Annotated in this window: 60 protein-coding genes, 1 tRNA gene and 1 pseudogene (2 of these 62 running past the window's edge); 46 read left to right on the top strand and 16 right to left on the bottom strand. The window is 69.8% G+C overall.

The features are described 5' to 3' along the window. The 5 genes from NG1_RS14300 to NG1_RS14280 form a co-directional block, all read left to right on the top strand. On the top strand, positions 1 to 617 hold the 3' portion of the coding sequence (locus NG1_RS14300; protein WP_084498911.1) for an ABC transporter permease. 244 nt of this gene lie to the left of the window's left edge; 617 of the gene's 861 nt are visible here — the last part of the coding sequence; its start codon lies off the left edge, out of view; the stop codon is at positions 615 to 617. Next, a complete protein-coding gene (locus NG1_RS14295) occupies positions 593 to 1345 on the top strand; it encodes an ABC transporter ATP-binding protein (protein WP_174315431.1) in 753 nt (250 codons plus the stop codon). The genes NG1_RS14300 and NG1_RS14295 overlap by 25 nt, the downstream gene beginning before the upstream one ends. Beyond that, the gene (locus NG1_RS14290) at positions 1342 to 2694 is read left to right on the top strand and encodes an LLM class flavin-dependent oxidoreductase (RefSeq protein WP_062970933.1); all 1353 of its coding nucleotides are present in this window, start codon (positions 1342 to 1344) and stop codon (positions 2692 to 2694) included. Before NG1_RS14295 ends, NG1_RS14290 begins: the two co-directional genes overlap by 4 nt. 244 nt (positions 2695 to 2938) lie before the next feature. Next, entirely contained in the window at positions 2939 to 4162 is a 1224-nt protein-coding gene (locus NG1_RS14285) for an MFS transporter (protein WP_062970931.1), read from the top strand. Positions 4163 to 4199: 37 nt separating this feature from the next. Then, on the top strand, positions 4200 to 4388 hold the full coding sequence (locus NG1_RS14280; RefSeq protein ID WP_062970929.1) for an alpha/beta hydrolase: 189 nt from the start codon (positions 4200 to 4202) through the stop codon (positions 4386 to 4388). Positions 4389 to 4421: 33 nt separating this feature from the next. Here the strand turns inward: NG1_RS14280 and NG1_RS14275 are convergent, their stop codons facing one another. Beyond that, on the bottom strand, positions 4422 to 5006 hold the full coding sequence (locus NG1_RS14275) for a TetR/AcrR family transcriptional regulator C-terminal domain-containing protein (protein WP_062970927.1): 585 nt from the start codon (positions 5004 to 5006) through the stop codon (positions 4422 to 4424). Positions 5007 to 5110: 104 nt separating this feature from the next. Here NG1_RS14275 and bioB point away from each other — a divergent pair, with 104 nt between their 5' ends. The 4 genes from bioB (at position 5111) to NG1_RS14255 (ending at position 7684) form a co-directional block, all read left to right on the top strand. Further along, entirely contained in the window at positions 5111 to 6157 is a 1047-nt protein-coding gene (bioB, locus tag NG1_RS14270) for a biotin synthase BioB (RefSeq protein WP_373686144.1), read from the top strand. 33 nt (positions 6158 to 6190) lie between these two features. After that, the gene (bsaP, locus tag NG1_RS14265) at positions 6191 to 6418 is read left to right on the top strand and encodes a biotin synthase auxiliary protein BsaP (RefSeq protein WP_062970925.1); all 228 of its coding nucleotides are present in this window, start codon (positions 6191 to 6193) and stop codon (positions 6416 to 6418) included. Beyond that, a complete protein-coding gene (locus NG1_RS14260; RefSeq protein ID WP_062970923.1) occupies positions 6418 to 7062 on the top strand; it encodes a DUF2567 domain-containing protein in 645 nt (214 codons plus the stop codon). Before bsaP ends, NG1_RS14260 begins: the two co-directional genes overlap by 1 nt. 88 nt (positions 7063 to 7150) lie before the next feature. After that, positions 7151 to 7684: a DUF1353 domain-containing protein gene (locus NG1_RS14255; protein WP_062970997.1), complete on the top strand. Its 534-nt coding sequence runs from the start codon at positions 7151 to 7153 to the stop codon at positions 7682 to 7684. Between the two features lie 63 nt (positions 7685 to 7747). Here NG1_RS14255 and NG1_RS14250 read toward each other — a convergent pair whose 3' ends face one another. Then, positions 7748 to 7951, bottom strand: coding sequence for a cold-shock protein (locus NG1_RS14250; protein WP_040741190.1), 204 nt, complete (start codon positions 7949 to 7951; stop codon positions 7748 to 7750). A gap of 413 nt (positions 7952 to 8364) precedes the next feature. Between NG1_RS14250 and NG1_RS37440 the strand changes: the two genes are divergently transcribed. Further along, on the top strand, positions 8365 to 8541 hold the full coding sequence (locus tag NG1_RS37440) for a hypothetical protein (protein WP_168434212.1): 177 nt from the start codon (positions 8365 to 8367) through the stop codon (positions 8539 to 8541). A gap of 93 nt (positions 8542 to 8634) precedes the next feature. Here NG1_RS37440 and NG1_RS14245 read toward each other — a convergent pair whose 3' ends face one another. Continuing rightward, the gene (locus NG1_RS14245; protein WP_062970921.1) at positions 8635 to 9396 is read right to left on the bottom strand and encodes an NUDIX hydrolase; all 762 of its coding nucleotides are present in this window, start codon (positions 9394 to 9396) and stop codon (positions 8635 to 8637) included. Between the two features lie 76 nt (positions 9397 to 9472). Here NG1_RS14245 and nadA point away from each other — a divergent pair, with 76 nt between their 5' ends. The 3 genes from nadA to nadC all read left to right on the top strand — a co-directional run bounded on the left by nadA (position 9473) and on the right by nadC (position 13172). Then, positions 9473 to 10516 (top strand): quinolinate synthase NadA, encoded by a 1044-nt coding sequence (nadA, locus tag NG1_RS14240; RefSeq protein ID WP_062970919.1) that lies wholly within the window; start codon positions 9473 to 9475, stop codon positions 10514 to 10516. Between the two features lie 121 nt (positions 10517 to 10637). After that, positions 10638 to 12242 carry an L-aspartate oxidase gene (locus NG1_RS14235; protein ID WP_062970917.1) on the top strand — a complete coding sequence of 535 codons (1605 nt, stop codon included), beginning with the start codon at positions 10638 to 10640 and terminating at the stop codon, positions 12240 to 12242. Positions 12243 to 12311: 69 nt separating this feature from the next. Next, entirely contained in the window at positions 12312 to 13172 is an 861-nt protein-coding gene (gene nadC, locus NG1_RS14230; protein ID WP_062970915.1) for a carboxylating nicotinate-nucleotide diphosphorylase, read from the top strand. Between the two features lie 177 nt (positions 13173 to 13349). Here nadC and NG1_RS14225 read toward each other — a convergent pair whose 3' ends face one another. Together NG1_RS14225 and NG1_RS14220 are read right to left on the bottom strand one after the other, a co-directional pair. After that, the gene (locus NG1_RS14225) at positions 13350 to 14528 is read right to left on the bottom strand and encodes a winged helix DNA-binding domain-containing protein (protein ID WP_062970913.1); all 1179 of its coding nucleotides are present in this window, start codon (positions 14526 to 14528) and stop codon (positions 13350 to 13352) included. Positions 14529 to 14900: 372 nt separating this feature from the next. After that, positions 14901 to 15239: an ArsR/SmtB family transcription factor gene (locus NG1_RS14220; protein WP_062970911.1), complete on the bottom strand. Its 339-nt coding sequence runs from the start codon at positions 15237 to 15239 to the stop codon at positions 14901 to 14903. A gap of 105 nt (positions 15240 to 15344) precedes the next feature. On the opposite strand from NG1_RS14220, the gene NG1_RS14215 reads away from it, so the two are divergent. From NG1_RS14215 to hisH, 9 genes are all read left to right on the top strand, one after another. Then, positions 15345 to 16571: an MFS transporter gene (locus NG1_RS14215; protein ID WP_062970909.1), complete on the top strand. Its 1227-nt coding sequence runs from the start codon at positions 15345 to 15347 to the stop codon at positions 16569 to 16571. 12 nt (positions 16572 to 16583) lie between these two features. Next, positions 16584 to 17585, top strand: a complete 1002-nt coding sequence (locus NG1_RS14210; RefSeq protein ID WP_084498910.1) for an alpha/beta hydrolase family protein — start codon at positions 16584 to 16586, stop codon at positions 17583 to 17585. 68 nt (positions 17586 to 17653) lie between these two features. Next, positions 17654 to 18520 (top strand): arylamine N-acetyltransferase family protein, encoded by an 867-nt coding sequence (locus NG1_RS14205; protein WP_062970993.1) that lies wholly within the window; start codon positions 17654 to 17656, stop codon positions 18518 to 18520. 89 nt (positions 18521 to 18609) lie between these two features. Further along, a complete protein-coding gene (locus NG1_RS14200; protein ID WP_062970991.1) occupies positions 18610 to 20319 on the top strand; it encodes a penicillin-binding transpeptidase domain-containing protein in 1710 nt (569 codons plus the stop codon). 98 nt (positions 20320 to 20417) lie between these two features. Further along, positions 20418 to 22049 (top strand): serine/threonine-protein kinase, encoded by a 1632-nt coding sequence (locus NG1_RS14195; RefSeq protein WP_084498909.1) that lies wholly within the window; start codon positions 20418 to 20420, stop codon positions 22047 to 22049. A 188-nt stretch (positions 22050 to 22237) separates the two neighbouring features. Continuing rightward, positions 22238 to 23575: a histidinol dehydrogenase gene (gene hisD, locus NG1_RS14190; protein WP_062970905.1), complete on the top strand. Its 1338-nt coding sequence runs from the start codon at positions 22238 to 22240 to the stop codon at positions 23573 to 23575. Beyond that, complete coding sequence (locus NG1_RS14185) at positions 23572 to 24705, top strand: histidinol-phosphate transaminase (protein ID WP_062970903.1); 1134 nt, start codon at positions 23572 to 23574, stop codon at positions 24703 to 24705. Before hisD ends, NG1_RS14185 begins: the two co-directional genes overlap by 4 nt. A gap of 45 nt (positions 24706 to 24750) precedes the next feature. Continuing rightward, positions 24751 to 25365 carry an imidazoleglycerol-phosphate dehydratase HisB gene (gene hisB / locus NG1_RS14180; protein ID WP_040866019.1) on the top strand — a complete coding sequence of 205 codons (615 nt, stop codon included), beginning with the start codon at positions 24751 to 24753 and terminating at the stop codon, positions 25363 to 25365. Further along, positions 25362 to 25997, top strand: coding sequence for an imidazole glycerol phosphate synthase subunit HisH (gene hisH, locus NG1_RS14175; protein ID WP_062970900.1), 636 nt, complete (start codon positions 25362 to 25364; stop codon positions 25995 to 25997). The genes hisB and hisH overlap by 4 nt, the downstream gene beginning before the upstream one ends. Before the next feature lie 44 nt (positions 25998 to 26041). Here the strand turns inward: hisH and NG1_RS14170 are convergent, their stop codons facing one another. Beyond that, positions 26042 to 26503, bottom strand: a complete 462-nt coding sequence (locus tag NG1_RS14170) for an Rv1363c family protein (RefSeq protein ID WP_062970898.1) — start codon at positions 26501 to 26503, stop codon at positions 26042 to 26044. Positions 26504 to 26709: 206 nt separating this feature from the next. Between NG1_RS14170 and NG1_RS14165 the strand changes: the two genes are divergently transcribed. Then, positions 26710 to 27213, top strand: coding sequence for a hypothetical protein (locus NG1_RS14165; RefSeq protein ID WP_062970896.1), 504 nt, complete (start codon positions 26710 to 26712; stop codon positions 27211 to 27213). Here NG1_RS14165 and NG1_RS14160 read toward each other — a convergent pair whose 3' ends face one another. Continuing rightward, on the bottom strand, positions 27214 to 27729 hold the full coding sequence (locus NG1_RS14160; protein ID WP_062970894.1) for a nuclear transport factor 2 family protein: 516 nt from the start codon (positions 27727 to 27729) through the stop codon (positions 27214 to 27216). It abuts the gene before it with no gap. A 99-nt stretch (positions 27730 to 27828) separates the two neighbouring features. On the opposite strand from NG1_RS14160, the gene NG1_RS14155 reads away from it, so the two are divergent. The 6 genes from NG1_RS14155 to hisI all read left to right on the top strand — a co-directional run bounded on the left by NG1_RS14155 (position 27829) and on the right by hisI (position 31334). Beyond that, positions 27829 to 28290 carry a MarR family winged helix-turn-helix transcriptional regulator gene (locus tag NG1_RS14155; RefSeq protein WP_062970892.1) on the top strand — a complete coding sequence of 154 codons (462 nt, stop codon included), beginning with the start codon at positions 27829 to 27831 and terminating at the stop codon, positions 28288 to 28290. A 64-nt stretch (positions 28291 to 28354) separates the two neighbouring features. Beyond that, positions 28355 to 29086 carry a bifunctional 1-(5-phosphoribosyl)-5-((5-phosphoribosylamino)methylideneamino)imidazole-4-carboxamide isomerase/phosphoribosylanthranilate isomerase PriA gene (priA, locus tag NG1_RS14150; protein WP_062970890.1) on the top strand — a complete coding sequence of 244 codons (732 nt, stop codon included), beginning with the start codon at positions 28355 to 28357 and terminating at the stop codon, positions 29084 to 29086. Then, the gene (locus NG1_RS14145; RefSeq protein WP_062970887.1) at positions 29083 to 29898 is read left to right on the top strand and encodes an inositol monophosphatase family protein; all 816 of its coding nucleotides are present in this window, start codon (positions 29083 to 29085) and stop codon (positions 29896 to 29898) included. The genes priA and NG1_RS14145 overlap by 4 nt, the downstream gene beginning before the upstream one ends. Before the next feature lie 4 nt (positions 29899 to 29902). Then, positions 29903 to 30676: an imidazole glycerol phosphate synthase subunit HisF gene (hisF, locus tag NG1_RS14140; protein ID WP_062970885.1), complete on the top strand. Its 774-nt coding sequence runs from the start codon at positions 29903 to 29905 to the stop codon at positions 30674 to 30676. 68 nt (positions 30677 to 30744) lie between these two features. Beyond that, entirely contained in the window at positions 30745 to 30945 is a 201-nt protein-coding gene (locus NG1_RS14135) for a hypothetical protein (RefSeq protein ID WP_062970883.1), read from the top strand. A 41-nt stretch (positions 30946 to 30986) separates the two neighbouring features. Continuing rightward, the gene (hisI, locus tag NG1_RS14130) at positions 30987 to 31334 is read left to right on the top strand and encodes a phosphoribosyl-AMP cyclohydrolase (protein ID WP_062970881.1); all 348 of its coding nucleotides are present in this window, start codon (positions 30987 to 30989) and stop codon (positions 31332 to 31334) included. A 12-nt stretch (positions 31335 to 31346) separates the two neighbouring features. On the opposite strand, the gene NG1_RS14125 is transcribed toward hisI, so the two are convergent. From NG1_RS14125 to NG1_RS14110, 4 genes are all read right to left on the bottom strand, one after another. Beyond that, positions 31347 to 31862 carry a MarR family winged helix-turn-helix transcriptional regulator gene (locus tag NG1_RS14125; protein ID WP_062970879.1) on the bottom strand — a complete coding sequence of 172 codons (516 nt, stop codon included), beginning with the start codon at positions 31860 to 31862 and terminating at the stop codon, positions 31347 to 31349. Between the two features lie 144 nt (positions 31863 to 32006). Beyond that, positions 32007 to 32561, bottom strand: coding sequence for a hypothetical protein (locus NG1_RS14120; protein ID WP_062970877.1), 555 nt, complete (start codon positions 32559 to 32561; stop codon positions 32007 to 32009). Positions 32562 to 32616: 55 nt separating this feature from the next. Further along, a complete protein-coding gene (locus tag NG1_RS14115; protein WP_062970875.1) occupies positions 32617 to 33072 on the bottom strand; it encodes a peroxiredoxin in 456 nt (151 codons plus the stop codon). A gap of 156 nt (positions 33073 to 33228) precedes the next feature. Continuing rightward, positions 33229 to 33540, bottom strand: a complete 312-nt coding sequence (locus NG1_RS14110; RefSeq protein ID WP_040866030.1) for a hypothetical protein — start codon at positions 33538 to 33540, stop codon at positions 33229 to 33231. A 188-nt stretch (positions 33541 to 33728) separates the two neighbouring features. Here NG1_RS14110 and NG1_RS14105 point away from each other — a divergent pair, with 188 nt between their 5' ends. The 11 genes from NG1_RS14105 to NG1_RS14050 all read left to right on the top strand — a co-directional run bounded on the left by NG1_RS14105 (position 33729) and on the right by NG1_RS14050 (position 45448). Then, positions 33729 to 35306, top strand: a complete 1578-nt coding sequence (locus tag NG1_RS14105) for an anthranilate synthase component I (protein WP_062970873.1) — start codon at positions 33729 to 33731, stop codon at positions 35304 to 35306. Then, positions 35303 to 36127, top strand: coding sequence for a TIGR02234 family membrane protein (locus NG1_RS14100; RefSeq protein WP_084498908.1), 825 nt, complete (start codon positions 35303 to 35305; stop codon positions 36125 to 36127). Before NG1_RS14105 ends, NG1_RS14100 begins: the two co-directional genes overlap by 4 nt. 183 nt (positions 36128 to 36310) lie before the next feature. Continuing rightward, positions 36311 to 37129, top strand: a complete 819-nt coding sequence (gene trpC, locus NG1_RS14095) for an indole-3-glycerol phosphate synthase TrpC (RefSeq protein ID WP_062970871.1) — start codon at positions 36311 to 36313, stop codon at positions 37127 to 37129. A gap of 5 nt (positions 37130 to 37134) precedes the next feature. Continuing rightward, the gene (gene trpB, locus NG1_RS14090) at positions 37135 to 38394 is read left to right on the top strand and encodes a tryptophan synthase subunit beta (protein ID WP_373686143.1); all 1260 of its coding nucleotides are present in this window, start codon (positions 37135 to 37137) and stop codon (positions 38392 to 38394) included. After that, positions 38391 to 39191, top strand: a complete 801-nt coding sequence (trpA, locus tag NG1_RS14085; RefSeq protein ID WP_062970867.1) for a tryptophan synthase subunit alpha — start codon at positions 38391 to 38393, stop codon at positions 39189 to 39191. Before trpB ends, trpA begins: the two co-directional genes overlap by 4 nt. A 283-nt stretch (positions 39192 to 39474) precedes the next feature. Continuing rightward, entirely contained in the window at positions 39475 to 40623 is a 1149-nt protein-coding gene (gene lgt / locus NG1_RS14075; protein ID WP_245659898.1) for a prolipoprotein diacylglyceryl transferase, read from the top strand. A 242-nt stretch (positions 40624 to 40865) separates the two neighbouring features. Next, a complete protein-coding gene (locus NG1_RS37745; RefSeq protein WP_062970863.1) occupies positions 40866 to 41399 on the top strand; it encodes a TM2 domain-containing protein in 534 nt (177 codons plus the stop codon). 179 nt (positions 41400 to 41578) lie between these two features. Then, on the top strand, positions 41579 to 42331 hold the full coding sequence (locus NG1_RS38275; protein WP_062970861.1) for an amino acid ABC transporter substrate-binding protein: 753 nt from the start codon (positions 41579 to 41581) through the stop codon (positions 42329 to 42331). 12 nt (positions 42332 to 42343) lie between these two features. After that, entirely contained in the window at positions 42344 to 43012 is a 669-nt protein-coding gene (locus tag NG1_RS38270) for an amino acid ABC transporter permease (protein ID WP_062970859.1), read from the top strand. Between the two features lie 103 nt (positions 43013 to 43115). Continuing rightward, the gene (gene pyk, locus NG1_RS14055; protein WP_174315430.1) at positions 43116 to 44534 is read left to right on the top strand and encodes a pyruvate kinase; all 1419 of its coding nucleotides are present in this window, start codon (positions 43116 to 43118) and stop codon (positions 44532 to 44534) included. A 95-nt stretch (positions 44535 to 44629) separates the two neighbouring features. Continuing rightward, positions 44630 to 45448 carry an acyl-CoA thioesterase gene (locus tag NG1_RS14050; RefSeq protein ID WP_245659901.1) on the top strand — a complete coding sequence of 273 codons (819 nt, stop codon included), beginning with the start codon at positions 44630 to 44632 and terminating at the stop codon, positions 45446 to 45448. Here NG1_RS14050 and NG1_RS14045 read toward each other — a convergent pair. The 5 genes from NG1_RS14045 to NG1_RS14025 all read right to left on the bottom strand — a co-directional run bounded on the left by NG1_RS14045 (position 45445) and on the right by NG1_RS14025 (position 48846). Further along, positions 45445 to 45870 (bottom strand): hypothetical protein, encoded by a 426-nt coding sequence (locus tag NG1_RS14045; RefSeq protein ID WP_062970857.1) that lies wholly within the window; start codon positions 45868 to 45870, stop codon positions 45445 to 45447. The two genes, NG1_RS14050 and NG1_RS14045, sit on opposite strands and share 4 nt — an antisense overlap. Positions 45871 to 46026: 156 nt before the next feature. After that, positions 46027 to 46647, bottom strand: a complete 621-nt coding sequence (locus NG1_RS14040; RefSeq protein ID WP_040866039.1) for an arsenate reductase/protein-tyrosine-phosphatase family protein — start codon at positions 46645 to 46647, stop codon at positions 46027 to 46029. Positions 46648 to 46892: 245 nt separating this feature from the next. Continuing rightward, the gene (locus tag NG1_RS14035; protein ID WP_062970855.1) at positions 46893 to 47405 is read right to left on the bottom strand and encodes a monooxygenase family protein; all 513 of its coding nucleotides are present in this window, start codon (positions 47403 to 47405) and stop codon (positions 46893 to 46895) included. A 294-nt stretch (positions 47406 to 47699) separates the two neighbouring features. Next, positions 47700 to 48407, bottom strand: coding sequence for a DUF2975 domain-containing protein (locus NG1_RS14030; RefSeq protein ID WP_062970853.1), 708 nt, complete (start codon positions 48405 to 48407; stop codon positions 47700 to 47702). A gap of 352 nt (positions 48408 to 48759) precedes the next feature. Next, positions 48760 to 48846, bottom strand: a tRNA-Leu gene (locus tag NG1_RS14025). A gap of 224 nt (positions 48847 to 49070) precedes the next feature. Here NG1_RS14025 and NG1_RS14020 point away from each other — a divergent pair. The 6 genes and pseudogenes from NG1_RS14020 to NG1_RS38260 all read left to right on the top strand — a co-directional run. After that, entirely contained in the window at positions 49071 to 49688 is a 618-nt protein-coding gene (locus tag NG1_RS14020) for an ANTAR domain-containing response regulator (RefSeq protein WP_062970851.1), read from the top strand. Positions 49689 to 49872: 184 nt separating this feature from the next. After that, positions 49873 to 51114, top strand: a complete 1242-nt coding sequence (locus NG1_RS14015; RefSeq protein ID WP_373686142.1) for a branched-chain amino acid ABC transporter substrate-binding protein — start codon at positions 49873 to 49875, stop codon at positions 51112 to 51114. 94 nt (positions 51115 to 51208) lie between these two features. Beyond that, the gene (locus NG1_RS14010; protein ID WP_062970849.1) at positions 51209 to 52246 is read left to right on the top strand and encodes a branched-chain amino acid ABC transporter permease; all 1038 of its coding nucleotides are present in this window, start codon (positions 51209 to 51211) and stop codon (positions 52244 to 52246) included. Further along, positions 52243 to 53661, top strand: coding sequence for a branched-chain amino acid ABC transporter permease (locus NG1_RS14005; protein ID WP_062970847.1), 1419 nt, complete (start codon positions 52243 to 52245; stop codon positions 53659 to 53661). The genes NG1_RS14010 and NG1_RS14005 overlap by 4 nt, the downstream gene beginning before the upstream one ends. After that, positions 53658 to 54614, top strand: a pseudogene (locus NG1_RS38265) (ABC transporter ATP-binding protein); the annotation flags it as partial. The gene NG1_RS14005 and the pseudogene NG1_RS38265, both read left to right, overlap by 4 nt. A gap of 165 nt (positions 54615 to 54779) precedes the next feature. Next, positions 54780 to 55294, top strand: the 5' portion of a protein-coding gene (locus NG1_RS38260; RefSeq protein ID WP_245548902.1) for an ABC transporter ATP-binding protein. The gene runs 181 nt beyond the window's last position; the window shows 515 of its 696 coding nt (coding positions 1-515); the start codon lies at positions 54780 to 54782; its stop codon lies beyond the right edge, outside the window.

Genomic DNA, 55294 nt, shown 5'->3' with positions numbered 1-55294 from the left:
CCGACGGCCGTCTACAGAGCAATCTGCTGACCTCCGTGCAGCGCGCCGCGATCGGGCTCGGGCTCGGGGTGGCGATCGGCCTCGTGCTGGCGTTGCTTGCCGGGCTGAGCCGCGTCGGTGAGGCGTTGGTGGACGGGCCGATCCAGATCAAGCGCGCCATTCCCACCCTGGCGCTGATCCCGCTGTTCATCGTGTGGTTCGGCATCGGCGAGGAGATGAAGCTGGTGGTGATCACCACCAGCGTGGCGATCCCGATCTACCTGAACACCCACGCGCACCTGCGCAGCGTCGACGCCAGGTACGTGGAACTCGCCCAGACGGTGGGGCTGTCGCGCTGGGGATTCGTCCGGCGGATCGCGCTGCCCGGATCGCTGCCCGGCTTCTTCACCGGCCTGCGGCTGGCCGTCACGATCTCGTGGCTGGCGCTGGTCGTGGTGGAACAGGTCAACGCCACCAGCGGCATCGGCTATCTGATGACCCAGGCCCGCACCTACGGCCAGATCGACATCATCGTCGTCGGCCTGGTGATCTACGGCCTGCTCGGCTTGTTCGGCGACATCCTGGTGCGGGCGGCGGAAAGGAAGGCGCTGTCATGGCGGCAGACACTCGGGGACTGAACGTCGTGCGCGCCCGGCGGTTGCGCCGTGGCTTCGGCGACCGTGTGGTGCTGCGCGACCTCGATATCGAGATCGCCCACGGAGAGTTCGTCGCACTGCTCGGGCGCAGCGGGTCGGGCAAGAGCACCTTGCTGCGGGCGCTGGCCGAATTGGACTACGACGTGCCGGGATCCGGCGAGCTGAGCGTGCCCACCGAGCGTTCCGTGGTGTTCCAGGACTCCCGGTTGCTGCCCTGGGCGCGCGTGCTGGACAACGTGACCCTCGGTCTCGGTGGTCCCGACGCGGCCGGTCGCGGTCGTGCGGCGCTGGCCGAAGTCGGGCTCGCCGGCCGGGAGGGAGCCTGGCCCAAGGAGCTGTCCGGCGGCGAGCAACAGCGCGTGGCCCTGGCGCGTTCTCTGGTCCGCGAACCCGAACTCCTGCTGGCGGACGAGCCGTTCGGCGCGCTGGACGCGCTCACCCGGATCAAGATGCACGCGCTGCTGCAAGACCTGTGCGCGAAGCATCGGCCCGCCGTCCTGCTGGTCACGCACGACGTGGACGAGGCGGTGCTGCTCGCCGACCGCGTCCTGGTGCTCGACGACGGGCGCATCGCGGTGGACCAGCGCATCGACCTGGAACGTCCACGCCGCCACGGCGATCCCGCGTTCCTGCGACACCGATCCCTGCTGCTGGCCAGCCTGGGCGTCGACGTCGCGAACACGCCTACCGACGAGAAGAAAGCCTCATGACGACCGCACCGCGCCAACTCAGCCTCAACGCCTTCATCTACCCTTCCGGCCACCACGAGGCCGCCTGGCGACATCCGTGGAGCAGCCCCGAGCGGATCTACGACGTCGCCTACTACCAAGAGATCGGACGCACCGCCGAAGCGGCGAAGCTGGACGCGGTGTTCTTCGCCGACGGTCCCGCGCTGCGCACCAACGTTCGGCACAACGCGGCCTCCGGCCTGGAGCCGATCACCCTGCTCACCGCGATCGCCACGGCCACGACGCATCTTGGCCTCATCGCCACCGCCTCGACCACGTACTACGAGCCCTACAACCTGGCCAGGCTGTTCTCCACGCTGGATCACATCTCCGGCGGCCGCGCGGGCTGGAACATCGTCACCACCGGAACCGATCTCGCCGCGGCGAACTTCGGCCTGGACAAGCATCCCGACCACGCCGAACGGTACGCGCGGGCGCGGGAATTCGTGGACGCCGTGGTCGCGCTGTGGGACAGCTGGGAGGACGACGCCATCGTCGACGACCGGGCCTCCGGCGTGTACGCCGACCCGGACAAGATCCATCCGATCGACTTCGAGGGCGAATACCTGCGGGTGCGCGGGCCGTTCAACGCGCCGCGCACCCCGCAGGGCTACCCGGTGCTGGTGCAGGCGGGCGCGTCGAACGACGGCCGGGCGTTCGCGGGCAAGTACGCCGAGGCGATCTTCACCGCGCATCAGCGGCTCGGCGACGCGCAGGCGTTCTACGCCGACATCAAGGAACGGGCCCGCGGTTTCGGGCGCGATCCCGAGCACGTCAAGGTCCTGCCCGGGATCAGCCCGTTCATCGCCGACACCGAGGCCGCGGCCAAGCGATTGGAACGGGAGTTCAACGAGCTCACCGTGCCGGAATACGGGTTGGCGCAGCTGGAGGGCATCGTCGGGATCAGCCTGCGGCACCTGCCGCTGGACGAGCCGATCCCGGTCGACTTGTTCGACGCGGCGGGCGATGTGACCGACAACGGCCAGAGCCGGTTGCAGGTCGTCGCGGGCATCGTGCAGCGCGAACGACCGACCGTGCGCGGTCTGCTGCACCGCCTCGCCGGTGCGCGCGGTCACCGGGTGTTCGCCGGAACCCCCGAACAGGTCGCCGACACCATCGAGGAATGGTTCCGCAACGGCGCCGCCGACGGCTTCAATGTGATGCCGCCGTACTACCCGGGCGGATTGGAAGTCTTCGCCGAAACGGTCGTGCCGATCCTCCAGGAGCGCGGGCTGTTCCGCACCGAGTACACCGGCACCACCTTGCGCGACCACTTCGGCTTGCCCCGCCCCGACAGCCGCTTCGCCCGCCAGCCCGCGCTGACGCGGTGATCGGCGCGGACGAAAAGGATTGTCCCACTGATCTATCGGTGCGTCGCGTTGTGGCCTTGCACGGGGTGCCCGGTGGACGTGCGGCAACGCTACGAGCCGACGGCGTCGACTTCGCCGTAGGTATCGGATCAGCGGCTCGCACCCGGTGCGGGCTTGTTTCCAGGCTCGGTTGCGAGCGGCACACGACCGATCGGCGCGGGGCCTCGCAGCGGCGGGGCGGTTCCCGCCGGTCGGGGCCACGGCGATGAGCGAGCGGTCCGTCCTGGCCGGCGAGGTCGCGGTGCCGGTGCGGTTGCGGTCGTTGACCTGGACCGTGTTCGTGCCGATGGTGGTGTACGGCATCGGGTCCGGCGCGGCGGCGCCGATGTACGCGCTGCGCGCGCTGGACCTGGGTGCGTCGGCCGGACTGGCGGGCGTCGTCGTCGCGCTGTCCGGATTGGGCATGGTGCTCACCGACCTGCCCGCGGGACGGGTGGTCGCCCGGATCGGGGAACGCGGCGCGTTGGCGGTGGGGTCGGTGCTCGGGGCGGTCGGGGTCTTCGCGGCGATCGTCGCGCCGAACGTCGGGGTGCTCGCGCTCGGGATGCTGCTGGGCGGCGCGGCGGGCGCGGTGTGGGGCCTGGCGCGTCAGACCTACCTCGTGGCCGTGGTGCCCGCGGGCGACCTCGGGCGCGCGATGTCGACACTCGCCGGTTCCATGCGGCTGGGCTTCTTCTGCGGACCGTTCCTCGGTGCGGCCGTGGTGCACTCGCTCGGCCCGAACGGCGGGCTGTGGTTGCAGCTGGTGACCACGGTGATCTCCGGCGTGGCCATGGCGGCGATCCGATCACCCGAGGCAGCGGGCGGGGCGGGGGCGCGGCATTCGCTGGGAGCGGTCGTGGTCGAGCACCGCAGGACCCTCGGCACACTGGGCCTCGCGGCGTTGCTGGTCGGTGCGGCACGAGCCGCCCGGCTGGCACTGCTGCCGCTGTGGGCGGCGCATATCGGTTCGAGCGCGTCGGCGACCAGCTTGTTGTTCGGCGTCGCGGGCGCGGTGGACGTGGTGATGTCCTATCCGGCGGGCGTGTGGCTGGATCGCTACGGCAGGCGCGCAACCGGCGTGCCGTCGATGATCCTGTTCGCCCTCGGTTTCGGCGCGCTGCCGTTCACCTCCTCGGTCCTGGGTCTCGGCTGCGCCGCCGTGCTGCTCGGGCTCGGCAACGGAATGAGCAACGGGCTGATCATGACCGTCGGCGCCGACGTCGCGCCCGACGGGCAGCGCGCGGAATTCCTCGGCGCCTGGCGGCTCACCCACGACATCGGCATGTTCGCCGGTCCGGTGGCGGTCGGCGCGATCAGCGCCCTCACCGTCCTCGGCGGGGCGGCCGTCGCGCTCGCGGTCACCGCCGCGGCGGGCGCGTACACGATGCACCGCTGGTTCCCCGGCGCGGTGGGGCCGCCGACACGCCCGCAACGGTCCTCGGGTTAGCCGCGGGGCTTCGAGCTACCGGTTCACCGGTGATCTCATGATCGGCTACGGCACCGACGACGTCGATGTGCTTCCCACCGACACCGCCGATTACGGGAGGCGCCTACAGGAGGCCAACCCCGGGATACGGGTCACGGTCGAGGAATACCCTGGCAGAGACCACAGCGGCGCGTTCCTGGCTTCGCTTCCGGATGCGCTGGCCTTCCTGAACGCGCACCTGCGCTGACGCCGGACGCGCACCCGCGAGCCGCGCCCCGCCTCAGCGGACACGGGTGCCGAGCAGGTGCCGCACGCCCGCCACGAACAGTTGCAGGCCGAAGTCGAAACGGGCTGTGGCGTCCGTGGTTTCCTCCAGCGGCGACGCGGCGTCGGGCAGGGCGCCCGCCGAGTCCATCTGCATCCTCGACTGCTCGTCCACGGTCTCGCCGAGGACGTAGTAGAGCAGCGTGAACGCCGTGAGTTCGGCCTCCTGGCGCGGCATGCCCGCGCGAATAGTGGCGCTCACCAGTCGTTCCCGTCCCTTGCTCGTGGTGAGCCGGGAAGCGTATGTCGCCGAGACCAATTCGGCGCCGTCGCGATAGGCGAGCAGGCAGTCGCGCATCCGGTGGGCCAATTCGGTGATCTGCCCGGCCCATTCCTCGGCCTGGATCGGGTCCTCCATGGGCGCGAGGATCTTGTCCGCGACCGCGCCGAGCAGCGCCTGCTTGTTGGGGAAGTGCCAGTACAACGCGCCCGGCTGGACCTGGAGGGAACCGGCCAGCCTGCGCATGGTCAGGTCGGCCAGGCCGTATCGGTCCAGAATCGCGATGGCGCCGTCGACCACGTCCGCCCGGTGCAGCTGCACTCGATGCCCTTCCCGTCGTGCTTTGACTCACTCCTACCGCTACCCTAGCCTGAACACCGTTCAAGTTGCACGGCCACCTCGGCCGAACGAAGGGATGCGTTGCAGTGACCCAGGCACCCGCAGACACCGCTGCGCCAGGACCGACGCAGGTCGGGACGTCGCCCATTCTGTCGATCGCCCGCGAGCAGGTGCTCGAACGCGGGGAAGGGCTGAACCAGGAGCAGACCCTCGAGGTGCTGCGTCTGGGTGACGACCGGCTGGAGGAATTGCTCGCCCTGGCCCACGAGGTGCGCATGAAGTGGTGCGGTCCCGAAGTGGAGGTCGAGGGCATCATCAGCCTCAAGACCGGCGGCTGCCCCGAGGACTGCCACTTCTGCTCGCAGTCGGGGCTGTTCCAGTCGCCGGTGCGCGCCGCGTGGCTGGACATCCCGAGCCTGGTCGAGGCCGCCAAGCAGACCGCGAAGACCGGCGCCACCGAGTTCTGCATCGTGGCCGCCGTGCGCGGCCCGGACGAGCGCCTGATGGCCCAGGTGGCCGCGGGCGTCGAGGCGATCCGCAACGAGGTCGACATCCAGGTCGCCTGCTCGCTGGGCATGCTCACCCAGGAGCAGGTCGACCAACTGGCCGCGATGGGCGTGCACCGCTACAACCACAACCTGGAGACCTCCCGCTCCTACTTCCCGAACGTGGTCACCACGCACAGCTGGGAGGAGCGCTGGGACACCTTGCGCATGGTCCGTGCGGCGGGCATGGAGGTCTGTAGCGGCGGCATCCTGGGCATGGGCGAGACGCTGGAGCAGCGCGCCGAGTTCGCCGCGAACCTGGCCGAACTCGAGCCCGACGAGGTGCCGCTGAACTTCCTCAACCCGCGCCCGGGTACCCCGTTCGGCGACCTCGAGGTGCTGCCCGCCTCCGAAGCGCTGCGCGCCGTCGCCGCGTTCCGGCTGGCGCTGCCGCGCACCATGCTGCGCTTCGCGGGCGGCCGCGAGATCACCCTGGGCGATCTCGGCGCCAAGCAGGGCATCCTGGGCGGCATCAACGCCGTCATCGTCGGCAACTACCTGACCACCCTCGGTCGCCCGGCCGAACAGGACCTGGATCTGCTCGGGGAGCTGAAGATGCCGATCAAGGCGCTCAACGAAACACTCTGACCCGGCTCGGTTGCGACGATGAGGCAGGCGAGCATGGGTACTGTCATGAATATGGACGAGCGCTACAACCCGTTCACCGGCAAGCGAATCGTGCCGGGTCTCGACGACGCGATCCCGGCCGCCGCCGCACTGGGCCTGGAACCGCCGCGCTTCTGCGAGCAGTGCGGTCGACGCATGATCGTGCAGGTGAGCCCGGACGGCTGGTGGGCCAAGTGCTCCCGGCACGGCGTCACCGACTCGGCCGAACTGGAACGCCGCTAGTGGCGTCGCCGTTGCGGGGTGAGGCGCGCGCGGCGACGGTGATCGCCGTCGCCGTGGTGGTGGTGAGCGCGCTGGCCGGTGCCGGATGGGGCCTGCTGGCGCCGACCGAGCGGCTGCTGGTGGTCGAGCCGGGCCGCGGAGTCGCGCTGACCGGTGAGAGCGCGCATCAATTCGACGCCCTGGCGTTGTTCGTGCTCGCGGGCGCGGTGCTCGGTCTGCTCTGCGCGCTCGCCGTGTGGCGGTGGCGCTCGGCGCGCGGGCCGCTGCTGCAACTGGGCCTGCTGGTCGGCTCCGGCCTCGGCGCGGTGGTGATGGCGCAGGTGGGGGAGCAGGTCGCCGAATGGCTGCATCCGCGCCCGCACGACCCGCCGGTCGGGCAGATCGTCACGTTGCCCGTCGAACTGGGCAGTGCGCTCGCGTTCATCGTGCAGCCGCTGATCGCGTCGTTCGTCATGCTGTTCCTCGCCGCGCTCAGTACGTCCGAGGATCTCGGCAGCGGACGCCGCGCCGCCCGCGACGAGGAAGAAGCCTTCGGCTCCCTCCCGCCCTACGGTGACGCTGCGAGTGGGGCGGAGCTGCCCTATCGTGGCTACGAGCCTGCCGTGGAAGGATATTCGGTACCCGAATACCGTCCGCGGTACTGACGCGTCGCCCGGCGGGCAGCCGTGGCGACGGAAGGCTTCCGAGCCCACCGCGGGTGTGGGAACGAAGCGTGCGCGGAAGGAACAGGACGTGACCTTTGTCGGTGGCGGGCCGGTCGTCGAAGAGCTCGACGCCAAGTTCTGGCGGGTGGCCGAACCCCTCGTCTATCGCGGCGCGACGGAGGAATTCGTGGTTCCCGCCGGTTTCCACACCGATTTCGCCTCGGTGCCGCGCGCGCTGGTCTGGCTGATCCCGCGCTACGGCAGCTACACCCGCGCCGCGATCCTGCACGACTACCTGCTCGGTTCGGGCAGAGTGAGCGTCGCCGACGCCGACGGCATCTTCCGCCGGAGCCTGCACGAACTCGGCGTATCGCTGCCGCGCCGCTGGATGATGTGGGCGGCCGTCCGCGCGGCCCACGGGTTGCGTGGCGCAGGCCCGGCCGACGTCGCCCGGTTCATCGTCGTCGCCGTTCCCTCGGTGATCTTCCTCGCGGTACCCGTCACCGTGGTGACGGTCTTCCTCTTGCTGTTCTGGTTGGTGGAACTGGCCTTCTGGGCCGCATCCCGGGTGACCCGACGGACCGAAGCCCCGCCCCCCGACCCACAGATGAAAACGGCCTGACCGGTACGACATGCAAAAGCCCCGCACCTCTAGAGGCGCGGGGCTCTTACCTAGCCACGTCGATCAGATCGCGCGGACGTCCTGAGCCTGCGGGCCCTTCTGTCCTTGGCCGATCTCGAACTCCACGCGCTGTCCTTCTTCAAGGGACTTGAATCCCGAGCCGGACACGGCGGAGTAATGAACGAAGACGTCGGCGCCGCCGCCGTCCTGCGCGATGAAGCCGAAGCCTTTTTCGCTGTTAAACCACTTCACACTGCCTTGAGCCATTGCTTTACTTCATTCTTTTCTGTAGGTGAGCCGAGCGAATCACTTCGATGGCCCGGTCTCGAAGGTCAACACTGCCATGAACCGGGCCCGCGCGACACCGGGCGCCCTGGTTTGTGAGCTAACCGACACAAGCGGCCTTCGCCGGTCCCGTCGCGTGACACGCCGGATCCGGCCTTGGGGGCGGCCGACGCGCTCGCTCCAGCGATCCCGGCCGATCGGCTGTCCCAAGCCGTGATGCCGGGGCTGCGGCGCACAGACGGCGCCGAAATCGCGAGCGAGGCCTCCGCTGGCCGGCGTATCCGGGCCGCGGTCGGGGGTCGCCGTGGTGGACCTGTTGCGCGGAGAAAATGAATGGAGATGGGGCCGATAGCGGGGGATAGTGTGGCCGCCCGGATGTCGAGAGGAGGCGGGCGATGAATCGAGCACAGGAAGCGGTGGCCGAGACGCCTCCTGCCGCGCCGGAGCGCGCGGATCTAGCGGCTTGGCGTCGGCGAGATGCCTTGCGCCGCAGCAACGCCGCGCGTCCGGTGCGGAGTAAGCGGCAGTATCGCCGCCGGGACAAGCACCGGAAAGCGGCCGCCGACCATTGACCCGAGCTCCTTCCCGCATATGCCGAGTACGACAGGGTCGCTCACGAAAGCCGTGCGAGCGTGGAAAGCGCTCGTCACGGCGGGCGCCGTTGATCAGGGGCCGGGCGGGCGCAGTGCCGCGAATTCGTCGGTGACGCGCAAGCCCGAGTCGGTGAAGCGGTAGACCGCGGCGGGGCGTCCGCCCGCGCGGCCGGGGGCCGCGGTGGCCCCGGTGGGGGTGATCACCCCGCGGCGGGAGAGGACTCGTTGGAGGTTTGTCGTGTCGACGTCGTATCCGAGGGCCGCGCAGTAGATTTCACGCAAGGTCGACATCGTGAACCGGTCCGGCGCGAGGGCGAAGGCGATGTTGGTGTAGGACAGTTTCGCCGCCAGGCGGGTGCGGGCGTGGTCGACCACCGTGCGGTGGTCGAAGGACATGTCCGGCAGCGCCGAGACCGGGTGCCAGGCGGTGTCCGAAGGCAGGTGGGGGTCGGCGGTCAGCGGAACGAGGCCGAGGTAGGCCGAGGCGATGCGGCGCGGGCTCGGCACCCGGTCGGGGGCGCTGAACACCGAGAGCTGTTCCAGATGGCTCAGCTCGCGCACGTCGACCTTCTCGGCGAGCTGGCGGCGGGCGGAGGTGTCGAGATCCTCGTCGTCGCGCAGGCGGCCGCCGGGCAGCGACCAGGTGCCCTTCTGCGGGTCGAGCGCCCGTTCCCACAGCAACACCGCGAGTTCGGTCCGCTGATCGGGCGGGCAACGCCGCAGCATGCTCTCCGCGCGGTCCACTGGGCGGTGACCTGCGGCGATGCCGCTGGGGAAGCGGCGAACCTGGAACACCGCGGTGAGCGATTCGTGGATGGTGCTACTATGGGCCACGTTTTCGATTGTAAGTCGAAAACCTGGTTTGGTGCGAATCGGCGCGCGGCCGACCGCACGAGGAAGGGAGCCATCCATGGCGACGACGGGTGCGAAACTGGCGCCCCCGCTGATGGGGCAGGTGTTCGACGGGCCCTCCGGGTTCGCGGGTGTCGAGGCAACGCCGGAGTGGGCGCAGGAAGTCAAGCGATTGGCTCGAGAGCGCAACGCGACGATCCTGGCGCACAACTACCAGCTGCCGGAGATCCAGGACGTGGCCGACCACGTCGGAGATTCGCTGGCGCTGTCACGGATCGCGGCGGAGGCGCCCGAGGACACCATCGTGTTCTGCGGCGTGCACTTCATGGCCGAGACCGCCAAGATTCTCAGCCCGGCCAAGACCGTGCTCATCCCGGACCAGCGCGCCGGATGTTCGCTCGCCGATTCCATCACGGCCGACGAACTGCGCGCATGGAAGGCCGAGCACCCGAACGCGATGGTCGTGTCCTACGTCAACACCACGGCCGAGGTGAAGGCGCTCACCGACATCTGCTGCACCTCGTCCAACGCGGTGGACGTGGTCGCCTCGATCGACCCGGACCGCGAGGTGCTGTTCCTGCCGGACCAGTTCCTCGGCGCGCACGTCAAGCGGGTCACCGGCCGCGCGAACATGCACATCTGGGCCGGTGAGTGCCACGTGCACGCGGGTATCAACGGCGACGAGCTGACCGAGCAGGCGCGCACCCATCCGGACGCGGAACTGTTCGTGCACCCCGAATGCGGGTGCGCCACCTCGGCGCTGTACCTGGCGGGCGAGGGCGCGTTCCCGGCCGATCGGGTGCACATCCTGTCCACCGGCGGCATGATCGACGCGGCCAAGGCGGCGAAGTCGAGTCAGGTGCTGGTGGCCACCGAGGTCGGCATGCTGCACCAGTTGCGCAAGGCCGCCCCCGGCATCGACTTCCAGGCCGTGAACGACCGGGCGTCGTGCAAGTACATGAAGATGATCACCCCGGCGGCTCTGCTGCGCTGCCTGGTCGAAGGCCGTGACGAGGTGCACGTCGATCCCGAAACCGCCGCGCTGGGACGCAATTCGGTGCAGCGGATGATCGCGATCGGCAATCCCGGCGGCGGTGAATGAGTCCGACCGCTGCCCGTAGGGCGGTGGGTCGTTCTCCGGCGGAACACGGTGGCCACGGCGCTGACCACCGTCTCCGCGCGGGGGGACGTTCGCGGATCGGGAGACAGAGAGGCGCGGGCCGATGACAACCCGGGTTTCGATCGACTGGGAGGCCGAGGCCGACCTGGTCGTGATCGGCGGCGGCGTCGCGGGACTCACCGCGGCGCGCACCGCCTCGCTGCGTGGCCTGCGGGTGCTCACGCTCAGCAAGGGTGGCCCGACCGATACGTCCACCCAGTACGCCCAGGGCGGCATCGCCGTCGTGGCGCCGCACGGTGACTCGGTCGAATCGCACGTGTACGACACCGTGGAGGCGGGCGCCGGATTGTGCGAGGTGGACGCCGTGCGTTCCATCGTCGAGGGCGGCCAGGCCGCGGTGGCCGCGCTGACCGACCTGGGCGCGGTGTTCGACCTCGGCCGCGACGGCCAGATCTCGCGGACCCGCGAGGGGGGCCACAGCACCCGCCGGATCATCCATGCGGGCGGCGACGCCACCGGCGCGGAGGTGCAGCGGGCGCTGAACGAGGCCGGCCTGCCGGTGCTGTTCGGCGCGGCGGTCGGTGAGATCGTCACCGGGCCGAACGGTGTGCGAGGTGTGGTCGCGGTGTCGGAGAAGGGCTTCGGCGTCGTCCACGCGCCCGCCGTGCTGCTGGCCACCGGCGGCCTCGGTCAGTTGTACGCGCTGAGCACCAATCCGCCGGGCGCCACCGCGGACGGCATCGCGCTGGGCCTGTGGGCCGGTGCCGCCGTCGCCGACCTGGAGTTCGTGCAGTTCCACCCGACCGTGCTCTACACCCCGGGCGGCCTGGGACGCAGGCCGCTGATCAGCGAAGCGGTGCGCGGCGAGGGTGCGACACTGGTCGACACCGAAGGCGATTCGGTGACCGCGGGGGTGCATCCGCGCGGCGACCTGGCTCCCCGCGATGTCGTCTCCCGTGCCATCGCCGCGCGCATGCGAGCGCTCGGCACCGAGCACGTCTACCTCGACGCGCGCTCGATCGACGGTTTCGCGCGACGATTTCCGACGATCACCGCCTCGTGCCTGGCGACGGGCATCGATCCGCGCACGGACCTCATCCCGGTCGCGCCCGCCGCGCACTACCAGTGCGGGGGAGTCGTCACCGACACCCACGGCCGTACCGGAGTTCCCGGCCTGTACGCGGCCGGTGAGGTCGCGCGTACCGGTTTGCACGGGGCGAACCGGTTGGCGTCCAACAGCCTGCTGGAGGGTCTGGTGGTCGGCGAGCGCGCCGGGGCCGCCGCCGCCGAGCGGCTCGGTGAGCGGGCCGGGGTGAGCGAGATCTCCACTCGCACCGTCGAGTTCGCCGACCGTGCGGTGGTGCAGAGCCTGATGACCACGCACGCCTCGGTGGTCCGCGACCGCGCGGGCCTCGCCGAAGCGCTCAAGCGGCTCGACGACGTGGCCGTCCGCCGCGACCCGCACATTCCGACGCCGTCGCCCTGCGCGCCGCCCGGACCGACCGCCGCCGCACACCCGATCGCCGGAATCGAGGACGCCGCGCTCACCCTCGCGGCACGCACCCTGCTGTCGGCCGCGCTCGCCCGCACCGAGAGCCGCGGCTGTCACACCCGGTCGGATCACCCGGACGCCGTGGACGAACTCCGCCACAGCATCCCGATCCGGCTGAACGGCGACGGCGTGCCCGAGTACGCACCACTTCCCTGACCACACGCGCCGAGCCGGGACATGTCGTGAGCTGTCCACCGCCCCGCTCGGCGAGAGAGGAACACTTCGATGGCTCTGGATGCCGCCCTGGACCGCGACGAGGTGCTGCGCCTCATCCGCGCCGCGCTGGACGAGGACCTGCGCTACGGTCCGGACGTCACGACCATGGCCACCGTGCCCGCGGACGCGGTGATCAAGGCGTCGGTGGTGTCGCGCGAACCGGGGACCGTGGCCGGACTCGACGCCGGTGTGCTGGTACTCGACGAGGTGATCGGCGCGGGCGAGTACGAGATCACCGATCGCGTCGCCGACGGCACCCGGGTGTCGCCGGGACAGCCCGTGCTGACGGTGATCGCGCCGACGCGCAAGCTGCTCACCGCCGAGCGCACCATGCTCAACCTGGTGTGTCATCTGTCCGGTATCGCGACGGCGACGGCCGCCTGGGTGGACGCCGTCGCCGGCACCCGCTGCCGCATCCGCGACAGCCGCAAGACGCTGCCCGGCCTGCGCGGGCTGCAGAAGTACGCCGTGCGGGTCGGCGGCGGTGTCAACCACCGCATGGGTCTCGGCGACGCCGCGCTGATCAAGGACAACCACGTGGTCGCCGCCGGTTCGGTGGTCGAGGCGCTGCGCGCGGTCCGCGCCGCCGCCCCCGACATCGCCTGCGAGGTCGAGGTCGACAGCCTCGAACAACTCGACGCGGTGCTCGCCGAGAACGTGGAACTCGTGCTGCTGGACAACTTCCCGCTCTGGCAGACCCAGGCGGCCGTCCAGCGCCGCGACACCGCCTCCCCGCAGACGAAACTGGAGTCCTCCGGCGGCCTGAGCCTGGACGTCGCCGCCGACTACGCCCGCACCGGCGTCGACTACCTCGCCGTCGGCGCGCTCACCCACTCCGTCCGGGTACTCGACCTCGGGCTGGACATGTAGGTGCCGGGACCGGGGCGCAGGTCGTGCCGCCCGCGGTGACCCGTCACGCACCAGCGTCGAGCTCGGCGCATCGGCGAACCCGCACCCGCCCGGAGGAACAACGTCCGCAACCCGGCTCGGTCGCTGTCGGCGAATCCGCGAATCTCCATGGCATCCAAGCTGTCCGTTGCCGTTCGCTCAGGCGGTGAGCTCGCGTTCCAGCGGTGTCCGGAACCGTGGGATGGCGCGGACCTCGCCGAACCAGTCGGCGACGCGTTGCGCTTGCGCGGCGATCAGCGTTTCGGCGTCCGCGCCCACGTCTTCGAGCAGGCGGTAGACGATCTCGCCGTCCTTGCGCTGCGCCCAGCCGCCGACGACGCGTCCGTCCCACCAGACCGTGGGTCCGATGTTGCCGTTGCTGTCGAACACCCGCGGTGCGTGCGGGCCGAGGTACCACTCCCGGGCCTGCCAGCCCATCGGGGTCGGATCGAGGGCGGGCAGCAGCGCCGCCCACGGCTCCGGCGCGGCGACCGGCTCCACGTCGTCGGCCAGAAGCACGCCGGTCACGCCGTCCAGGTCGACCTCGACCAGATCCAGGGCGCCCAGTGCCGCGCGCACCTCGCCGAGCGTCCACCCGGTCCACCACTTGACGTCGGATACCGGCGCGGGACCGAAGGCGCGCAACCAGCGACGGACCAGTTCCACCCTGGCCTCGGCGGCGGGAAGGGCGGGAACGCCGTCCGGCAGCCACGATTCGATCGGCGCCCAGGTGTACTGGCTGCTGGTCCAGCCGCCGTTCGGCCTGCCGCGCACGATGCGGCCCTCGCAGCCGAGCGTCACCAGTACCCAGGTGGTGATGTTCGTCGGCTTCGAATACGCCTTGTCCGGTGCGGTGTTCACCTGGGTGCGCAACCGCGGGACGGCCTTGCTCAGCTGCGCGCCGGTCGCCGCGCCGCGGGCCAGCAACGCTTTGTGCGTCTCGGCTTCGACCTCGGCCCACCAGCCGGCCGTATCGCCGTCCCCGATGCCCGCCTGCGTCAGGTACTTGCCGTAGGTGCGCCGCTGCTTGTGCGCCAGGGCGTCCGCGCACGAAGCCTGGAGAATCGGAACCGATTCCACCGGCACGACGAACATGGTGCGCCGCATGGCGAGCATTCGAAGCAGCGAACGATCCTCGTAGAGCGCCTGTTCGACGTCGGAGGGTGTGAGCGCGTCGGCACGGGCCGCGACGGAGAGGTACACGGTCGCCGGATCGGTCGCGTGCAGCGCGACCATCGAGCGGGCGATCTCCGCGACCTGCCCGGTGCGCTCCGGCATCGCCAACCGGTGCCGCACCGCCAGCCGAGCGCGCCGCTGCGCGGCATCAATCGAACGCATAGGCGAATCGTAACGTCCGCGCCGTGGCTCAGAGGCCGAAGCGCTCCGGGGCCAGGCGCAGCGCCCGCGCGCAAGTCGTCGACCGGGAAATTGCGCAGGACCGGATCGGCCGTGACCAGCTCGGCGACGGCGGCGTCACGGAAACTCCCGCCGCGCAGCCGGTTCCGGTCGGCCGGCAATTGTGCTCGCCACGTCGCGGCGGTCTCGGCCGTGCTGATCGGGGTCGCGTCGGGGATACGGCGGGGTGCGAAGGTCATGGCGGACTCCATGAGAAGACGTCCGAACGCGCGGACGGCGTGCCATCCGGACTCGGAATGAATACCCGGACCGTAACAGGGCCGCGACGCCGGGTCCTGCCCCCAAAAATCGGAATCAGCCCTCGGGTTCCCAGGCGCGGACCAGGTCGAGCAAGCCAGGGAAGCGCGCTTCGAGGTCGGCGACGCGCACCTGGCTGCGGCGCTCGAGTCCGTAGCGCCGCTGCCGGGTGACGCCGGCCTCGCGCAGCACCCGGAAATGGTGCGTCAGCGTGGACTTCGGCCGATCGATGCCGAACCAGGAGCAGGGCCGGTCGTCCTCGGGGGAGTCCAGCAAGAGCTTGCGGACCATGGCCAGGCGCAGCGGGTCGCTCAATGCGGCGAGGACCTGGTCGAGCCGCAGATCGGCGCGATCCGGCTCGGGCAGCACGGAGGTGTCCTCGGTGGCCGTTGGCATCGCGTCTCCTCGCTCTCGGGTCCTTTGTACGACTTCTATCGTACTACTTGGGTTGGTTCGGTTATCGTCGTACCAGTACGAGTAAATTCGAATCAAGGAGTGGTGATGGGATCGACGGTGACGCGGCCCCGCGCGGAAGTGCGCCGAACGAGCGGCTCTTCGGTGTGGCGTGCGGCCTGGCCGGTGTTCGCGGTGTTCGTGCTGTCGAACGCGCCGACGCCGCTGTATGTGGTGTGGCAGCGGACGATCGGTTTCTCCTCCGGGACGCTGACCGCGGTGTTCGCCTGCTACATCGTCGGATTGCTGGGAGCGCTGCTGGTCGCGGGCGTGGTGTCGGACCGGGTGGGGCGCAAGCCGGTCCTGCTGCCCGCGGTGGCGGCGGCGATGGCGGCCTGCGTGCTGTTCGCGATCGCGCAGTCGGTCCTACTGCTGGCACTGGCACGGCTGCTCACCGGTGTGGCGGTCGGCGCGACCGTCTCGGCGGGCATGGCGGCGGTCACGGACGTGGGCGGGCCCGACCGCAGACGCGTCGCCGCGCTGGCCGCCTCCACGGCGATGGTGCTCGGGGCCGGGAGCGGCCCGTTGCTGGCGGGCCTCCTGTCCGAAACGCTGCCCGGTCCCACGGTGACGGTCTTCGGGCTCGAGATCGCCGTGCTGGCAACGGCTTTGGCGGTGACCGCCCGGCTGCCGTTGCCCGCGGGTCCCGGCGGACGCGGGCCGTGGATCCGGATTCCTTCGGTCGCGCGGGAGGGGCGGACCGCCGTGCTGCTCGGGATCGCGGTGTTCGGACCGGGGATCACCGCGACGTCGTTCGTCCTGTCGCTGGGACCGTCGGTGCTGACGCATCTGCTCGGCGCCGCCGACCGGGTGCTCGCGGGTGCGGTGGCGTTCACGATGTTCCTTGCCGCGGCCGGAGTTCAGTTCGCCGCGCGGCGATTCGGCGTGCGCACCGTTCTGCTCGGCGGCGCGGTCGCGACCGTGACGAGCATGATCGCGCTGGTGCTGTCGCTCGCGACCACCTCGCTCGCGTTGTTCGTGACGTCCGCCGCGCTCGCCGGGGCCGGTCAAGGGCTCGGCCAGTTCGGGGGCCTGACGGCGATCGGCGCGAGCGTGCCGGGCGGGCGGCTGGCCGAGGCGAACGCCGCGCAGAACGTCGGCGGCTATCTTCCGGCCGCGGCGCTGCCGCTGACCGCCGGGTTCCTCGCCGACGCCTACGGGTTGAGCGCCGGGGTGGCCGTGTTCGGCGCGGTGGTGGGTCTCGCCGCTGCCGGGGGCGGACTGCTCGTCCTGGCGCGCCTGCGCCGGGACGCCGCGACGCCGCTGACGGCGTGACATCATCCGAGGATGCGACGGGCCCATCCGGTACTGCTTCTCTGCTGCGCGCTGGCCGGCGTGCTCGTGACGACAATCGCTGCCGCGCCGCGTGTCTCGGCGGGTCCGGCTTGCGCGACGGGTGTGACGGTGCGCCCGGTCTCGCTGACCGTGGACGGTGAGGAGGCGACCGGGCGGGTGTACGAGCCCTACCGGTGCGCCGAGGGGGACGTGACCCCGGAGGCGCTCGTGGTCGCGGTGCACGGGCACGACGGGTCGTCGGCGGATTTCGCCGGTTACCTCGAGTCGATCGCGCGGCGCACCTCGACTCCGATCCTGTCGATGGATCTGCGCTCCGCCGACAGCCGGTGGCGCACCGGAGAGTGGAATCTGTGGGCGGGCCGGCGCGATATCGTCGCCGCGACCGCGTGGTACCGCCAGGTCCACGCCTCGATCACCCGCACGGTGCTGTGGGGCTGGAGTCAGGGCGGCATCACCAGCGGTCTCGCGGCGGCGCACGGTCCGCGCGGGATGTTCGACTACTGGGTCGACAACTACGGTCCCGCCGACGATTTCACGATGTGGCTGGGTGCGGTGGCCGTGGACCCGGCACTGCCCGCGCAGATCGAGCGCGACGCGGGCGGCTGCCCGCCCACTGCTTGCCCGCTCGCCTACGCCGAACGCTCACCCGCCCTGCTGGCGGCCCGGATGGACGTGCGGCGCGCGTTTCTCGTCCATGGCACCGCCGACGACGTGGTGCCCTACGCCACGAGCGTCGAGATGCGCGCGGGGCTGGCCGCCGCGGGCAAGCCCACCTCCATGTACACCGTTGTCACCGGGCGCGACCTGAACGGGCGGGTGGCGCCGGGCGACCACAGCGTCGGCCCGGCCTTCTTCGAAGGCGGCTGCGTGGTCGAGCGCCTGCTGCTCGGCACCGAACCGGTCGACGGCCCGGACCGCGACTACCTCGTCGACGTCGCGCACGGCGTCGTCACCGCCCCGCCCGCACCCGCGGGCGCGAAGTGCGCGGCGTGAGGCGCCGGGAACACGATCGTCGTCCCGCGCGGTTGATCGAGAAGACCGAACGACGAAGCGAGGACGTGATGAGCAAGCCGACCGACCCGGCCTACCACTGGAACGGAGCGGATCTCGATCTGGACGCCTATCTGGCCCGGATCGATTTCGACGGCGAGCGCGCCGCTACCGTCCGGACGCTGCGCGACCTGGTGCGGGCGCACACCACCGCCATCCCGTTCGAGAACCTGGAGATCATCCTGGGCCGGTCGATTCCCCTCGACCTGGCGAGCTTGCAGGACAAGATCGTGCGCCGCCGCCGCGGCGGCTACTGCTACGAGAACGTCGGACTGTTCGCGGCCGCGCTGGAACGACTCGGTTTCGGCGTCACCGGGCTGAGCGGGCGGGTGAGCATGGGCGCGGGCGCCGGGTTGCGGCCCGCCACCCACGCGTTGCTGCGCGTGACGACCACCGACGACGACCGGGTATGGCTGTGCGACGTGGGCTTCGGCGCCGGACCGCTCGCGCCGTTCGAATTGTCCTCGGAGACCGGCGAATTCGCGGCGGGGGAGTGGAAGTTCCGGCTGGAGCGCACGCGCGGTGAGCTGGATTCCGAGCTGTGGGTGCTGCACCAATACGGCCGCGACGGATGGATCGACCGGCACAGTTTCACGCTGAATCCGCAGTATCGCATCGACTACGCCGTCGGCAACCACTTCGTATCGACCTCACCCCGTTCCCCGTTCACCACCCGGCCGTATGTGCAGCGCTTCCTCCCGGACGCGCACCACGTGCTGGACGGCACCACGTTCGTCACCGAGTATCCCGACGGCACGAGCGACACGCGGGAACTGGAACCCGCCGAACTCCCCAAGATCCTCGCCGAGGTGTTCGACATCGACCTCACCGAGGATGACGCCGCCGCGCTGGCCGAGGCCAGGTGGGCGCGCGACTGACATCGCGTCCCGCCCGGCATCGCGCTCGGCCCGATAGGGTCGTCGGCGTGCGTACCAACCGGAAGTCCCTCGTCCTGTTCGCCGCACCGATGCTCGTGCTGGCCGCCTGCTCGTCCGGACCGGATCAACCCGATACCGTGGCCGGGCAGTTCGCCGAGGCGCTGAACCAGGACGACGTCGCCGCGGCGGCCGCGCTCACCGACAACCCGGCCCTGGCCGCCGACACCCTCGGCGCGCTCTACGAGGGGCTCGGCAAGGATGTGCGCTACGAGGTCCGCTCGGTCGACGACGAGAGTTTCACGCTGGCCGCCACCTGGAAACTCGGCGGGGACGGCAAGTCCGAGTGGACCTACACCACCAACGGCACCGCGCACGACGACGGGAGGGGGTGGCGGGTGAAGTGGGATCCCGCCACGGTCGCCCCGGGCCTGGCCGGCGGGCCGTTGAGCTACAGCAGGGTCTATCCGGAACCGGCGCGCATCCTCGATGCCGCGGGCGGCGAACTGATGACCGAGCAGATCGTCACGCTGGTGAATCTGGCCCCCGGCGCCGATCTCGCCGCGGTCGCGGAGCTGCTCGGCCCGCTCTCGCCCGGCCTCGGCGCGCAGTCGCTGCAAACGGAACTGGCCGCGGCGCAAGGCAAGCCGATCACCGCGATCACCCTGCGCGAGACGGACCTCGCCCCGATCCGGGAGCGCCTGACCGCGCTGCCGGGCGTCACCCTCGCGCCGCAGACCCGGCTGCTGACGACCGACAAGGCGCTGGCCGCCCCGACGCTGTCCGGACTGGCCGAGTTGTGGCAGGAGTCCGCCGACGCGAATGCAGGGTGGGCGGTGCGCGCCCAGACCCCGCAGGGCACCCAGCGCGTCGCCGGGACGGACCCGAGGCCCACCGCCGACATCGCGACCACGCTCGATCCCGGCCTCCAGCGCGCGGCCGAGGCGGCGCTGGCCCCGGTCGCCCAGCCCGCCGCGATCGTCGCTCTGCGGCCCTCGACCGGCGCGGTCGTCGCGATCGCGCAGAACGCCGCCGCCGACGCGCAGGGCCCGATCGCGCTCACCGGGCTCTACCCGCCGGGATCGACGTTCAAGACGGTCACCGTCTCCGCCGCGCTGCAGGCGGGCGCCGTGACACCCGACACGGTGCTGCCCTGCCCCGGTACGGCGAACATCGAGGGCCGCCGCATCCCCAACGACAACAACTTCGATCTCGGCCCGGTCCCGCTGCACACCGCGTTCGCCCGGTCCTGCAACACCACGATGGGCGCGCTCGGCGCGCAGTTGCCCGCCGATGCCCTGACGAAAGCCGCCGCACAGCTCGGACTCGGCATCGACTACGTCACACCGGGCCTGACCACCGTCACCGGAAAAGTTCCCCCGGCGGAGACCTCCGCGCTGCGGGTGGAATCGGCGATCGGTCAAGGGCAGGTGACAGCGTCACCGTTCGGCATGGCCCTGCTCGCCGCGTCCATCGCCCGCGGCGCCGTGCCCGCGCCCACCCTCGTCGCGGGCAGGCCGGGCACCCCCGACCGGACGGCGGACGCACTGCCGCCGCAGGTCGACGACCAGCTGAAAGCCATGATGCGCGAGACGATCACAGACGGCACCGCGACACAATTGCGCGACCTCCCGGGGCTGCTCGGCAAGACCGGTACCGCGGAGTACATCGACGACGCCCACGCGCACGGCTGGTTCGTCGGCATCGACGGCGACCTGGCATTCGCCGTGTTCATCAGCGACGCGAGCAGTTCGGCGCCCGCGGTGGACGCCGCGGGCCGGATGCTGCGTGCTGGCGGATAGTCCGTGCCGGGCGATTCGGGGCGCGGAAAGGTCCGGCTGACGCGTACGAGTGTTCCGGCGCCCGCTACACTCATCCCCGGACCGCGTGAGTAATCAATATGCGGGATGTCACGATTTCGAGAAGGTTCGGAGTAGGCGCCATCGATACCGGTCAGTTGATCGCGGAGCATTACCGCCTGGTCGAGCGGATTGGTAGCGGCGGCACGGGCGTGGTCTGGCGTGCCGTCGACGAACGCCTCCAGCGCTCCGTTGCCGTCAAGCAGATCCACATCCAGCCGAGCCTGCCCGAGGCCGAACGCGTCGTGGTGCGCCAGCGCGCCATCCGGGAGGCCCGCAACGCGGCCCGCTTCCAGCATCCGAACGCGATCGTCGTGTTCGACATCACCGAGCACGATGGTGATCCCTGCCTGGTGATGGAGTACTTGAAGTCCAAGAGCCTTGCGGCGGTGATCGGCGCCCAGGGCACGTTGCCCCTTACCCAGGTCGCGCGGATCGGCGAACAGGTCGCCTCGGCGCTGATCGCCGCGCACCAGGCGGGCATCGTGCACCGCGACGTGAAACCGGGCAATATCCTGCTCGACGATCACGGCACGGTGAAGATCACCGACTTCGGCATCTCCCGCGCGACCGGCGACGTCACGCTCACCGAGACCGGATTGATCTGCGGCACCGCCGCCTACCTCGCGCCGGAGGTCGCCCGCGGCTCCGATCCGAGCCCCGCCTCCGACGTGTTCGCGCTGGGCGCCACGCTGTTCCACGCGCTCGAGGGCGAACCGCCCTACGGCGCGGGCTCCAACCCGCTCGCCGTGCTCTACGCCGCCGCCAACGGTCAGCTGAGCGAACCGCGCAACGCCGGGCCCGCCACAGATTTCCTGCTCGACCTGCTCAGCCCCGAGCCACGCGAGCGCCCGAGCATGCGGGCCGCGCGCGACCACCTCGCCGCGTTCGCCGATGCGGGCCCCGCGCCGGTGGCCGCCGGGTTCGTGCCCGCCAGCGAAGCCTTCACCCGGCCGAGGGCGGGCGAGCCGGAATCGGCGACCCGCGCGCTGCGGCCCTCGGCGATGGCCTCGGCGCCCTACACGCCGACCGAGCGCCAGCCGCGTCCCCGTCCCACGCCCCCACCGCCCGTCCACCCGGACACCGCGGACCATCCCCGCACCATGGCACAGCCGCGCCCGACGCCGAGACCGGGCTCGGGAGGGAAACGGCGCGCGGTGCTGATCGGTGCGCTGATCGGCGCGGTCGTGGTGGCCGGAGCCATTCTGGTGAACACACTGAGCTCGTCGGGCTCGAACAGCAACGCAGCGCAGGGCAGTACGTCCTCGGTGGTCGCCTCGACTCGCCCCGGCGGCAACACGACCTCCGCCGCCGTCCCCGTGGGGGAGACGAAGAGCGTCGGCAAGGCCGACTCGCGACAGTCCATCGATCTGGTGGTGAACTTCTACAACAACCTCACGTATCTGAGCTTCTCCGCTGCCTGGAAACAGCTCACCCCAGCTGCCCAGCAGGTCTTCGGTAGCCAGCAAGCCTTCGAGGACTACTGGACGCAGAATCGGGTCACGGGCTTCAACACCGTCGATACGGCCGGTGGGGGTTCGGGCACCAACGCGGACGGTTCGGTGGACGTCAATGTGGCCAGCGTGACCTACGGCGGCCAGAACAAGTCGGTGACGCTGCGGGTGATCAACCCGGGCAACGGGTCCGTGCAGATCGACAGCGACACTCGTTGACGCGGGCGTAGGAGAGCAACGCCACAGTTCGGCGCACCGACGGCACCTACCGACCGCCGACCTGCGCACACCGCTGCCGCGCGACCCGGCCGCCCGGACCACGGCGAAAACGGCTCGCGTCGGCCCATTAGGCTGGTAGCGGCAACTTTCCTGTTGCGGATTCAGCTGGAGACAAGGACCGACACCACATGACATCCCGCATCGAGCTCGCCCGCGTCGATCTGCGCGGTCGTACTCCCTCCGTCGCCGAGCTGCGCGCCGCGCTGCCGCGCGGGGGAGTCGACGTGGACTCGGTGCTGCATCAGGTGCGTCCGGTGGTCGAGGCGATTCGTGATCAGGGCGTGTCGGCGGCGCTGGAGTTCAGCGAGCGCTTCGACGGGGTGATCCCGGCGACGGTGCGGGTGCCCGCGGCCGAGCTGGAAGCCGCGCTGGAGCGGCTGGACCCGGCGGTCCGCGCGGCGCTGGAGGAGTCCATCGCCAGGGCGCGCAAGGTGCACGCCGATCAGCGGCGCAGGGACAAGACCACCGAGGTGGTGCCGGGCGGCACGGTCACCGAGCGCTGGGTGCCCGTCGAGCGGGTCGGCCTGTACGTGCCGGGCGGTAACGCCGTCTACCCGTCCAGCGTCGTGATGAACGTGGTGCCCGCGCAGACCGCGGGCGTCGGCTCGCTGGTGGTGGCCTCACCGCCGCAGGCGCGGTTCGGCGGGCTGCCGCACCCCACCATCCTGGCGGCCGCGCAGCTGCTCGGCGTCGAGGAGGTATGGGCGGTCGGCGGAGCCCAAGGCGTGGCGCTGCTGTCCTACGGCGGCGTCGACACCGACGGCGCGCAGCTGGAGCCGGTGGACCTGATCACCGGGCCGGGCAACATCTACGTCACCGCGGCCAAGCGGCTGTGCCGCGGCCTGGTCGGCATCGACGCCGAGGCGGGCCCCACCGAGATCGCCGTCCTCGCCGACGCGACCGCCGATCCGGTGCACGTCGCCGCCGACCTGATCAGCCAGGCCGAGCACGACGTGCTCGCCGCCAGCGTGCTGGTCACCGACAGCGAGCAGTTGGCCGACGCGGTGGACGCGGCGCTGACCACGCAGCTGACCGTGGTCAAGCACGCGCACCGGGTGGGCGAGGCGCTGCGCGGCAAGCAGTCCGGCACCGTCCTGGTCGACGACATCGAGCAGGGCCTGCGTGTGGTGAACGCCTACGCCGCCGAGCACCTGGAGATCCAGACCGCCGACGCGGCCGCGGTCGCGGCGCGGGTGCGCAGCGCCGGAGCGGTGTTCGTCGGCGCGTACGCGCCGGTCAGCCTGGGCGACTACTGCGCGGGCTCCAACCACGTGCTGCCCACCGCGGGCTGCGCGCGGCACTCCTCCGGGCTGAGCGTGCAGACCTTCCTGCGCGGGATCCACGTCGTGGAGTACACCGAAGCGGCGCTGAAGGATGTCGCGGGCCACGTGGTGGCGCTGGCGAACGCCGAGGACCTGCCCGCGCACGGCCAAGCCGTGCAGGCGCGTTTCGAGGCCCTCTCGTGACGCGCGCGGCGAGCGCGCCCGGCGCGGACCTGACCCTGGACGACCTGCCGCTGCGGGAGAACCTGCGGGGCAAGAAGCCTTACGGCGCACCGCAGTTGACGGTCCCCGTGCAGTTGAACACGAACGAGAACCCGCATCCGCCCAGCCGTGCGCTGATCGACGACGTCGCCGAGTCGATCCGCGCCGCCGCCGCGGACCTGCACCGCTACCCGGACCGCGACGCCGTCGCGCTGCGCACCGACCTGGCGCGGTATCTGACCACGCAGACCGGTATCGCGGTGGACACCGGCAACGTCTGGGCCGCCAACGGCTCCAACGAGATCCTGCAGCAGCTGTTGCAGGCCTTCGGCGGACCGGGCCGCAGCGCGCTGGGGTTCGTGCCCTCGTACTCGATGCACCCGATCATCTCCGAAGGCATCGACACCGAGTGGATCGAGGCGAAGCGCAACGCCGACTTCTCCCTCGACATCGATCACGCTCTGGCCGCGATCGCCGAGCGCGCACCCGACGTGGTGTTCGTGACCAGCCCGAACAACCCCACCGGGCACAGCATCCCGCAGGAGGACCTGGCCCGCATCCTCGCGGCCGCCCCCGGCATCGTGGTGGTCGACGAGGCCTACGGCGAGTTCTCCGCGCAGCCGAGCGCCATCGGGCTGATCGACCGGTTCCCCGCGAAGCTCGTGGTGACCAGGACGATGAGCAAGGCGTTCGCGTTCGCCGGTGGGCGCCTGGGCTATCTGGTCGCCGCGCCCGCGGTGATCGACGCGATGCTGCTGGTGCGGTTGCCCTACCACCTGTCGGTGGTCACCCAGGCCGCCGCGCGCGCGGCCCTGCGGCATGCCGACGAGACGCTCGGCAGCGTGGCCGAACTGGCCGCCCAGCGCGACCGGGTCGCGGCGGCATTGCGCGAACTCGGATACGACGTGATCCCCAGTGACGCCAACTTCCTGCTGTTCGGCCGCTTCGCCGACGCCGCGCGCAGCTGGCAGCGCTACCTCGAGCACGGCGTGCTGATCCGCGACGTCGGCCTTCCCGGCTATCTGCGCACCACGATCGGCCTCGCCGCCGAGAACGACGAACTGCTGCGGGTCAGCGGGCTGCTGGCAGGCAGCGACCTGGTACCGCGATGAACCAGCGCCGAGAAGCCATCGGCGACAACCCGATTGGACGTGAGCATGAGTAGGACCGCCCGGGTGGAGCGGGTCACCAAGGAATCCGGCATCGTCGTCGAGCTGGATCTGGACGGCACCGGCAAGACCGAGATCGCCACCGGCGTCCCGTTCTACGACCACATGCTGACCGCGCTCGGCGCCCACGCGAGCTTCGACCTGACCGTGCGCGCGGAGGGTGACACCGAGATCGAGGCGCACCACACGGTCGAGGACACCGCGATCGTGTTCGGTCAGGCGCTCGGCAAGGCGCTGGGCGACAAGGCGGGGATCCGCCGGTTCGGCGATGCCTACATCCCGATGGACGAGACGCTGGCGCACGCCGCCGTCGACGTGTCCGGCCGCCCCTACTGCGTGCACACCGGAGAGCCGGAGCACTTGGTGCACACGGTGATTCCCGGCTCCGGGCCCGGCGCGCCGTACTCCACCGTGCTCAACCGCCACGTGTTCGAGTCGATCGCGTTGAACGCGCGCATCGCGCTGCACGTGCGGGTGCTCTACGGCCGCGATCAGCACCACGTCACCGAGGCCGAATTCAAGGCGGTGGCGCGTGCGCTGCGCGCCGCGGTGGAACTCGACCCGCGGGTGAGCGGGGTCCCCTCGACGAAGGGAACGCTGTGAGCGCGAAAACGGTGGCCCTGCTCGACTACGGGTCGGGCAACCTGCACTCCGCCGAACGAGCGCTGACCAGGGCGGGCGCCCGCGTCGATGTGACCGCGGACCCGCAGGCCGTGCTCGCCGCCGACGGGCTGGTCGTGCCTGGCGTCGGGGCGTTCGCCGCGTGCATGGCGGGGCTGCGTGCGGTGCGGGGCGAACGCCTGATCGGTCAGCGGCTGGCCGGCGGGCGCCCGGTACTGGGCATCTGCGTCGGCATGCAGATCCTGTTCGAGCGGGGTGTGGAATTCGGCGAGCAGAGCGACGGGTGCGCCGAATGGCCGGGCACGGTCGAGCGGCTGTCGGCGCCGGTGCTGCCGCACATGGGGTGGAACACCGTCTCCGCCCCGTCCGACAGCGTGCTGTTCGCGGGCCTCGACGCGCAGACCCGCTTCTACTTCGTGCACTCCTACGCCGCGCAGACCTGGGACCTGCCGCCCAGCGAGCACTTCGCCGCGCCCAAGCTGACCTGGGCCGAGCACGGGGTGCCGTTCCTGGCGGCGGTGGAGAACGGCGCGCTGTCGGCGACCCAGTTCCACCCGGAGAAATCCGGTGACGCGGGCGCCCACCTGCTGCGCAACTGGGTGAACTCGCTGTAGGGCGGATCCCGCGCACCGAGGCGCGCGGGATCCCCCCGCTGCGGTCAGTGCTTGCGGACCTTGCTGACCAGCCAGCGTCCGTCGACGTTGTCCACCGTCACGGTCATCGCCATGCGGCTGGTCTGCGGCAGACCGTCGGTCTCATCGCTGGTCACCGTCCGCACCACGTCGACGTCCACCTCGGCCCGGTTGTCGTCGCCGGAGACGATGCGGCAGTCGGCCGAGTTCGCCTCGGCGCGGATGTGCGCGGCCTCGGCGCTGGATTGGATGTTGGCGCGGAAGTTCTCGAACTCGGCGCGGAACTCTCCGGTGCTGAGGTCGAGCATCCGGCGGGCGTGTTCGCCGAACCGCGCGTAGTCGTAGGTCGCCGCGGCGGAGCCGAATTCGCATCCCGCCAGGCGCGCCTCCTCGGGTGCGGCGGCGTTGGCGGCGGGTGCGGCGACGAAGGCCGCGAAGCAGGCTGCTGCCGAAAGCGACAGGGCGGCAGCGATTTCAGATCGTGACATGCACTTCCTCGGTGCGAAAGGGAAGCGGCGACCGGGGATGATCGCCGAGCGGAGACGTTACCTTCCGCGCCGCCCTTATTGCGGCGATGCCGACGACGCCCGGCGAACGGCGCGGTGGTTCCGGGTAGACCCTGACCCGTTCATGGGGGCTCGCGCCGGATCCGCGAGCGGCCCGCCGGTTCTACGGTCGAGGCGAGGAGGTTGTTATGAAAAGCGTCACTGTTCCGCTGACGGTGATCTCCGGTTACGCGGTGGTCGCGTGTTTCGCGTTCGCGACGACCGTCGCGGAGACATTGTTTCTGTATCCCAACATCTTTCGCGACGTACCCGAATCGCTGGAACTCACCGAGCAATTCATGAGCACCGTCGCCGTCGGTGACGTCATGCGCCCGCTGGGCGCGGTGCTGACGCTGTGCGCCTTGCTCGCGTGCGCGGTGTCGCTGGCCTATCGAATCGGACGCCGATGGCTCGGCTTCTCCCTGGCCGCGCTGCTCAGCGGGCAGTTCCTGCTGTCGATCCGCTACCTGTGGCCGCGGGCTTCGATCCTGTTCGACGACCGGAGCGAGCACACGCTCGCCGAGATCGAACGCGCGGCGACGGAGTTCCAGACTGGTCAAGCCGTGCGGATCGCGGCGGCCGCGGTGACGGCACTGTGCGCGGTGCTCGCCGCCCTGGCCTGTCACCGCGCGCGCGTGCTCGCCACGCGCTGATCACGGACGAGTGCCGGTGGACCAGATCGGGGTGGTCTGCACCCGGGACAGCCGCCAGCCCTCCGCGGTGCGGACCGCGTCGAAACGGTAGACCTCGCCGAGGGTGTACTGCGGCCGCGGAATCGTCCCGTCGGGGGATGTGGGTGCGAACGTGGCGATCAAGTTGGCCCGCACGTCGGCCGCGTCGCCGCGCAGATCGATCAGCACGTTGCCGATCACGTGCTGAATGCGTTTGTCCTCGCCGTGGTTGCGGCTCGCCTGGGCGATCAGCGCCTCGCGCCCCTCGGCCGTACCGCCGGGCGTCTTCGCGGTCGCGTCCGGGGTGTAGATCGCCCGCAGTTCCTCGAAGCGCCCCTCGTCCAAGGCGCGGCCGAGCCGATCGACCAGAGCGGTGATCTGCGCGCGGTCGAGCATCTCGCGCACCTCCGGCGTGGGACTCGCGGCGGAGGCGCAGGCGGCGGTCAGGGCGGCCAGCGGGAGAACGAGCAGGGGGAGGGCCGAGCGAATCTTGCGCATCGGAGTCACCTTCCGAACAGAACGTTGGCGTGTCCAACGTTGATTTCACCAACGTAACAGATCGTGGGTGCTGCCAACAAGTCTTGTTAGAGTGGCCGCATGGACATCGCGCACGAAGACGCCGCGGGACGGCTCCGCGTCCTGCCCACCAGGCTGGTCAATCAGGTCGCGCTGGTGGCGAATCGGGCGACCGAGCGGGCGCTGGAGCCCACCGGCTCCCGGCGGCACCATTACGCGCTGCTGGCCACGCTCGGTGAGTTCGGTCCGGCCAGCCAGGCGGAGCTGGGCAGGCGCACCCGTATCGACCGCAGTGACGTGGTCGCGGCGGTGAACGATCTCGCCGCCCGCGAGCTGGTCGAGCGCAACCCCGATGCCGCCGACCGCCGCCGCAACATCGTCACGCTCACCGCGGCGGGCGCGCGCCACCTCGACGATCTCGACGAGCGCCTGAAGGTCGCTCAGGACGAATTGCTCGCGGGCTTCTCCGAGCACGATCGGCAGACGCTGGTCACGCTGCTGACCCGCATCCTGGACGCGCACGCGGCAGGCCCGCCGCGGTGATCGACGTCCCAATCCGCCCGGGCCCTGCACTCGGACGCGGCCGGGTAACCACTAGGCTGCTCTCGTGAGTCTTGTGCTGCTACCCGCCGTCGATGTCGCCAACGGAGAGGCTGTGCGCCTCGTGCAAGGAGAGGCCGGCAGCGAAACCAGCTACGGCTCGCCTCGCGAGGCGGCGCTGGCCTGGCAGGAAGCCGGCGCGGAATGGGTGCATCTGGTCGACCTGGACGCGGCGTTCGGGCGCGGCTCGAATCGGGAACTGCTGGCGGGCGTTGTCGGTGAGCTCGACGTCAAGGTGGAACTGTCCGGCGGCATCCGCGACGACGAGAGCCTGGAGGCGGCCTTGTCCACCGGCTGCGCCCGGGTGAATCTCGGCACCGCCGCGCTGGAGGACCCGGTCTGGTGCGCGAAGGCCATCGCCCGGCACGGCGAGCGCATCGCGGTCGGCCTCGACGTGCGCATCATCGACGGCGAGTACCGGCTGCGCGGCCGCGGCTGGGTCAGCGACGGCGGCGATCTGTGGGAGGTGCTCGAGCGCCTGGAGCGCGACGGCTGCTCGCGTTACGTGGTGACCGACGTGACCAAGGACGGCACGCTCACCGGCCCGAACCTGGACCTGCTGCGCGAGGTCTGCGCGGCCACCGACGCACCCGTCATCGCCTCCGGCGGCGTGTCCACCATCGCGGACCTGGTCGCGATCGCCGAACTCGTGCCCGATGGCGTCGAGGGGTCGATCGTCGGCAAGGCGCTCTACGCGGGCCGGTTCACCCTGCCCGAGGCGCTGGCCGCGGTGAGATGACCCGGGAACTGTCGAACCTGCTCGCGGCGGCGAGCGAGGTCCTGGATTCGGTGTGTTCGCGGTTCGTCGAGGGTATCGGCGCGCCGAGCGCGGTCGAGAAGGGCCGCAACGATTTCGCCACGGAACTCGACCTGGAGCTGGAGCGCACCGTCTCCGCCGAGTTGCTGCGCCGCACCGGGATCGAGGTGCACGGCGAGGAGTTCGGCGGACCGCAGCTCGCCTCCGGCACCGCGTGGGTGCTCGACCCGATCGACGGCACGTTCAACTACTCCTCCGGGCATCCGCTCTCGGGCATGCTGCTCGCACTGGTCCGCGACGGGGAACCGGTGCTGGGACTGACCTGGCTGCCGCTGCTCGGCCGCCGCTACGCCGCCATGGCCGGGGGCCCCGTGCTGCTGGACGGGCAGCCGCTGCCGCCGCTGCCGCGCGGGAAGCTCGCCGAGGCCATGATCGGTTTCGGCGCGTTCAACGTGGACGCGCACGGCCGCATCCCCGGACAATTCCGCTTCGACCTGCTCGGACCGCTGAGCAGACTGTCCTCCCGGGTGCGCATGCACGGTTCGACCGGCATCGATCTGGCGTTCACCGCCTCCGGCGTGCTCGGCGGCGCGATCGTGTTCGGGCACCATCCCTGGGACAACGCGGCGGGTGTCGCCTTGGTGCGCGCGGCGGGCGGCGTGGTCACCGACCTGGTGGGCAGGCCGTGGACCATCTCCTCCGGCTCCGTGCTCGCGGCCGCGCCCGGCGTGCACGAGGAACTGCTCGACATGATCTGCACGGTCGCCGATCCGGCGGCCGCGGAGGAAGGGTGAGGCAATGACGTTGGCCGTACGGGTGATCCCGTGTCTGGACGTCGACGCGGGACGGGTGGTCAAGGGCGTCAACTTCGAGAACCTGCGCGACGCGGGCGATCCCGTCGAACTGGCCGCCCTCTACGACGCGCAGGGCGCCGACGAGCTGACCTTCCTCGACGTGACCGCCTCCACCGGTGACCGCGGCACGATGATCGACGTGGTGACCCGCACCGCCGAGCAGATCTTCATCCCACTCACCGTCGGCGGCGGGGTGCGCACGGTCGAGGACGTGGACCGCCTGCTGCGCGCGGGCGCGGACAAGGTCTCGGTGAACACCGCCGCGATCGCGCGGCCGGAGGTGCTGCGCGAGATGTCCGAGCGCTTCGGCTCCCAGTGCATCGTGCTGTCGGTGGACGCGCGCACCGTGCCGGAAGGGCAGCCGGACACGCCCTCCGGCTGGGAGGTCACCACGCACGGCGGCAAACGCGGCACCGGCATCGATGCCGTCGAATGGGCGGTGCGCGGCGCCGAACTCGGCGTCGGTGAGATCCTGCTCAACTCCATGGACGCCGACGGAACCAAGGCCGGTTTCGACCTGCCGATGATCCGCGCCGTGCGGGAGGCGGTGACGGTCCCGGTGATCGCCAGCGGGGGCGCGGGCGCGGTCGAGCACTTCGCCCCGGCCGTGCACGCGGGCGCCGACGCCGTGCTCGCGGCCAGCGTGTTCCACTTCGGCGATCTCACCATCGGCCAGGTCAAGGATTCGATGCGGGCGGAGAAGATCGTCATCCGGTAGCGGTTGGCGGAAAGACGCTCACCGCCGCCCAGACGGCGTTCTACGACGACATCCCGTCCTATGCCCGGGTGATCGAGCTGTCCGGGGCGGCGCGGGCGGCGGAACTCGTGGTGATCGGTGACGAGGAGCTGATCGCGGCCCGTGTCGCGGAGTACTTCGCGGCGGGCGCGACGGAGATAGTCTTCTCGCAGACCGATCTGACCACCCCGGAGGACCAGCGGCGCACCTGGGAGCTGCTCGGCGAACTCCAGCGCTCCCGGGTGAGCTGACCGCGTACTCCGCGCCACGGCGTCCCTGTTATAACGGTGCCATGAGTCTCGATCCCGCTATCGCCGCCCGTCTCAAGCGCAACGACGCCGGGCTGGTCTCGGCCGTCGCGCAGGAACGCGCCACCGGTGACGTGCTGATGGTCGCGTGGATGGACGACGAGGCGCTGGCGCGCACGCTGGAAACCCGTAAGGCGACGTACTATTCGCGCTCCCGTCAGCAGTACTGGGTCAAGGGGGAGACTTCCGGCCACACCCAGTACGTGCACGAAGTGCGGCTCGACTGTGACGGCGACACGATCCTGCTGGTCGTCGATCAACAGGGGGCGGCCTGCCACACCGGCACGCACACCTGCTTCGACTCGGATGTGCTCCTGGCCCCGCGATCCTGAGCAGGCGCCGGGCTAGCCGCCGTTCGGGCGTTGGTCGTCCGTCGCCGGGGTGAGTCCGCCGAGCTGGTCGAGTTGGTCGAGCGCGTCGACGAGCCGCTCGGCCAGCAGTTCGCCCAGTTCGGCGGCCTGGGCCTTCTGCGCGTCGTCCAAGCCGTCGAAAACCAGGTGCCGCACGGCCGCCAGATATCCGGGCGCGGCCTCGACGACCTTCAGGTACCCGTCGTCGGTGAGCACGGCGTGCACACCGCGCCGTCCCGCGGTCGCCGAGCGCTGTGCCCAGCCCATCCGCTCCAGCTTGGAAACCACGTGTGACAAGCGCGATAGCGATGCATTTGCCTTGTGGGCAAGCTCACTCATCTGCAATCGGTGGCCCGGTTCCTCCGACAACAGGGTCAGTACCCAGTACTCGAAATGCGTCACGCCGGACTCGCGCTGGAGCTGGGTGTCCAGAGCCCCTGGCAGTCGCGTCATCAGCGCCACGATCGCACGCCAAGCGCGTTGTTCGACCGGGTCGAGCCACTTCGTCACTGTGTGCCTTCTTTCAAGCCAAGTGACGTGGTCTTGTTCGCTGTCCTAGTGATTGTCGAGAAGCTTGTGCACAGTCACCCGCGACAACGAGTTTGCCACGACTTCGCTCGACCGTCATAAAGATGCTGCATGACGTGAGTTCACTCACACGCCGCTCGCGGGCGTCTCCCCGGCCTTCGGTCGGCGCGGGTGCGTGCGCCGCCACCGGCGCAGCAGCAACAGCGCTACCGCGAGCAGGAGCAGCAGTGCCGCGACGACGGCACCGGTGAGCGCGGCGCCACGGAAGGCGGGCGCGTCGACGTCCAGGATCCGTTCGCCCGCGTGGGCGGCGCTGCTGTTGCCGAGCACGATGGTCAGCGTCATCAGGTTGGGCAGCGCGAACAGGATGGCGACGACCCCGGCCGCACCGGCGAGAAACTTGCCGGCCTTGCGCCGCCACACCAGCACGGCGAACAGCAGCAGGAAAAGGGTGACGAGGGTGCAGATCCCGCCGAAGAACAGGCCCCAGCCGATGCCCTTGGCGAAACTATCGTGCACCATCGATCCCACCCGCTGCGCCCACCAGCGCGGGATGAACGCGGACAGGATGAAGTAGAGAACGACGAGGACGGCCAGCAGCACGGCGCCGCCGATGATCCGGGTGCGCCAGACCGCTGCGGTGGGTTTGCCCTCGCCGGGCTGGACCTCGGTCGAAGTCATGGATCCAGCCTAGGCCGCACCGCCGCCCGGCAGCGGCTGCGGCGCGCCGCGCGGACTACCTGGTGCGCAGGTAGTTCAGGGCTTCGTCGGCGTGCACCGCGGCGCGCAACTCGCCGGTGATGATCTTGCGGACGGTGCGGTCCGTGTCGATGACGAACGTTTGCCGCTTCACCGGCGCGAGTTTGCCGAGCAGTCCGCGCTTCACGCCGAACTTCGCGGCGACGGCGCCGTCGGCGTCGGAGAGCAACGGATAACCGAGGCGCTGCTTGTCGGCGAAGCCGGCCTGGGTGTCCACGTTGTCGGTGCTGATGCCGACGCAGGTGGCGCCGAGCGCGGCGAACTCGGCGGCGAGGTCACGGAAATGACAGGCCTCGGCCGTGCACACGGGCGTATTGGCGGCGGGATAGAAGAAGAGGACCAGGGGGCCGTCCGCCAGCAGCGCGTCGAGCGAGCGGGGGGTGCCGGACTGATCGGGAAGCTCGAAAGCGGGGGCGAGCTGTCCTTGCTGCATAGCCGGAAAGCCTACCGGGCGCTTGGTCGAATCGGGTATCCCGCTCTCCGGCGGCGGCGGTCGGGGAAACCGCGCTCCGTTGCTCGTGCCCGTCGAGGCGCCGCCCGCGCTCCGATCGCCGCGCCGGTGGCCGGGCACGAGCCGATGGTGTGGCGGCTACGCGCCGATGAGCGCTGCCACCTCAGGGTTCTTGATCGCCATCACATCGAGGATGCCGTGGGCTCGCAGGAACGGCCGAAGCTCTTTGATGCGGTGGCTGTGGACGGCGTATTCGTCGGGAAAACGATTCTTGTCCAGGGACTCCAGTGCTTTGACGTAGGTGACGAAGGACGCGAGCGCGTTGCTCGGAGCACCCTGGGGGTAGGCCGGATGGCCGGTGGCCCCTGGGTGCGGGGCGTGCGGGCGCGGGACGCTGTGGTTCGGGATGTGCCGAGGACCCTCGGGCGCTACCGATTGCGAGGGGTACATCAGTTGTCTCCTCTCGAGATGGATACCGCATGCGACGTGGAACGCCGCGAGTGTAGTGAGCGCCGCCACACCTCCGGCGGCCGCGTGAGAACCGGACGGTCGACCTGATTTGTCGCGTTTGTCGCGTCCGGCCCCGTGTCACCGGCACCGCTCACCGGTCGATCGGCCCGGCCTGGGATGATGAGTGCATGCCAGGCGCGTCCACTCCCACCACCACGACCCGCGAACAGTTCCATCAACTGGCCGCGGAGCACCGGGTGGTCCCGGTGACCCGAAAGGTCTTGGCGGACTCCGAGACTCCGCTGTCGGCCTACCGCAAACTCGCGGCCGACCGGGCGGGCACCTTCTTGTTCGAGTCCGCGGAGAACGGCCGGTCGTGGTCGCGCTGGTCGTTCATCGGCGCGGGGAGCCCGTCGGCGCTGACCGTGGTGGACGGCGAGGCGGCCTGGCTGGGCAGCGTCCCGGCCGACGCGCCCTCCGGCGGCGATCCGCTGGTCGCGCTGCGCGAGACGCTGGAACTGCTGCGCACCGAGCGCTTGCCCGGACTGCCGCCGCTGACCGGCGGCATGGTCGGGTACCTCGGCTACGACGCGGTGCGCCGGATCGAGCGGCTGCCCAGCCTGGCGCTGGACGACTTGCGGCTGCCGGAGATGGTCCTGCTGCTCGCCACCGACCTGGCCGCGTTCGACCACCACGAGGGCGCCATCACGCTGATCGCCAACGCGGTCAACTGGAACGGCACCGCCGAGCGCGTCGACGAGGCCTACGACGACGCGGTGGCCCGGCTGGACCGGATGACCGCCGCGCTCGGCGCGCCCGCCGAATCCACCGTGTCGGTCTTCGATCAGCCCGAGCCGCGATACCGGCGCAGGCGCACCACCGAGGAGTTCGGCGCGGGCGTGCGCCGCCTGGTCAAGGAGATCGAGGCGGGCGAGGCGTTCCAGGTGGTGCTGTCCCAGCGTTTCGAGATGGACTACGACGGGTCGCCGATCGACCTGTACCGGATGCTGCGCGCGTCCAATCCCAGCCCGTACATGTATCTGCTGCACATCCCGGACGGCCATGGCGGCACCGCGTTCTCCATCGTCGGCTCCAGCCCGGAATCGCTGGTCACCGTGAAAGACGGTGTGGCGACGACCCATCCGATCGCGGGCACCCGCTGGCGGGGCGGCACCGAGGAGGAGGACCTGCTGCTGGAGAAGGGCCTGCTCGCCGACGAGAAGGAGAACGCCGAGCACCTGATGCTCGTCGACCTCGGCCGCAACGACCTGGGCCGGGTGTGCGAGCCGGGCACCGTGCGGGTCACCGAGTACCGGCACATCGAGCGCTACAGCCATGTCATGCACCTGGTGTCCACGGTGTCGGGCCGGTTGGCGCCCGGCCGGATCGCGCTGGACGCGGTGCGGGCGTGCTTCCCGGCGGGCACCCTGTCCGGTGCGCCCAAGGTGCGCGCGATGGAACTGATCGAGGAACTCGAACCGACCCGGCGCGGCGTCTACGGCGGCGTGGTCGGGTACCTGGACTTCGCCGGTGACGCCGATACCGCCATCGCCATCCGCACCGCGCTGCTGAAGGACGGCACGGCATACGTGCAGGCGGGCGCGGGTGTGGTCGCGGACTCGAATCCGGAATACGAGGACGTGGAGTCGCGCAACAAGGCGATGGCGGTGCTGAAGGCGGTCGCGGCGGCCGGAACGGTACGGGCCTACGGCACGGAGCCGGAGCCGGAGCCGGAGCCGGATGCGGCGGACGGCGGATCGCTATGACAGCTGCCCATCCCGAAGACGAACCCGGCCCGGCGCGGGAGACCGCCCCGGAGACCGGCGGGCCGGAAGCCGGTCAAGCCGCACCGGATTCCGCCGCACGCACCGAGCCGACGGACACGGGAAGCGAGTCGCGCCGGAGATATCCCGTGGCCCCGGTCGCGCTGCTCGCCGTCGCCGCCGCCGCGCTATGGGCGTCGTCCCGGATGACCTGGGTGACGGTCAGCTCTTCCGACGGCCTCACCCAGCCCCGCACCGATCATCTCGACGGCGGGGTGTGGTTCGGCGCGCTCACGCCGCTGGCACTCGTGCTGCTCGCGTCGATCGCGGCCGTGCTGGCCACCAGGGGCTGGTTGCGCCGCGTGGTCGGCGTGCTGATCGCGTTGGTCGCGGCGGTGGCCGCGGTGCCCGCGTTCGCGCTGCTGACCGATTCCGGCAAGATCACCGAGCGGGCCGCGACCCTCGCCGAGCTCCCGGCGCGCGCCCAGGTGGAGACGGCGACCACATCGGCGTTCCCGGCCGTGCTCGCGCTGCTCGGCGCGCTCGCCGCGTTCGGCGCGGGCGCGCTGCTGGCCCGGATGCCCGCCGAGGCGGCACGGATGTCCGGCAAGTACGACAACCCGGTCTTCCGGCGCGCCGACGCCACCGCGGAGGTCGCGCAGCGGCGCGCGCAGTCCCCGGACGATGTGTCCTCGCCCCAGCTGTCCGAGCGCGTGCTGTGGGACGCGCTGGACGCCGGGACCGACCCGACCGACGAGCCCGCTGCCGGGCCGTCGGGTCCGGCGGACCCGGAGCACGGTGAGGCGGACCGACGTGGCCGCTGAGCTGTTCCCGCACGGCGGGTGTGGCGGGTACCACCTTGCGCGGAGCCCTTCCGCATGGTTGAACTCGAGCCCCGGCGCATCCGCGCCCGGTAGGTCCATTTATTCTTTGTCAGCATCGGTGAGACAGCGCCTGGGGGGATTCTCAGGTAGCAAGTCCGTCTCCCCAGAAAGGATTCGAGCCAGATGACGGTACTCGACTCGATTCTCGACGGGGTCCGCGCGGATGTGGCCGCTCGGGAAGCCCTTCTCGACTTCCAGGCGGTCAAGGCGGCCGCCGCGGCCGCGCCCGCGCCGCTGGACGCCCGCGCGGCGCTGCTCGAGGACGGCATCGGCGTGATCGCCGAGGTCAAGCGGGCAAGCCCGTCCAAGGGCGAGCTGGCGGACATCCCGGACCCGGCGAGCCTGGCCAAGTCCTACGAGGACGGCGGCGCGCGGATCATCAGCGTGCTCACCGAGGGCCGCCGCTTCAACGGGTCGCTCGACGACCTGGACGCGGTCCGCGCCACGGTGAACATCCCGATCCTGCGCAAGGACTTCGTCGTCGGCCCCTACCAGATCCACGAGGCGCGCGCGCACGGCGCGGACGTCATCCTGCTGATCGTCGCGGCACTGGAGCAGGACGTGCTGTCCTCCCTGATCGACCGCACCGAGTCGCTCGGCATGACCGCGCTGGTCGAGGTGCACACCGAGGAGGAGGCCGACCGCGCGCTGGAGGCGGGCGCGTCGGTGATCGGGGTGAACGCCCGCAACCTCAAGACGCTCGAGGTCGACCGCGACGTGTTCGCGCGGATCGCGCCCGGACTGCCCACCGAGGTGATCCGGATCGCCGAATCCGGCATCCGCGGCACCGCCGACCTGCTGGCCTACGCGGGCGCGGGCGCGGACGCCGTTCTCGTCGGCGAGGGCTTGGTGACCAGTGGCGACCCCCGCGCGGCGGTGTCGGAACTGGTGACCGCGGGCACCCACCCGTCCTGCCCGAAGCCGGCACGGCGGGGCCGGTGACCGGCGTGGCAGCGGTACCACAGGCCAGTGACGGCGTCGCCCAGCGCAGCGGCCACGAGCCCGATGTGGGCGGGCACTTCGGCGTCTACGGCGGCAGGCACGTCCCCGAGGCCCTGATGGCCGTCATCGAGGAGGTGACCGCCGAATACGAGAAGTCCCGGATCGACGAGTCCTTCCTCAACGAGCTGGACCGGTTGCAGCGTGACTACACCGGGCGCCCGTCGCCGGTGTTCGAGTGCACGCGGCTGGCGGAGCACGCGGGCGGGGCACGCATCCTGCTCAAGCGCGAAGACCTGAACCACACCGGCTCGCACAAGATCAACAACGTGCTCGGCCAGGCGCTGCTCGCCAAGCGGATGGGCAAGACCAGGGTGATCGCGGAGACCGGCGCGGGCCAGCACGGCGTCGCCACGGCGACCGCCTGCGCGCTGCTCGGCCTGGACTGCGTCGTCTACATGGGCGCGGTCGACACCGCCCGCCAGGCGCTGAACGTGGCGCGGATGCGCCTGCTCGGCGCCGAGGTGATCTCGGTGACCTCCGGTTCGCAGACTCTCAAGGACGCCATCAACGAGGCGCTGCGCGATTGGGTGACCAACGCCGACGACACCTACTACTGCTTCGGCACCGCCGCGGGCCCGCACCCGTTCCCGATGCTGGTGCGCGATTTCCAGCGCATCATCGGCATGGAGGCTCGCGCCCAGGTGCGGGCCGCCACCGGCGGGCTGCCCGCCGCGGTCGTCGCCTGCGTCGGCGGCGGATCCAACGCCATCGGCATCTTCCACGCGTTCCTCGACGACGCCGATGTCCGGCTGATCGGCTACGAAGCGGCCGGTGACGGCGTCGACACCGGCAGGCACGCGGCCACCTTCACCGGCGGCACGCCGGGAGCGTTCCAGGGCGCCTACTCGTACCTGTTGCAGGACGAGGACGGCCAGACCATCGAGTCGCATTCGATCTCGGCGGGCCTGGACTATCCGGGTGTCGGCCCGGAGCACGCCTACCTCAAGGACGTGGGCCGCGCCGAGTACCGGCCGATCACCGACACCGAGGCGATGGACGCGCTGCTGCTGCTCAGCCGCACCGAGGGCATCATCCCCGCGATCGAGTCGGCACACGCGGTGGCCGGCGCGCTGCAACTGGGCAAGGAACTCGGCCCCGGCGCGGTCATCCTGGTGAACCTCTCGGGCCGGGGTGACAAGGACATGGACACGGCAGCGCGGTGGTTCGGGCTGTTCGACGACGAGCCCAAGGAGGAGGGCCGGTGAGCCAGCAGTCCCGCTTGGCGAACACCTTCGCCGCCTGCCGCGCCGAAGGCCGCGCGGCGCTGATCGGCTACCTGCCCGCCGGCTACCCCGATCTGGCCGGTTCGATCGAGGTCGTGCGCGCCATGGTCGACGCCGGATGCGACATCATCGAGGTCGGCGTCGCCTACTCCGATCCGGTGATGGACGGCCCGACCATCCAGGCCGCCGCCGAGCAGGCACTGCGCGGCGGCGTGCGGGTGCGCGACGTGTTCACGGTGGTCGAGGCGATCACCGGCGCGGGCGGCAAGGCCGTCGTCATGAGCTACTGGAACCCCGTGCTCCAGTACGGCGTGGATCGCTTCGCGCGGGATCTGGCCGCCGCGGGCGGCGCGGGCATCATCACCCCGAACCTGATTCCGGAGGAGGCCGACGACTGGTTCGTCGCCTCGTCCACGCACAACCTGGACCGCATCTTCCTGGTCGCGCCGTCGTCCACCGAGGAGCGACTGGTGAAGACGCTCGAGGCGAGCCGCGGCTTCGTCTACGCGGCCTCGACCATGGGCGTCACCGGCGCGCGCGACGTGGTGTCCTCGGCCGCGCCCGCCCTGTGCGCGCGGATCCGGACGCACTCCGACATCCCGATCGGCGTCGGGCTCGGCGTGCGCTCGGGCGAGCAGGCCGCCGAGATCGCGTCGTTCGCCGACGGCGTGATCGTGGGCTCGGCGCTGGTGAGCGCGGCGGGACAGGGTCTCGATGCCGTCCGGGCACTGACGGCGGAACTCGCCGAAGGCGTGCGCTCGGCCACCGTGGCGTCGTAGGAAGGCGGTTCGGCCGGGCGGCGAGATCGGCCCGGCCCCGCCGCTGTGACACGAGACCGGTGATCCCGTCCGGCGAACCGGACGCGGTCGAGCCGGTGCTACGGATGGCGCTATTCCTGTCGAAGGACGTGCAAGTCACGGGAGTGCGCTCGGCCGCGCTCGCCGCAACCACGGCGGTATCGCGGCGCTACCGGTGGGTGGGGCGTCGCGATGGCGCGCCTCACCACGACAAAGGCGGTGCGGTGGTGGGGTGGCGGCGGAGCTTCTCCGCTACGGTGACCCCGTGACGTTACGAGTCCTCGCAGACAGTGTCCTGGCCGACGGCGGCGTCAGCGGCGCCCTGCTGGCCTACATCCCCAGCCCCGCGCGGGGCGTGTGGCAGCTCGGGCCGTTCCCGCTGCGGGCCTACGCCCTGTGCATCATCCTCGGCATCGTCGTCGCGATCTGGTGGGGCGAACGGCGCTGGCGCGCACGCGGCGGGCAGCCCGGCGCGATCCTGGACGTCGCGATGTTCGCGGTGCCGTTCGGTCTGGTCGGCGGCAGGCTCTACCACGTGGCCACCGACTGGCAGAAGTACTTCGGCGCGGACGGGAATCCGGTCGACGCGCTGAAGATCTACCAAGGCGGGCTCGGCATCTGGGGCGCGGTGCTGCTCGGCGGCATCGGGGCGTGGATCGGCTGCCGGGTGTACCGGATCCCGTTGCCCGCCCTGGGCGACGCGGTCGCCCCGCCGATCCTGCTCGCCCAGGCGATCGGCAGGGTCGGCAATTACTTCAACCAGGAACTGTACGGCCGCGAGACCGACCTGCCCTGGGGCCTGGAGATCTACCGGCGGGTGGGCGACGACGGCAGGCTCGACATGATGAACGGCGCCTCCACCGGCGTGGTCGACAAGATCGTGCATCCCACCTTCCTGTACGAACTGCTGTGGAACGTGCTCGTCGTCGTGCTGCTGGTGTACGTGGACAAGCGTTTCCGGCTCGGGCACGGCCGCCTGTTCGCGCTGTACGTCGCCGGCTACTGCTTCGGCCGGTTCTTCATCGAGCTGATGCGCGCCGACGAGGCGACGAAGATCGCGGGCATCCGGATCAACTCGTTCACCTCGGCCGTCGTATTCCTTGCCGCGATCGCCTACTTCGTGTTCGCGACGAAGGGCCGCGAAACGCCCGAGCAGCTGCAACCCGGGGCGAGCCCGCGGCCGTGGCCGTGGCAGATCCGCGCCCTGCGCGCCGCGGGGGCAGCGCCCGGAAAGTCCGCGCCGACCGGCGAATCCACGACCGGCGTCGATGCACCGACCTCCGAGAGCGCGGTGTCCGAGGCCGAGTCCGGCTCGGCGGAGCCGGGCGGGCAGCAGGCGGGCGAGACCGGCGAGTCTTCCCGGACCGCCTCGGAGAAGGCCGATTCGGGAAAGTCGAACTCCGACAAGAACTGATCGCCTGGTACGGCCGGGATGCCGAAGGGCACGGTTCTCGACTCGACCCGGCACGGAATCGCCGCGGCGGCAACGTTCGGGCGATCCGTCGCGATAACTGTGCGCGGGGCCGAATGTCACTGGGGCGACAACCAGGTCGATCCCCGTGACAATGGCTCGTGATCGTCGCGAAGCGGCAGTTCGGCGATTCAGCAGGACCGGGGGCCGACCAGAGGGTGCCCGCACGACCGAGGAGAACCTGAGTGACCGACCCATACCAGCAGAATCCGGAAACCGGTGGCCCGCAGTACGGCCCGCCCGGCACCGGTCCCGATCTGACCAAGCGGCTGGACGCGCAGAACCAGCCGCAGTACAGCCCCCCGTCGGACCCCTACGGCCAGCCGCAGTTCAGCGCGCCGTCGGACCCCTACGGTCAGCCCCAGTACGGCCGGCCCGTCGATCCCTACGGTCAACAGCCGATGGGCTACCCGGCCGCCCCCTACCCGGTCGGGCCGCAGGGCTACAACCCCAACGACCCGGAGGCGCCCTGGGGCCGTGACCCTTTCGGTGTACCGCTGTCGGACAAGCAGAAGCTCGTCGCGGGGCTCCTGCAAATCTTCCTGGGCAGTTTCGGCGTCGGCCGCTTCTACCTCGGATACACCGGCCTCGGCGTAGCTCAGCTGGTCGTCGGCATCCTCACCTGTTTCACCGTCGGCTGGATCTGGGGCATCGTCGACGGCGTCCTGATGCTCACCGGCAAGGTGCCCGACAGCAACGGCCGCCCGCTGCGCGACTGATCTCGGCGGAACCGGCAGGCGGCAGCGGGGTGCCCGCCTCCCGGTCGACGCGGGTGACAGCGCTGCGCAACTCTTCCGCGCACCATGATCGCGATACTGTCGCTCGCGGCGGTCCGGGCGTAGCATGACCGGATTCGCGTGCCGTGTGTGGAACTCCACGCACCGAAGAGAGGGATTCCGTGCGCCGTAAGTTGTTCGCCGCCGCCGTGCTCGCCGTCCTCGCCGCCACCGGGCTGACCGCGTGCGGCGGGAGCGACCCGAACGTGCTGAAGGTCGGTACCGAGGGCACCTACACCCCGTTCAGCTACCAGGGCTCCGACGGCAAGCTCACCGGCTACGACGTCGAGGTGATTCGTGCGGTCGGCGACAAACTCGGCAAGAAGGTCGAATTCGTGCAGACGCCGTGGGACGCCATCTTCGCCGGCCTGGAGTCCAAGCGCTTCGATCTGGTGGCGAATCAGGTGACCGTGAACGACGAGCGCACGGCGAAATACGCGCTGTCGGCGCCCTACACCACCTCGGCGGGCGTGATCGTCACCCGCGCCGACAACAACGCCGTCACCGGGCTTGCCGACCTCGCCGGGAAGACCTGCGCGCAGTCGGCCACCAGCAACTGGAGCAAGGTCGCCACCGACGCGGGCGCGAAGGTCGAGGCCGTGGAGGGCTTCGTGCAGGCCATCCAGCTGCTGAAGAACGGCCGCGTGGACGCCACCGTCAACGACAACCTGGCCGTCGCGGAGTACACCGCGAAGACCGGTGACACCAGCGTGAAGATCGCCGCCCGGACCGGGTCGGTGAGCAAACAGGCGTTCGCGGCGCGCAAGGGCGACGCGCTGATCACCGACGTGGACAACGCGCTGAACCAGCTGCGCGCCGACGGCACGCTGGCGAAGATCTCCGAGAAGTATTTCGGGACCGACGTCAGCCAGTAGCCGACATCGTTCATGGACGCCGCCACCCGGAATCTCATCTGGCACAACCTGTGGCCGATGCTGCAGGCCACCCTCACCAAGACCCTGCCGCTCACCGCGATCAGCTTCGCCGTCGGCCTGGCGCTCGCGCTATTCGTCGCGCTGGCCAGGATGTCGCCTGTGTGGCCGCTGTCGGCGGCGGCCCGCTGCTACATCTCGATCATTCGCGGCACACCGCTGCTGGTGCAGTTGTTCATCGTGTTCTACGCGCTGCCGCAGTTCGGCATCGTGATCGATCCGTTTCCCGCCGCGGTGATCGCGTTCAGTCTCAACGTCGGCGGCTACGCGGCCGAAGTGGTGCGGGCCGCCATCCTGAGCGTCGCGGCGGGGCAATGGGAGGCGGCGCAGGCGCTCGGGATGTCGTATCCCTCGACGCTGCGGCAGATCATCCTGCCGCAGGCCGCGCGCATCGCCGTACCGCCGCTGTCGAATACGCTGATCTCCCTGGTCAAGGACACCTCGCTGGCCTCGACCATCCTGGTGACCGAGCTGCTGCGCGTCGCCCAGCTCGCCGCCGCGCCGACGTTCGATTTCTTCGCGCTCTACGGGGTCGCGGCGCTGTACTACTGGGTGATCTGCCTGATCCTCGGGTTCGGGCAGACCCGGCTGGAGACGAGGTTGGCCCGTCATGTCGCCCGATGAGTATCCGTTTGTACCTGCCGTGTGGCTGTCGTTCATATTTTTCACCAAGGTTTCACCGTGGCCACGGCGGGACCTGCCCACCGAGCGGGACTAGGCTCTACTCGTGATGCGACGGACGAAGATTGTGTGCACGCTCGGCCCGGCCACTGCCACCGAGGACCGTATCCGCGAACTCGTCGAGAGCGGCATGGACGTGGCTCGGCTGAACTTCAGCCACGGCGAGCACAGCGACCATGCCGAGAACTACAAGAAGGTGCGTCAGGCAGCCGACCACCTCGGCCGGGCAGTCGGCATTCTCGCCGACCTGCAGGGTCCCAAGATCCGCCTGGGGCGCTTCCTGGAAGGCAGAACCGTCTGGGCGACGGGCGAAGAGGTCCGCATCACCGTCGACGATGTCGACGGGACCCACGACCGCGTGTCCACCACCTACAAGGAGCTGGCGCAGGACGCCAAGGCCGGCGACCGCCTGCTGGTCGACGACGGCAAGGTGGGCCTCACCGTCACTCGTGTCGACGGTAACGACGTGGTCTGCCGGGTCACCGAGGGCGGCCCGATCTCCAACAACAAAGGCGTCTCGCTGCCGGGCATGGATGTGTCGGTGCCCGCGCTGTCGGAGAAGGACATCGAGGACCTGGAATTCGCGCTGAAGCTCGGGGTGGACTTCATCGCGCTGTCGTTCGTGCGGTCCCCGTCCGACGTCGAACTGGTGCACGACGTGATGGACCGGGTAGGCCGCCGGGTGCCGGTGATCGGCAAGCTGGAGAAGCCGGAGGCGATCGACAACCTGGAGGCCGTGGTCCTGGCCTTCGACGCGGTGATGGTCGCGCGCGGCGACCTCGGTGTCGAGCTGCCGCTCGAGCAGGTGCCGATCGTGCAGAAGCGCGCCATCCAGATGGCCCGGGAGAACGCCAAGCCGGTCATCGTCGCCACGCAGATGCTGGAATCGATGATCGAGAACTCCCGTCCCACCCGCGCCGAGGCCTCGGACGTCGCGAACGCGGTGCTCGACGGCGCCGACGCGGTGATGTTGTCGGGCGAGACCTCGGTGGGCGCGTACCCGATCGAGACGGTGCGCACGATGGCGCGCATCGTGCACGCGGTGGAGACCGAATCGACCAGGGTGCCGCCGCTGACCCACGTGCCGCGCACCAAGCGCGGGGTGATCTCCTACGCCGCCCGCGACATCGGCGAGCGGCTCAACGCCAAGGCGCTGGTCGCGTTCACCCAGTCGGGTGACACGGTGCGCCGCCTGGCCCGGCTGCACACTCCGCTGCCGCTGCTGGCGTTCACGCCGCTGCCGGAGGTGCGCAGTCAGCTGTCGCTGACCTGGGGCACCGAGACCTTCATCGTGCCGACGGTCGACAGCACCGACGCCATGATCCACCAGGTGGATGTAGCACTTCTGTCGATGGACCGATACCAGAAGGGTGACCTGGTGGTCATCGTCGCCGGGTCGCCGCCCGGTACCGTCGGTTCCACCAACCTGATCCACGTTCACCGAATCGGTGAGGAGGACCACTAGTGCGTGCTTCCTTGAGCAGCCCCGTCGACATCGCGGATCCACACGCGCCGCGCTCCGACCTGGATGTGCTGCTCGGCCTGCTCGATCTCGAGCAGATGGACGAGGACGTGTTCGTCGGCCAGCACCCGGAGAAGGTGTGGAGCCGGACCTTCGGCGGTCAGCTCGTCTCGCAGGCCATCATCGCGGCGGGCCGGACGGTCGGTGACCGTCCCGTGCACGCCGTCAACGCGCATTTCGTGCGCGGCGGCGATGTGAAGAAGCCGATCGAGTACCGGGTGGACCGCCATCGCGACGGTCGCGCGTTCGCCAACCGCACGGTGACCGCCAGCCAGGACGGCCAGGAGCTGTTCGTGATGCTCGCCGCGTTCCAGGATTGGGGCACGGGGCTCGAGCACGCGCACGCCCAGCCGGACGTGCCGGATCCGGAGACGTTGCCGCGGGTGGAGGAGAGCTTCGAAGGCTTGGAGGACAAGCTGGAGATGTTCGTCAAGGCGCCGCATCCGATCGACATGCGCTACACCAACGATCCGGCCTGGATTCTCAAGGGCACCGGGGAGCGGCTCAACCACAACCGCGTGTGGATGCGCGCGGACGGCAAGTTGCCCGACGACCCGCTGATCCATGTGGCGACGCTCGGCTATTCGTCCGATACCACGGTGCTGGACTCGATCATCACCACCCACGGGCTGTCGTGGGGTCTGGACCGCATCGTCGCGGCCACGGTCAACCACTCGATCTGGTTCCACCGCCCGTTCCGTTTCGACGAGTGGGCGCTGTACTGCACCGAGTCACCGGTAGCCGCGGGTTCTCGTGGCCTCGCGACCGGCCGCTTCTACTCCCGCAGCGGCGATCTGCTGGCCACCACGGTGCAAGAGGGACTCATCCGCCACTTCCCGCCGCGGCGTCAGGACTAGAGCAGTTCGCGGTCGCGATCGATGTCCAGATCGACATCGGTGCGTTGCGATGCGCGGATCGAGACCGGGATCCCGCCTCCCGGCTCGGTTCGCGCCAGCCCCGAGACGGCGTGCAGCAGTTCGTGTTCCAATGCGGCCATGTGGGCGTCGGTCAGCTGATCCGGTGCGCCGACCAGACTGAGCGCGATTTCGTAGGTGCCGCGGTTGCCGGGAATTCCGCCGGGCGGATCCGCGCGGCAGCCGCTCTCGAGCGCCAGGTGGGCCGGGTCGTCGGCGTCGACCGGCAAGGTGAAGCGCCAGGCGAATACGTCACGGTCGGCGAGGTGGTCGTCGACCACCTCGCGCACGGTGTCGACGACGCGTTCGAGTATTTCCGGTGTCACATAAACATGGAGCGAAACATCCGAAATGCGTTTCGGCATGTCTGATTCCTGTCCTGTGTCGACGCAGCAACGGCGGAGAATGGTGTCCGGCGGGAGTTTAGTGCGTCGGGGACGGAAAAGGACACAGCCGCGTGGTAACAGGTTGATACGCGGTCTATCCGGGCGCGTTGCCCGGTGCGGTCGTCGCCGCGGCGGTCACCGGGTGCGCTGGGCGGCGAGGAAGGTCGCCAGCGGCGCGGGCGCGCCACCCGGGCGGATCACCAGTCCCCGGCGCTCGTCGTGGGGCCAGCGCGGCTGCTCGTGCGGGGCGAGCGCCAGCAGCAGCGGTACGAGCGCCTCGGCGATGCGATCGCCGACGTCACAGAAAGCCTGGGCGGACAGCCCCACCGGGTCGGCGATGTTCTCCCGGCCGACCAGCGACAGGTCGTTGCGCGCGCGGTGCAATTCGGCGACCGTACGCGCGCCGGTGACGTGCGCGATGCGGTGGGCCTCCAGCAGCGTGAAGGTGCGCGCGCCCGCGCCGAAGGCCAAGTCGATCGCGTGCTCGCGGATCTGCTCGGTCATCGTGAGAACCAGGTCGGCCTTATCGATCATCTCCGGCTTCAGGCGACGGGCCCGGAAGTTGCTCGCGTCCGCGCCGAGCCCGGTGATGGTCTGCGCGGCCAGCGGCTCGACCGGAAATCCGACCAAGGCACGGGTGCCTGCGCTTTCGGCGGTGAGATAGGGGAGATCGTGTTCGACCGCGAGGGCGCGAGTGAGCCGCTCGGCGATCACCGACCGACAAACATTGCCGTTGCAGACGAACAGGACGTGCATACAGAACACGATAAACGGCAGGAAGGCTACCAGACGGGCCCAAGTCGTTGGTCCCACATGTGGGAACAACATATTCATCTGCCCGTAGCGCGCCGTACACGAAGCGTGCCGATTTGGGCCATCGACCTGCGATGTGCGTCACTCCGAAGAGCGGTGCGGTGCGATTCTATTCATGGCTGTACCCCCGGGCTCACGCGCTCAAACGCTGCTTTGTGATTTCCTTGTGATATGACAGCCCGCGCGGACTACTCGGATTCGCCGCTGTAGTAGATGGATTCGGGCACGACCGGTTCGACCTCGGACGGACTGCCCTCGACTCGGCCGCGGGTGGAGAACCGGTGACCACGTGATGCGACGACGGGCGCGAACCGCGCCAGTCCCGTCGCCGTGTCCATGTCGTCGTACATCGCGTCGATGCCGCCGCGGGCGAAGTAGGCCTCGTGCCAGAACCCGGTGCCCCCGGAGTCGCGCAGGAACTTCTGCCACCAGTCCCGGTGTGGCGCCGTCCGGGTCCACGCTTCGAGGCTGTCCAGATCGCGCCAGTACTGCCGCGCGCCCCAGTGCGGCGGGAACAGCGCCCACACGACGTCTTCGTGCAGCAACAACCCGTCCGGCCGATCTTTGTGCGAGCGATAGAGTTTGGGCCCCAGCCCGAGCAGCCGCAGCATCCCCCTCGGCCGCCGCACCCGCATGCCGATGTAGATGACCACCAGATCCGGATACCCGGACAGATCCACCGTGGTCCTGTTCACTCGCATCGCATACCTCACCGCCCGACCGCCGACGCCGCCACATGGACAACGATCCACCAACCGTATCGGTTCGATGAAGACGGAACTCCGGTTACCTTCGACCGCGCCGCCGCGCCTCGACGTCAGCCACCGCGGAGTCGCCGCGGACCTGCGAGCCGATAGAGCCGCGCTCCAACGAGGCGCTGGGCCTCGCGAGCGCTCGGCGCGCCGAAGCGCGGTTCGGAAGCGATGGTGAAGGGGTCCTCCGATCGGCCGGCTAGGCGTTTCGCGCGATGGAACCGGCTACTGCCGAGCGGAACGTCACCTATTTCCGTGACGGACTCCGCCTGGATTCGGCATCGGCGGCGGATACCACCCGGCCGGGCCACTCGGGGGCCGCTGATGCACGGAAGGTGGAGGCTGCATCGGCGTACGGGGCTGCCCCCCCCTTTCGCCACTTCTGTTCGAGGAGGCCGGTTTCCGATGACGATCGTACGAAAGTGCCGCCCACCTCAAGACCAAAGCCGGGACCAGACCGGTGGCAACAATGATGACGAGAAAGCTGAGCAAGATGCCCAGAACATCTTCATACGGCGGCATTCCGGCAGCGAGAACGCCGAGCGCGAACAGTGAGATCGTCCAGGCGAACGCGATGTAGTAAAGATTTCGCAGCACTCTTCCGCCCGTCGACTCGATGCTGCCGATCAACCACATATCACCGACCTTGTTGCGCTCGCGAACCATCTGCGGCTGGTGCATCGACTGCGCTTGGAGGAGTGATTCCAACGCCGTGGATATTATCGACTCCGCTTTTTTCGAGAATTCAGGGGAATCGCTGCCGTTGGCACCCTTGATCGATTCCCATATTTGTACGGCAGCGAGCTGGTCGTGAGCCGAGCTGACCAACTTGTTCCGGCGTGCCTCCAGGTCGCGAGCCGCCCGGCGCTGCTCCGATATGCCTATCGCTGCTACCAGGCCGGCCGTTATGGGACCTGCCAGAATTGCGACTGTGACTTCCGTCCCATCCATCCGACAATTCCTCTCCCGCGTGGGGTGAGTCGATGACGACTTGGCCGCAAACTTTGGGCAAATTCTAGCACCGTGGACGTCGCCGACTGAAGTCTCGAAGCGTGCGGAAGGGCAGTCGCCTGTTGCCGAGTTGTGTTCCGCAAAAGGTCGCGCGGACGCTCTATCGTGCCGGAACGGCTTCCATTTCTCGGAGCGAGGAATCGGTCTGCCGTCGATGCGCCGGGAGCGGTGCGAGCCGACGCTCGCGGACGCCCTGTGCTGCCGTCGGGTGGGTTCCGGTCACTGGGGCCGGGGCCGAGATCGATGGACGATCGCCCTGCGCGCGGCCCGGCGCGGAGCCTGCGCTCCACCGTGGTGCCGAGTGTGGGACTCGAACCCACACGTCCTTTCGGACAACGGTTTTTGAGACCGTCGCGTCTGCCAGTTCCGCCAACTCGGCGCACCGGGTGGCAACTATAGCGGGTCGGGTGGCGTGAGCGCGAATGGGTTGGCCTCCGCGGCGCGAGGGCACGGTTTGCGCAGGGTATATGCGTTCTATGTCGAAGTGAAAGGTACTCTCTACATCACTCGACAGCCCGATGGATGGCCGATGGTCGCCCGGTGCGAGCGCGGCTTTCTTTCGGTTGGGTCGGGACAGGGCATCGGAACCAGAGGGGTCTACCTATGAGCACAGCAGCTGGGGGCGCCGGCACCAAGCGGGACGCCGGCGCGAAGCGGGTCGTCGTCGCCGAAGACGAGGCGCTCATTCGCATGGATCTGGTCGAGATGCTGACCGAAGAGGGTTATCAGGTGGTCGGCGAGGCGGGTGACGGTCAGCAGGCGGTGGATCTCGCGGTGGAGCACCGGCCGGATCTGGTCATAATGGATGTGAAGATGCCGCGCCGCGACGGCATCGACGCGGCGGCCGAGATCGCGTCGAAACGCGTTGCCCCGGTGGTCATCCTGACCGCGTTCAGTCAGCGCGATCTGGTGGAGCGGGCGCGCGACGCGGGCGCGATGGCCTACCTGGTGAAGCCGTTCACGAAATCGGATCTGGTGCCCGCCATCGAATTGGCGGCCAGTCGCTTCCACGAGATCACCGCGCTGGAGAGCGAGGTCGCGAATCTCGCCGAGCGGCTGGAGACGCGCAAGCTGGTCGAGCGTGCCAAGGGTGTTCTGATGCAGACGCAGGGCCTTTCGGAGCCGCAGGCGTTCAAGTGGATTCAGCGCACCGCAATGGACCGCCGCACCACGATGAAGGCGGTCGCGGAGGTCGTCTTGGAGAACCTGACGCCGAAGTGACCGTGCGCGCGGCGGGAGAATTTACGTAGTCGAAACGTCGCGGTGAAGAAGAATTCGAAACGATGTCGCGCGCATGATCCGAATGTGATGCGGAACTAACGTACCGACGCTATGTTCTGACCGGGCTGATGTCTCGGCCTCCTCGGCGACCCCGGGGGAGCACAGAACTTAGATGAGGTGAAACGTGCTTAGTTCGACATGGCGCAGTCGCTCGACGCGAGCTGTTCTGGCCGTCGGCGCCGCCGCCGCGCTGGTGCTGACCGGTTGTAGCGACAAATCCACCAGCAGCGGTTCGGATTCCTCGGGCACCAACGGCGCGGGCGGCCTGTCCATCCAGCCGCTTCTCCAGGTCGACCAGCAGGGCAAGGAAGTGCCGAAGGCGGACGCGGCCGCGGCGGCCGATCCCGCGGGCGACGGCAAGGCGACCTGCGCGCCCGGAACGGCCATCGCGATGGCGGGTGCGCTGACCGGCCCCGACGCCGCGCTCGGCATCAACATCGTCAACGGCGTCAAGCTCGCCCTGGACAAGCACAACAAGGCCAACCCGGGCTGCAAGATCGAGCTGAAGCAGTTCGACACCGAGGGCGACCCGCAGAAGGCCACCCAGGTGATCCCGCAGATCGTCAACGACCGCTCGATCATCGGGCTGGTCGGTCCCGCCTTCTCCGGCGAGACGAAGGCGACCGGCAAGATCCTCAGCGATGCGGGCCTGGTCTCGGTCACCTCGTCGGCGACCAACGCCACGCTGACCCAGAACGGTTGGACCACCTTCTTCCGCGGTCTCGCCAACGATGACGTGCAAGGTCCCTCGGTGGCGAAGTACCTGGTCAACGGTGCGGGCTACAAGAAGGTCTGCGTCATCCAGGACAACACCGACTACGGCACCGGCCTGGCGAAGTCGATCACCGAGGGCCTCGGCGCCGCCGCCGATCCGGCGTGCGCCGCCAGCATCAAGAAGGGCGACAAGGACTTCTCCGCGACCGTCACCAAGGTGGCGGCCGCGAATCCCGACGCCATCTTCTACTCCGGCTACTACTCCGAGGGCGCGCCGCTGGCCCAGCAGTTGAAGTCCGGTGGGGTGAAGGCGGTCTTCGTCTCCGCCGACGGCACCAACGACCCGCAGTTCGTCGCCCAGGCGGGCAGCGCCGCCAAGGGCGCGAAGCTGTCGTGCCCGTGCGGTCCCGCTCCGGAGAAGTTCGCCGCGGACTACCAGGCGCTCAACGGCCAGGCGCCCGGTGTCTACTCCGTCGAGGCGTACGACCTGACCACGATCCTGGCCAAGGGCATCGACGGCGGTAAGGTCACCCGCTCGGACCTGCTCGACTATGTACGGACGTACGACGGTGCCGGCCTCGCGCGTCAGTACAAGTGGAATCCGAACGGCGAGCTGACGAACGCGCTGATCTGGGTGTACGAGGTCAAGTAGTCCCGGATCCCGGGCGAACGGCACGTGCGGGGGTTCATTCGAATCCCCGTACGTGCCGTTGTTCGGTGGGCGAAAGGATGAGGGGCAGAAAACAATGAAACAAACGCTATCGGCCGGTGGGGTTCAACTCGCTGCCGGTTCGATCGACTTCAACTACGAGGGGTTGGTCGACAGTTTCTGGCGGCTGACCGTCGACGGCGTGACATACGGCGCCATCTACGCGTTGGTCGCCGTGGGCTACACCTTGGTCTACGGCGTATTGCGGCTGATCAATTTCGCCCATTCGGAAATTTTCATGCTCGGGCTGTTCGGGCAATTGGTCGGTTTGATGATCTTCGGATTCGTGGCGAGTCCGGACGTTTACACCCAGGGTGTGGTGCTCACCGTCGTCTACCTGGGCTTGGCGATGATCGTGGGCATGCTGGTATCCGGCGGCGCGGCCGTCGGATTGGAGCGGGTGGCCTACCGGCCCCTGCGTAAACGGGGCGCGAAACCGCTGGCCTTCCTGATCACGGCGATCGGCATGTCGTTCGTGCTGCAGGAGCTGGTGCACTTCGTGTTGCCGAAGCTGCGCCCCGATCTCGGTGGCACCAACGCTCAGCAGCCGATCCGGCTGGTCGAGCCGACCATTCAGTTCAGTTTCGGCGGTGCGGACGTCACCAACATCATGCTGCTGATCGTCGCGGCGGCGGTGGTGCTGGCGATCGCCACCGAGGTGCTGATCAACCGGACGAAGTTCGGCCGCGGCATCCGGGCCGTGGCCCAGGACCCGGACACCGCGACGCTGATGGGCGTCTCGCGTGAACGGGTCATCATGCTGACCTTCCTCATCGGCGGCGTGCTCGCGGGCGCGGCGGCGATGCTGTTCACGCTGAAGATCCCGAACGGGATCATCTACTCCGGCGGGTTCGTCCTCGGCATCAAGGCGTTCAGCGCCGCGGTGCTCGGCGGCATCGGCAATCTGCGCGGTGCGCTGCTCGGCGGCCTGCTGCTCGGTGTGGTGGAGCAATACGGCCAGATCCTCTTCGGCACCGAGTGGCGCGACGTGGTCGCGTTCGTGGTGCTGGTCCTGGTGCTGATGGTTCGCCCGACCGGCATCCTCGGCGAGAGTCTCGGAAGGGCGCGCGCATGACCGACACGACCAAGACGGCGTCCGCGCCGGACACCGCGCGCCGCGGCCTCGGCGATGCGCTCCGCACCTGGTGGGACGGCCTGAGCAGGCCCGCGCAGTGGGGCGTCGGCGTCCCGATCCTTCTGCTGCTCGCGCTGCTGCCGCTGTTCCCGCCGCCGCTGCTGAACACCCCCTCCTACAACTTCGGCCTGGTGATGGCGCAGGTCGCGATGTACGCGCTGCTGGCCATCGGCCTCAATGTGGTGGTCGGGCAGGCGGGCCTGCTCGACCTGGGCTACGTCGGTTTCTACGCCGTCGGCGCCTACACCGTCGGCCTGCTCACCAGCCCCAACAGCCCGTGGAACCAGACCGACGGCGGCTGGCTCGATCCGAAGTGGGCATGGCTGGCCTGCCTGCCGATCGCGGTGGCGGTGACCGCGGTATCCGGCCTGATCCTCGGTTCGCCGACGCTGCGGCTGCGTGGCGACTATCTGGCGATCGTGACCCTCGGCTTCGGTGAGATCGTGCGCCTGCTCGCCGAGAACCTCACCGAGATCACCAACGGCAGCCTCGGGCTGTCGGGTGTGGCCTACCCGCACGTGGGCGAATCCGCGAGCAAACCGGAGGGCGTGTTCTCCGGCGGCAACAGCGGCGACCCCGACAGCGTCAACCTCCTCGACCGCGCCAGCTACGGCACCTACTGGTATTGGTTCGGCATGGCGCTGGTCGTCGTGGTGCTGCTGGTGGTCGGCAACCTGGAGCGCAGCCGGGTCGGCCGCGCCTGGGTGGCCATCCGCGAGGACGAGGACGCGGCCGAGATCATGGGCGTGCCGACGTTCAAGTTCAAGCTGTGGGCCTTCATGATCGGCGCCGCGGTGGGCGGCATGTCCGGCGCGATCTACGCCGGGCAGGTGCAGTTCATCAACCCCACCGGCTTCAACATCATCAACTCGATGCTGTTCCTGTGCGCGGTGGTGATCGGCGGGCAGGGCAACAAACTCGGAGTGATCTTCGGCGCGTTCGTCATCGCCTACCTGCCCGCGCGGCTGCAGTCGGTGAACCTGGTCAGCAACGAGTCGACCGGGTATGTCCTGCTGGCGATCGATGTCGCGGTGTTCGTCGCGCTGATCGTCGCCTGGCGGTTGTGGGCCGGCAGGCTGAGCGTCTGGCCACGGCGCGGCGTGATCACCGGCATGGTGGTGACCGGCGTGCTGGCGCTGCTGTTGCTCGGCAGCGTGCTGCTCTTCCGCAAGGGCGGCGCGCAGTCACTGGGCGACCTCAAATATCTGTATTTCGGTATCGCGTTGGTGGTGATGATGATCTTGCGTCCGCAGGGTCTGTTCCCGGTGCGCCAGAAGCTGCTCACCTACGGCAGGCAGGTGTATCTGGCCGTGCGCAGACCGGTCGCCGCCGAGCCGATCGGAGCGGGACGATGACCGGGCCGGGCGCGGGCGACGCGCTGTTCGACAACGAGGACATGGCCGCGGGCTACGTGGCCGAACCGCAGCCGGAGTCGGCGGGCACGGTCGACGTCACCCAGGTGATCCCGGACCTCGCCGACGCCGAGACCGTCGCGGAAGTCGTCGCGCCGCACCGCGATATCGAGACCGCGGTGGGCGAGCCGCTGCTGCGCACCGAGGGCCTGACGGTGCGGTTCGGCGGTCTCACCGCCCTGGACCAGGTGAGTTTCGAGATCCGCCGCGGCGAGATCCTCGGTCTCATCGGGCCCAACGGTGCGGGCAAGACCACCTGCTTCAACGCGATCACCGGTGTCTACCAGCCCGCCTCCGGGCTGGTGTACTTCGACGGCAAGCCACTGACCAAGACCAAGCGCAACGCGATCACCCGCCTCGGCATCGCGCGCACGTTCCAGAACGTGCGGCTCTTCGGCGAGATGACCGCCTTGGAGAACGTCGTGGTCGGCACCGACGCACGGCACCGGACCTCGGTGCCCGGCGCGGTGTTCCGCACGCCGCGGCATCGGCGTGAGGAACGCGACGCCATCGAGCGCGGCATGGCGCTGCTGGAGTTCGTCGGCATCGCCCCGCGCGCGGTGGAGAAGGCGCGCAATCTGTCCTACGGCGACCAGCGTCGCCTGGAGATCGCCCGCGCGCTGGCCACCGAGCCGAAACTGCTGTGCCTGGACGAGCCCGCGGCCGGGTTCAATCCGAGTGAGAAGTCCGCGCTCATGGATCTGATCCGCAAGATCCGCGACGACGGGTTCACCGTGCTGCTGATCGAGCACGACATGCGGCTGGTCATGGGCGTGACCGACCGGATCGTGGTGCTCGAGTTCGGCCGCAAGATCGCCGACGGGCTGCCCGCGGACATCCGGGACAACCCCGCCGTGATCGCCGCGTACCTCGGCGTGCCGGATACCGAGGTGAGTGAATCCGGTTCTCCGGCAACGGAAGACGGCGAAGACGTGTCACCGTCTGATCCGGAGCCCGCAGCGGTGCCGCTCGGCAGGACGGCGGTCACCGAGCCGGTGCCGGAGGCGACGCGCGCGCCCGTGGGCGCCGGCCGGGGAGCCCCGCTGCTCGAAGTCGAGGACATGGTCGTCAACTACGGCAGGATCCAGGCGCTGCACGGGATCTCGCTGAGCGTCGCCGAGGGCGAACTGGTCACCCTGCTCGGCGCCAACGGCGCGGGCAAGACGACGTCGATGCGCGCGATGTCCGGGCTGCTGCCGCTGACCCGCGGCCGGATCATGTTCGAGGGCCGCGACATCACCCGGATGAAGGCGCACGAGCGGGTGACGCACGGGCTGATCCAGGCGCCGGAGGGCCGGGGCGTGTTCCCCGGTATGACGGTGCAGGAGAACCTCGACATGGGTTGCTATGGAAGGGGTTTCAAGCAGAAGGCCGAGTACGACCGGACGCTGGAGTGGGTGTTCGAACTGTTTCCCCGGCTGCTAGAGCGGCGCAAGCAGGTGGGCGGCACGCTCTCCGGCGGTGAGCAGCAGATGCTCGCCATCGCCCGCGCGCTGATGGCACGGCCGCGGCTGCTGCTGCTCGACGAGCCGTCGATGGGCCTGGCGCCCATGGTGATCCAGCAGATCTTCCGGAT

Source organism: Nocardia gamkensis NBRC 108242 (assembly GCF_001612985.1).
Lineage (GTDB): Bacteria > Actinomycetota > Actinomycetes > Mycobacteriales > Mycobacteriaceae > Nocardia > Nocardia gamkensis.
The sequence above is the reverse complement of the archived record's forward strand: the minus strand, read 5'-3'. Positions and strand labels throughout refer to the sequence as shown.

Excerpts from the sequence above, each read along its gene's own strand:
- NG1_RS14100 (WP_084498908.1), top strand. The coding sequence starts at position 35,303 with ATGACAGCTGCCCATCCCGAAGACGAACCCGGCCCGGCGCGGGAGACC.
- NG1_RS14205 (WP_062970993.1), top strand. The coding sequence starts at position 17,654 with ATGAGCAAGCCGACCGACCCGGCCTACCACTGGAACGGAGCGGATCTC.
- NG1_RS37440 (WP_168434212.1), top strand. The coding sequence starts at position 8,365 with ATGAATCGAGCACAGGAAGCGGTGGCCGAGACGCCTCCTGCCGCGCCG.
- NG1_RS14200 (WP_062970991.1), top strand. The coding sequence starts at position 18,610 with ATGCTCGTGCTGGCCGCCTGCTCGTCCGGACCGGATCAACCCGATACC.
- NG1_RS14280 (WP_062970929.1), top strand. The coding sequence starts at position 4,200 with ATGATCGGCTACGGCACCGACGACGTCGATGTGCTTCCCACCGACACC.
- bsaP (WP_062970925.1), top strand. The coding sequence starts at position 6,191 with ATGGGTACTGTCATGAATATGGACGAGCGCTACAACCCGTTCACCGGC.
- NG1_RS14110 (WP_040866030.1), bottom strand. The coding sequence starts at position 33,540 with ATGTACCCCTCGCAATCGGTAGCGCCCGAGGGTCCTCGGCACATCCCG.
- nadC (WP_062970915.1), top strand. The coding sequence starts at position 12,312 with ATGGCTCTGGATGCCGCCCTGGACCGCGACGAGGTGCTGCGCCTCATC.
- NG1_RS14020 (WP_062970851.1), top strand. The coding sequence starts at position 49,071 with ATGAGCACAGCAGCTGGGGGCGCCGGCACCAAGCGGGACGCCGGCGCG.
- NG1_RS38270 (WP_062970859.1), top strand. The coding sequence starts at position 42,344 with ATGGACGCCGCCACCCGGAATCTCATCTGGCACAACCTGTGGCCGATG.
- NG1_RS14235 (WP_062970917.1), top strand. The coding sequence starts at position 10,638 with ATGACAACCCGGGTTTCGATCGACTGGGAGGCCGAGGCCGACCTGGTC.
- NG1_RS14035 (WP_062970855.1), bottom strand. The coding sequence starts at position 47,405 with ATGCGAGTGAACAGGACCACGGTGGATCTGTCCGGGTATCCGGATCTG.
- NG1_RS14215 (WP_062970909.1), top strand. The coding sequence starts at position 15,345 with ATGGGATCGACGGTGACGCGGCCCCGCGCGGAAGTGCGCCGAACGAGC.
- hisI (WP_062970881.1), top strand. The coding sequence starts at position 30,987 with ATGAGTCTCGATCCCGCTATCGCCGCCCGTCTCAAGCGCAACGACGCC.
- NG1_RS14285 (WP_062970931.1), top strand. The coding sequence starts at position 2,939 with ATGAGCGAGCGGTCCGTCCTGGCCGGCGAGGTCGCGGTGCCGGTGCGG.
- NG1_RS14195 (WP_084498909.1), top strand. The coding sequence starts at position 20,418 with ATGCGGGATGTCACGATTTCGAGAAGGTTCGGAGTAGGCGCCATCGAT.
- NG1_RS14170 (WP_062970898.1), bottom strand. The coding sequence starts at position 26,503 with ATGTCACGATCTGAAATCGCTGCCGCCCTGTCGCTTTCGGCAGCAGCC.
- NG1_RS14005 (WP_062970847.1), top strand. The coding sequence starts at position 52,243 with ATGACCGACACGACCAAGACGGCGTCCGCGCCGGACACCGCGCGCCGC.
- NG1_RS14120 (WP_062970877.1), bottom strand. The coding sequence starts at position 32,561 with ATGACTTCGACCGAGGTCCAGCCCGGCGAGGGCAAACCCACCGCAGCG.
- NG1_RS14155 (WP_062970892.1), top strand. The coding sequence starts at position 27,829 with ATGGACATCGCGCACGAAGACGCCGCGGGACGGCTCCGCGTCCTGCCC.
- NG1_RS14160 (WP_062970894.1), bottom strand. The coding sequence starts at position 27,729 with ATGCGCAAGATTCGCTCGGCCCTCCCCCTGCTCGTTCTCCCGCTGGCC.
- hisF (WP_062970885.1), top strand. The coding sequence starts at position 29,903 with ATGACGTTGGCCGTACGGGTGATCCCGTGTCTGGACGTCGACGCGGGA.
- NG1_RS14045 (WP_062970857.1), bottom strand. The coding sequence starts at position 45,870 with ATGCCGAAACGCATTTCGGATGTTTCGCTCCATGTTTATGTGACACCG.
- trpC (WP_062970871.1), top strand. The coding sequence starts at position 36,311 with ATGACGGTACTCGACTCGATTCTCGACGGGGTCCGCGCGGATGTGGCC.
- NG1_RS14220 (WP_062970911.1), bottom strand. The coding sequence starts at position 15,239 with ATGCCAACGGCCACCGAGGACACCTCCGTGCTGCCCGAGCCGGATCGC.
- nadA (WP_062970919.1), top strand. The coding sequence starts at position 9,473 with ATGGCGACGACGGGTGCGAAACTGGCGCCCCCGCTGATGGGGCAGGTG.
- NG1_RS14010 (WP_062970849.1), top strand. The coding sequence starts at position 51,209 with ATGAAACAAACGCTATCGGCCGGTGGGGTTCAACTCGCTGCCGGTTCG.
- NG1_RS14040 (WP_040866039.1), bottom strand. The coding sequence starts at position 46,647 with ATGCACGTCCTGTTCGTCTGCAACGGCAATGTTTGTCGGTCGGTGATC.
- NG1_RS14145 (WP_062970887.1), top strand. The coding sequence starts at position 29,083 with ATGACCCGGGAACTGTCGAACCTGCTCGCGGCGGCGAGCGAGGTCCTG.
- NG1_RS14165 (WP_062970896.1), top strand. The coding sequence starts at position 26,710 with ATGAAAAGCGTCACTGTTCCGCTGACGGTGATCTCCGGTTACGCGGTG.
- NG1_RS14225 (WP_062970913.1), bottom strand. The coding sequence starts at position 14,528 with ATGCGTTCGATTGATGCCGCGCAGCGGCGCGCTCGGCTGGCGGTGCGG.
- hisB (WP_040866019.1), top strand. The coding sequence starts at position 24,751 with ATGAGTAGGACCGCCCGGGTGGAGCGGGTCACCAAGGAATCCGGCATC.
- NG1_RS14050 (WP_245659901.1), top strand. The coding sequence starts at position 44,630 with ATGGACGAGGACGTGTTCGTCGGCCAGCACCCGGAGAAGGTGTGGAGC.
- NG1_RS14295 (WP_174315431.1), top strand. The coding sequence starts at position 593 with ATGGCGGCAGACACTCGGGGACTGAACGTCGTGCGCGCCCGGCGGTTG.
- NG1_RS14115 (WP_062970875.1), bottom strand. The coding sequence starts at position 33,072 with ATGCAGCAAGGACAGCTCGCCCCCGCTTTCGAGCTTCCCGATCAGTCC.
- NG1_RS14290 (WP_062970933.1), top strand. The coding sequence starts at position 1,342 with ATGACGACCGCACCGCGCCAACTCAGCCTCAACGCCTTCATCTACCCT.
- NG1_RS14250 (WP_040741190.1), bottom strand. The coding sequence starts at position 7,951 with ATGGCTCAAGGCAGTGTGAAGTGGTTTAACAGCGAAAAAGGCTTCGGC.
- NG1_RS14210 (WP_084498910.1), top strand. The coding sequence starts at position 16,584 with ATGCGACGGGCCCATCCGGTACTGCTTCTCTGCTGCGCGCTGGCCGGC.
- NG1_RS14030 (WP_062970853.1), bottom strand. The coding sequence starts at position 48,407 with ATGGATGGGACGGAAGTCACAGTCGCAATTCTGGCAGGTCCCATAACG.
- NG1_RS14105 (WP_062970873.1), top strand. The coding sequence starts at position 33,729 with ATGCCAGGCGCGTCCACTCCCACCACCACGACCCGCGAACAGTTCCAT.
- hisD (WP_062970905.1), top strand. The coding sequence starts at position 22,238 with ATGACATCCCGCATCGAGCTCGCCCGCGTCGATCTGCGCGGTCGTACT.